The sequence below is a fragment of the Blautia sp. 1033sp1_1033st1_G9_1033SCRN_220408 genome, assembly GCF_040929965.1.
Classification (GTDB): Bacteria; Bacillota; Clostridia; order Lachnospirales; family Lachnospiraceae; genus Blautia_A; species Blautia_A ammoniilytica.
On the sequence record NZ_JBFKZO010000018.1, the window covers coordinates 1 to 57,671 of the forward strand.

Genomic DNA, 57,671 nt, shown 5'->3' on the forward strand with positions numbered 1-57,671 from the left:
GTATCAGATGCTGCTCTTTTAAGTCGAATTGCTAAGAAAGTCATCATTGTTCATCGTAGAGATACATTACGTGCAACGAAAATCTACCATGACCAGCTGATGAAAACTGAAAATATAGAGTTTCGATGGAATAATACAGTAAATGAACTGATTTATGGAGAACGATTGACTGGTGTGCGGTTGAAAGATACAGTTACAGGAGAAGAAAACATTATAGAATGTGACGGCCTGTTTGTGAGTATAGGAAGAAAACCGACAACAGATTTTTTAGATAATCAGATAGAACTGGATAATAAAGGATATATTGTGGCAGGTGAAAACACTGAAACGAGTATTCCGGGTGTTTATGCTGTAGGAGATGTCAGAACAAAGTTACTTCGTCAGATAGTAACAGCAGTGGCAGATGGTGCTATGTCAGTACATATGGCAGAAGAGTATATGGAGAAATAATAATCAGAATTTGAATAGTGAACTTTTTATACTGAAATATGTACGATTTCAATAATGACATGAACTTATGGGAACGTATTGCGGATACTTTGTGAACTTTATCCTGATACAATGATTATGCTGATGAAAGAAGGCATAGATAACTGAATACAAGAAAGAGACGAAAGCCTCAGTAGTTAAGAAAAAAACTACTGGGGCTTTTTTTCGTGTCTGAATTTCTCGGCCAATAACTGCGGGGATGTCCCGGCAGGATAAAGGTGGAGCAGGCATGATCCTAAACAGAGGTCCGCCTTCTGAATTTGAAACGAGCAACAAGATTTCAAATTCAGGAGGAACGGATATGTATATTGAACACCCATATTTTTATGAAGGAAAGTACTACGCAAATATTGATGGAGAAATGATCGAGATTACAAAAGAAGTTGCGTATGCGATGAATAATTTTTACAGAAGCAGCAAGGCAAAAAAAGTTGAGATTAAGAACGAACTGGGTGAGGTTGTGGATAAGATGCTGAGAGAAGTACCTTACAGCGGTCAGTCCATTGATGGAGAAGGATTCATGATTGAGGATTTTCCAGATCTGAACTGTGATGTGGAGCACTGTGTACTGACAAAAATGGAACAGCAGAATATTCACAAAGTGATCAATCAGCTGAACTCAGAGGAACGCATGATTATTTATGGCATTTTCTTTGAAAATAAGACACAGACACAGATGGCGGAGATTATGGAGATTTCCAGACAGATGCTGTCATACAAGCTGAAATCCACTCTTAATAAGATGCGTGAAATGTATATGAATAAATTTTTTAAAAAAATTTTTTAAAATCTTTTGCATCTGCCAAAGTCATTTGACTTTAGTAATTAGAGGAAGTTAAAGGACTTCCTAAAATGAACCATGATAACTGAATATCCAATAATAACTGACGTGACATTTCATGCAGAGAGCACGAGGAAGATGCCGCTATAGGATTATAAGGACGTAAGAAACTATTTAGAGTTAATAATGCTGCGAAAAAGCACTGACCAAAGCCAGTCGGCAGGCTGGTGATGCGATGACATGTGTGAGATGCGATACACTTGCAGACCCTGAGAAGTCTGTAACTGGTAAACCTATGAACTGCTGGAGCCTGGAAACGAGAGTTTTGGGGTTGTGGTCCGGAGTGTAGCATCCGGACAGGTTATTATTCCCTTCCTGCAGATGCAGGAGTAACGATTCGGGGTATCGAGGATAAATAGAATCGAGCGAGCACTGTTTAATAATCAAATTGGCTATAGAGGTTATGCGGCAGAGTTTTCCGTCTTGGAAGGGAACTCTGCCGTATTCCTGTGGAGCCAATATAGCGCTATGAATGCTTTACAAATTAAAAAGATTGGAGAGAGATGACAAGTGACGATTCGAAGAGGAGATATCTTATGGGTGATCTCGGTATGTTCCCGACAACTTCGGTTCAGGGTGGAGTAAGACCGGTGATCGTAGTAAGTAACAACAAAGCTAATACATACAGTTCAGTCATTACGGTAGTTCCGCTGACGTCAAGAATATATAAGAAGCGGTATTTACCAACACATGTATTTATCAGTAAATACGATATGACAGGGATCCGAAAAGGAAGCCTTGCATTGGCTGAACAGGTTATGAGCATTTCTACAAAATGTATTATTGAGAAATGCGGAAGAGTAAATAAGTGGAGCCTGGATCGGGTACTGAAAGCAGTACGGATCCAGATGGGAATGGAAGGAGAAGGGCATGACAGCAGAGGAATATAGAAATTATCTGGATCAGGATTTCAGTGATGTAGATATCAATGAAATGACGGATCTACGGATGATAAAAGCAGATGGAAATAAGCCGCTTCAGGAACGGAGAGATATTTTTCTGAATAAAGTAGGAAATCCTTATCTGGTCCGGATCGGTAATATGAAAGTAAAAGTCAGATTTGCCAATAACGGTATATCTATGGAGCAGGCATTCGAGAATATGCTTCTGAGTGTCTGAAAAAGTACTGGCAAGATGGAGGGGACTGTGTTAGAATGTCGGTAAGGACAAATTATGCAGCCCCTTTTATTACATGGATTTTCTGACGTAATAAAAGGAGGTAAGATATGTATCAGAATATCAATAAAATCTATCATGCCGCCATCTATGTCAGATTATCTAAAGAAGATGGCGATATTTCCAGTTCAGCAAAACTGGAAAGTAACAGCATTTCTAACCAGAAAGCTTTGATTCTGGATTTCCTGAAAGACAAAAAAGATATTGAAGTTGTTTCAGTCCGAGTTGATGATGGTTACTCAGGCTCTAATTTTGAGCACCCAGCATTCCAGGCAATGCTGGAGGATATCCGGCGTGGGATTGTAGACTGTGTAGTGGTTAAAGACTTATCACGATTTGGAAGGGAATATATTGATTCCGGGAAGTATATCGAGAGATTATTCCCGGCTCTTGGCGTGCGCTTCATTGCCATAAATGACAATTATGACAGTCTCAAGGGAAAGAATCAGGCAGACGAAATCATTATCCCATTTAAGAACTTAATCAATGATGCTTATTGTCGTGACATTTCTATTAAGATCAGGAGTAATCTTGAGATTAAGAGGAAAAAAGGCGAGTGCGTGACTCCGTTTGTAGCATTTGGATACAGGAAGACAAAGACAGATAAGCATAAATTAGAGATTGACCCATCTGCAGGCAGCGTAGTACAGGATATTTTTAAGATGAAGCTGCGGGGAATGAGTCAGGATGCGATCGCTAATCGTTTAAATGAACTGGGTATTCTTTCTCCATTTGAATATAAGATCAGCAGCGGCAGTCATTATGAAACTGGCTTCCGGCAGAAAGAACAGGCGCTTTGGAGTTCCGTTACAGTCCGTAGGATACTGGAAAACGAGGTTTATATCGGAAATCTTGTGCAGGGAAAAAGGACAACACCGAACCATAAAGTGAAGCAGACTTATGTGAAACCGGAAGATGACTGGATCCGGATTGAGAAAAATCATGAGCCACTGGTGAGTGACCGTGATTTGGAAATTGTTCAGAGACTTCTGGGCATGGATACACGTACTTCACCTGACCAAAAGCAGGTATATCTGTTATCCGGCATTGCTGCTATGTGCCAACTGTGGGCATTCTTTACTAAAAGAAACGGAGCATCTGCTAAAATGCTCAGATGCTCGAACCAATGGAGATCCTGTGTGTCGAAGTCTGGTGATCCGACGGGAACCGCTGGAGGAGAATATCCTTGGGCTTGTTCATCAGTATGCAGCGTCAATGTTGGAAAAAGAAAAGAAAGTATCTTCCAACAGGCAATGCGACTACAAAGAGATCAAGACCGCAGAATTGCAAAAACAGAGCCGACAGTTGACCTCGGAAAAGATGAAACTCTATGATGATTACAAAGATGGTCGTATAGATCGTGATTCGTATAAGCAGAGAGCTGGAAAGATAAGTGTACAGCTAGAGGAAATAAAACGAAAGATAGAAGATGCGGAGAATAGTAAAAAGTTTCTTGAACAAAATGAACTTTCTGATAAAATAAAGCTAAAAGATTTCTTGGGAATTCAGAAGTTCGATACAGAGAAGCTGCGTGAGATTATCAAGGTGATCCATGTTCATAGTCAGGATGAAATTGAAATCGAATGGAATTTTGACGATATTTTTTCGGAACAGAGGTAACTTGAGCAGGACAAGAATGACTTATCAGAAGATAATAAAGGTGCTGGGACTACCTGATGGGAGCGTCGGATAGTTTTCGGCAGAAAAAAATAAAATTTTTTTTGTCCTATACTTGACACATCCACATGTATGCAGGCATACATATTGTTCCAATATGGCGAAAGCTGGAATGAATCCGAAAGCACTCCAATATTTAATGGGACATTCTGATATAGGGGTTACGTTAAATGTATATACGCATCTGGGATTAATTGATGCAAAAGAAGAGATGAATAGGATTGCAAAACTGGCATAGTATGATAAAATAATAGAAAAAAGAATTAAAAATAATCTGATTATAAGGTTCTTAGAAGGCCTGTTTTCCAGGCTGATTATTACTAAGAAGTTACTAAATTTGGATAAGAAAATATACGAATTTATGCTGGGATATACAGGAAAATGACAGGATTGAAGATTATCGGAAAATGCTTGCGAACAGCGTAAATACAGCATTTCAAGGAGTTTTAAGCAATGATAAGTGTGTTATTTGTCTGCCACGGCAATATCTGCCGTTCGCCTATGGCAGAATTTATTTTGAAGGATATGGTTCAGCAGAAGGGTATCGCAGATCTGTTCTTGATTCGGTCTGCGGCTACCAGCACAGAGGAAATCTGGAACGGGATTGGCAATTCGGTATATCCGCCAGCACGGGAGATATTGCGGAAACATGGGATTTCCTGTGAGGGGAAGAGAGCAGTGCAGGTAACAAAAAAAGATTATGGAAAATATGATTATATTTTGGGAATGGATCAGAGAAATATACGGAATATGCTGAGAATTTTTGGGGGAGATCCAGAGGGGAAGATAAGACTGTTGCTTGAAATGACAGGGAGAAGCGGAGATATTGCGGATCCCTGGTATACAGGGGATTTCCAACTTACATATTTGGATATAGAGGAGGGTTGCAAAGGATTTTTGCAGTATCTGAAGGAAAATGGAAAGATAAATGGGTGAAATTTGCTGGATTTTCTCGTTTTTTTCTTCTTTACAAGTGGGGCGAGATTGGCTATACTGATTTCACAGCAACTCAATGGGGAGCAGATGCTCCCTTTCTTTTTATAACCGTTTGGGAAAACGGCTTTATCATTGGACATATCGTCCAATTATCTCTTAAAGTATTAGAAATCAAACCGCTATTAGTGTATGAAAGGAACCATATATATGAATAAAAACTATGAAGAGTTTATAGGTGAATTGCGCCTTTTTTTACTTAATGAAACTGGATATACAGAGGATAAGATTTATTTCCGAAAAAAGGGAGAGAAGATGGCGGAAAATGGAGACAGGCTATTTTTGGTGTGTGCAGAAGAAGATGGTATGAAAGAAATATGTGGGGTACATGTGCAAGAATTGTTTGAAGACTATGAACGGGGAAAAGAATTGAATGAACTGGGAACGATGATATTAACAGAGTTAAAAAAAGTAAATCATGCTGAATTTTTTGACAAAACTAAGAATCTTACTGATTATGAAATGATTAAAAAGGATTTATTTATTAGGCTTTTAAATCTGAATCGAAATAAGGATGAATTGGTACATGCTGTATACAGGTGTATTGGTGATATTGCTGTTGTTCTTTATATGAGAATTTCAGAATCTGCAGATGGGATCACCAGTATGAAGATACGGAAGGAGTATCTTGAGGAATGGGGGATTTCCAGGGAAAAGATTCTTGAGGAAGCATTGATAAATACGATGAAAATGACACCCCCAAGGATTTACTGTTGGGAAAAGCTTATTTTTGACCCTGAATATGATGGTGAGGATTTTATGGGTAAAGAGAATAGTGATGTAGAAATTTCCAGAAAATCATTGGGGATTTGCTTAAGTACAACAAAGCGTACTAACGGGGCGACAGCAATTTTTATGCCAGGTGTTGCAAAACGTATGGCAGAATTGCTGGGACAGGATCTGTATCTGGCATTTACCAGTGTACATGAAGTAATGGTACATGATGCAAGACAGGTTTACCCGGAAGAATTAGAGGATGTGGTCAGTGAAACAGTGAAGGAAACAACACCGGAGGAGGATTTTCTTTCAATAAGAATATATAGATATTGCAGGTCAACAGATAGCATTATCTGCGTTTCAGAGGATGAGGATTAGATAAAAGAGTGCCGCTATGGGTCCACATTGGGTGGAGGCGTGGACTCATAAGGACACTCATCTAATTTACTTATAACGCTGTATCAGGATTCATTAACAGGAATGTAAAGTATCAACCAAGAATAGCAGCGTCATTGGAAAATTCTTCGCCACTGGCCTGTTCAAATTTGTCCAACAGATTCTTCACAGTCAGTTTTTTCTTCTCTTCACCCTGGATGTCCAGGATTACTTTTCCGTCCATAAGCATGATCAGACGATTACCATGGGCAATCGCGTCTTTCATATTGTGGGTGATCATTAGAGTTGTAAGATGGTCACGGTTTACGATCATGTCTGTGATTTCAAGGACTTTTGAGGCTGTTTTGGGATCGAGAGCAGCTGTATGCTCATCCAGAAGAAGCAGCTTTGGCTTTTTCAGGGTGGCCATTAAAAGGGTCAGAGCCTGGCGCTGTCCACCGGAAAGCAGGCCAACTTTGGAGGTGAGTCTGTTTTCAAGACCTAGGCCAAGAACTTTAAGAAGTTCCTTGTATTCTTCACGTTCCTGCTGGGTGATACCTTTGCGAAGTCCGCGTTTGGTACCTCTTCGTCTGGCAAGTGCAAGATTTTCTTCGATTCCCATTGTGGCAGCAGTACCTGTCATCGGATCCTGAAATACACGGCCAAGATAAGCGGCGCGTTTATGCTCGGAAAGCTTTGTTACATCAGTGCCGTCAATAACGATCTGTCCCTCGTCAACTGGCCATACACCAGCAACTGCATTTAGAAGGGTAGATTTTCCTGCTCCATTTCCACCGATTACAGTAACAAAATCTCCTTCATTTAATTTCAGGGAAAGTCCGTTTAAAGCGATTTTTTCATTGATGGTACCAGGATTGAATGTTTTATAAATATTTTTAACTTCAAGCATTGTGATTTCCTCCATGTTTTGCTGCTTTTGTAAATTTTCCTTTCCAGTATGGGATCGCCAGGAAAATAGCAACGACAAAAGCGGACAGCAGTTTCAGCAGGTCTGTATCAATACCCATCCAGATTACTGTCTGCAGCACCAGGTAATATAAAATAGAACCAAATGCCACGCTTAAAAGCTTCAGTGCAAAGTTACGAAAAATACGGCTGAAAATGGCTTCGCCGATAATAACAGCTGCAAGACCGATAACGATGGCACCACGTCCCATATTTACATCTGCAAATCCCTGATACTGAGCAAGAAGGGCACTGGAAAGTGCAACCAGTCCGTTTGAAATCATCAGTCCAAGTACCTTGCAGAAATTAGTATTGATTCCCTGTGCCCGGGACATATTGGCATTGCAGCCGGTAGCGCGAAGAGAGCATCCAAGCTCAGTTCCGAAAAACCAGTACAATACAGCGATCACAACGATAATAAAAAGGGCAACGATCAGAATTGTATTCTGGGTGATAGGAACATTTTTGATCCGGCGAAGGGAAACAAGAATGTTATATTTGTCAACATTGATTGCCTGATTGGCTTTTCCCATGATCTTTAAGTTGACAGAATAAAGGGAAAGCTGTGTAAGGATTCCAGCAAGGATTGCAGGAATACCCATAAATGTATGGAAAACACCTGTAAGCAAACCGGCTGCCATACCTGCAAGAGTGGCAACAAGAAGGGAAATCCATACGTTGTGGCCGTTCAGCATCATCATAATACATACGGCTCCTCCGGTACACATGGTACCGTCTACAGTCAGGTCGGCAATGTCAAGTACCCGAAAGGTAAGATAAACGCCAATTGCCATGATTCCCCAGATCAGTCCCTGGGCAGCAGCTCCGGGGAGAGCCTGGATTAAGTTCATAATTTGCATGATTGTATTCCTCCTGTTAATACAGCGAAAAGCGAGAGAGGTATTTCCCTTTCCCGCTGTCCGCTGATAGTGCATGAAATTAATATTATTCTTGAATTTAAGTTATTTTCTGATCATTCTTCAATTGCTTTGTAATCATTCGGAATTTCAATGCCAAGGTCTTTACAGATGGTTGGATTGTATTCTTTTGTAAAGTTTGGTGCATATTCGATTGGCATAGTAGAAATGTCTTCACCGTCCTTCAGGATACGAACCGCCATTTCGCCAGTAGCTTTTCCAAGATCATAGTAGCTGATAGAAAGAGTAGCAACACCACATCCCTGGCAGATACCTTCTTCACCTGCGATTACAGGAACCTTTTCTGCACTGCAGATATTGTTGATGATCTCTGTATTAGAAGCTACGGTGTTATCTGTTGGAACATAGATCACATCACTGTCAGATGCGGCAGATGTAGCAACAGAAGCAAGGTCGTTGGAATCAGAGAATGCATAATCAGAGCATGTATAACCAAGATCTTCAAGGGCTGCTTTTACTGTATCAACCTGATACTGGGAGTTTGCTTCTGCAGAACAGTACAGCAGTCCTACAGTTTTTGCATCCGGGAAAAGTTCATTCAGCATAGCTGCCTGCTGATCCAGCGGAGCAAGATCAGACGTACCGGAAATATTTCCACCTACTGTACCGTCAAAATCATCAATTTCAAGAGCAACGCCGTAATCTGTAACAGCGGTTCCAAGAATCGGGATATCAGTAGTGCCTGCTGCGGCAGCCTGCAGGGAAGCAGTTGCATTGGCAAGGATCAGGTCTACATTGTCTGATACAAGACCATTGATAATCGTAGAACAAGTGTTGGAATCACCCTGTGCATTTTTTTCTTCAAAAGTTACAGCATCACCAAGAGCGTCTGTAAGGGCATCCTTAAATCCTTGTGTTGCTGCATCTAATGCTTCGTGCTGAACAAGCTGGCAAATACCTACGGTGTATGTTTTGTCACTTTCTTCTGCGTTGACAGCGGTAACACTGCCTATGGTTCCGATTGACATTAAACTGGCCAGTGACACGGCTAAAACCTGTTTTTTCATAACTTTGTATCCTCCTCGAATTGTATTTAAACTACATTCTCCTATTTGAAAATGTACTGGTTTTGATACTGCATTTGCATTTTCAGAAATTAAGTAACTATTCAGTAGGAATTATCCGTGAGGGTACTGAATTGTTACGAAATTGATATAAGGAGAGTGTTTATTTATAATGTAGCAGTATAACGCTTTAAAGTTGCAAAGTCAAGGCGGGAAATAAAAAAATGTATATGGGAGAATAAAAAATCACATATGCAAGAAATAAGGATTATACATGAATTTTCCATTTCAACGGACATGTGGCCTGATGGCAATTTCTGCATATTTTATAGAGAGAAGATAAAAGGACAGAAAAGAAATGGCTTATTCGATTATGTTGGACGCCGGTCATGGGGGTTGTAGATAACGCAAGTAATGAAAACAACGAAAATACAAGGAGAAAGGCAACTGTTGTACCTATTAAAATAAAATATGTGTGAGAGGACAAGCCTTTCAATAATGTAGACGTTCAGAAATGAGCGTCTATTTTTATACCCAAAATGAAAGGAGCATTAAATTTATGAAAAAGACATGGAAACGATTGTGTACGGGCTTCTTAGCTCTTGCAACTGTCGTTACTGCTTTACCGACTACACCCGTTCATGCAGAAAGCAAGCAATACTGGACGGAAAGTGCAGAACGTGTCGGTATCATTGAAAAAGTAATGAATGACGGTTCTATTGGTTCGACATTCAATGAGGGCTATATGAAAGTCGAGGGCGAAACTGCCTATTGTATTGACATCAATACAGATTTTAAGAACGGCTATAAGACCAGAGCTGACGCAAGCTCACGCATGAGTGTCGACCAGATTTCAGATGTGGCGTTATCCTTAGAGTATGTCAAACAGTATGGCGAAGCTCACAAGGAACTAAACTACAAGCAAATCTATCTGTTGGAACAATGTGTAGTCTGGCAGAGATTGAGCGTACATCTTGGCTGGCAATGTGATAACGTGCGAGCTTCTTATGATGAAATCCCAAAGGCTACGCAGGACGAAGTTTTCTCTGGTGCAAGAGCCTTTGTCAAAGAGAATAGAGGACGCTATGAATGTGGCGGTTATATCTACTCTGGCGAGGGGCAGGAATTGGGACAATTCTGGGCGAAGCTGAATGTTGGAAATGCAAAACTACAAAAGACTTCCAGTAATACCAGCATTACAAACGGTAACGGGAATTACTCTATTTCTGGTGCAACCTATGGTGTCTTTGCTGATAAGGACTGCACGAAACAGCTTGCCACCCTTATGACTGATGAAAACGGAAATACAGATATTGTAGAGGTAAAGGCTGGCACAGTCTATATCAAGGAATTATCCGCACCAGCAGGATATAAAGTGGATAAAACAATCTATCCATTAACAATCAAAGCTGGCGAAACAGTGACCTTGAAAGTATCAGATACACCAAAAGTAACAGACACTTTGATTGAGCTTTTCAAGATTGATATGGAAACACAGAAAGACAATCCGCAAGGGAACGCTTCTTTAGCAGGTGCGGAATTTACATGGAAGTATTATGCTGGCTTCTATAACAAAAACAATCTCCCTGCCGAAGCTACAAGAACATGGATTACAAAGACAATCGCTGAAACAGACAGCGACGGGACAACTCATTACATCACAAAATTAGCGGACGTATACAAGGTATCTGGCGACAACTTCTATATGCAGGACGGTAAAGCCGTTCTTCCTTTAGGAACACTAACTGTTGAAGAAACAAAAGCTCCAAACGGCTACTTGCTTGACGGTGCATATATGCAGGCTGGCGATAAGTCCGAACAGATTAAGGGCTTATATGTAACACAGATTACCGAGGACGGCGACCTTGCCGTATTGACTGGAAGTAACCAGTTTTCTGTATCAGACAAGGTTATCCGTGGCGGTGTGAAAATTCAGAAACGAGATTTAGAAACGGGCGATACAAAGCCACAAGGAAGTGGCACCTTAAAAGATACTGCCTTTGACATCATTTCCTTAAATGATAATTCTGTATTGGTTGAGGGCAAGCTCTATAAGAAAAATGAAGTGGTAAAGACAATTCGTACAGATATTGAGGGTATCGCTTCTACTTCTTCTGACCTTTTACCTTATGGAAATTTCCGTATCGTTGAGAGTGAAGCTCCCTACGGTTACTTAACTGACGGTGCAAAACCGATTGATTTTACAATCACAGAAAATGGAAAAATCGTGGACTTAACCGACGAAGCCCATTCTATCTACAATCAGATTAAGCGTGGCGATATTGAGGGCGTAAAAATCGGTGCAGGCACACATAAGCGTCTTGCTGATGTTCCGTTTAGGATCACAAGCAAGACGACGGGAGAAAGTCATATCGTGGTAACTGATGATAACGGGCAATTCTCCACTTCTGCTGACTGGGCTTCTCACAAATACAATACCAACGCAGGAAAGACCAGCGAGGACGGTGTGTGGTTTGGAACTTCTGAACCAGACGACAGCAAAGGTGCATTGCCTTATGATACTTACATCATTGAAGAATTGAGATGTGAAAGCAACAAAGGCTTTGAGCTTATCCCACCATTTGAAATCGTAGTATCAAGAAATAACCTTGTGATTGATTTAGGAACTTTGACTGATGAATACGAAAAAGAAATCTCTATCCATACCACAGCGACCAGCAAAGACGGCGAAAAAACTATCCTTGCAGGAAAAGAGGTTACAATCGTTGATACTGTCAAATTAGACGGACTTACAAAAGGCACAAAATACCAGCTCAAAGGCTGGCAGATGTTAAAGGAAGAAAACGCTGAACTTGTCATTGACGGAAAGCGTGTAGAAAATGACTATACCTTTACTGCTGATGATGAAGCTATGAAAGTGGAAATTGCTTATACATTCAATGCGTCCGAGCTTGGTGGTAAAAATTTGGTAACATTCGAGGAATTATACGATTTGAGCAATCCAGACGAACCCGTAAAAGTTGCGGAACATAAAGACATTGAGGACGACGGGCAGACAGTACTTATCACAGAGCATATCATCAAAATTCATACAACTGCTACCGATAAGGACGGCAACAAAGAGCTTGAAGCAGGAAAAGAGGTAACAATCATTGATACCGTAACTTTAGAGGGCTTAGAAGTCGGCACACAGTACAAACTTGTAGGCTGGCAGATGTTGAAAGAAGAAAATGCAGAGCTTCTTATCAATGGGAAACGTGTGGAAAGTGATTACACCTTTACCGCAGACAGCGAAACTATGAAAGCGGAAGTTGCCTTTACCTTTGACGCTACTTCTCTTGACGGCAAACAGCTTGTAACTTTTGAAGAATTGTACGATTTAAGCAATCCAGACGAGCCGAAGAAAGTTACCGAGCATAAGGACATTGAGGACGAGGGACAGACGATTACCTTTAAGGAAAAACCCGAAGTCCCAGAAGAACCAGAGAAACCCGAAACGCCACAGACACCAGATACACCGCATAAAACAGACAGTCCAAAAACTGGCGATAGCACAAACCTTTACGGACTGCTTGCACTTCTTTTGACTTCTGGTGCTGGATTGGCAGGTATCTTCTTCTGCAAACGCCGTCAAACGAAGAAATCATAAGGCGGTAACGGTATGAGAAAAGGAAAATCACGTTCTCCGCCGAAGCTGTCAAACGGCAGACTTCCGCTTATTCTGGCTTGTCTGTTAACAACCTGCAAGAACACGGATAGTCAAGGGTGCGTAAGCATTTATTTTACCCTTTACTATCTGTGGGATTGCTGGTACTTCCCTAACCGCCAGAATAAGAAATCACTATCAACAAATTTATCCAAAATAGAAAGAAACGAGGTAAAACAATATGGAAATGAAATATGTTGTGCCAGATATGGCACAGTCTTTTGGAACACTTGAATTTGCAGGCGAAAGCGACCCTATTTTTGAAAGGGATAAAAATAACCGCAGGGTCTTAGCCAGACGAAGCTATAACCTTTATTCTGACGTACAGAAAGGCGAAAATGTTGTGGTAGAAATTCCCGTGCAGGCTGGCGAAAAGCATTTCAAGTATGAGCAGAAAGTAAAACTTGTCAATCCGAAGTTATACGGCAGAGGTTACGCAATCGGGGATATGGGACATACCGATTATGTGTTAGTTGCTGATGATATTGTAACAGTTCAAGAAAAGTAAAGGAGTGAAGAATTTATGAGATTATCAAACGGGTTTGTCATTGACAAAGAGAAAACATTTGGAGAATTAAAATTTACAGCGGTGCGTGATGTGTACTTGCAGAATGAGGACGGGACACCGAGTACCCAGCTTAAAAAGCGTATCTATGATTTGAAGTGCAGTCTGCATGGTGGAATTATTCCCGTGTCCGTACCGCCAGAAGTACCGTTAAGGGAATTTCCGTACAATGCAGTTGTGGAACTTGTCAATCCCGTAGCCGATACCGTATCGAGAAAGACCTATACGGGTGCAGATGTGGACTGGTATGTAAAGTCAGAGGATATTGTGTTGAAGAACAAAGGCAATCAGAACGTAGGCAATCCACAGAATAATAACACACAGGGACAGCCGAAAAAATAAAATTAGAGATTAGATATTTATTGTGAGGTAATTCGTTGAATGATATAATTAGGATAAATTGTGAGGTGCTTATCTATGAAAGTATTAGTTAGTTCATGTATCATGGGAAAAAACTGCAAATATAACGGTGGGAATAATCTCAATCCGAAAGTTGTAGAGTTTCTAAAAGACAAAGAAGTTATCGAAATTTGTCCAGAATTATTAGCGAATATGCCTACACCACGTCCTAGTGCGGAAATAGTAAATGGTATTGTCATGGATATAAATGGAAATATTGTTGATGAGGAATATCGTCATGCGGTACAGTTGGCTTTAAATGAAATAAGAAGTATGGAAATAGATTTAGTTATTCTGCAATCAAGAAGCCCAACTTGTGCAGTCAAGAATATTTATGATGGTAGTTTTACGGGGAAATTGATAAAAGGTCAAGGTCTATTTGCACAAGCGTTAATTGAGGCTGGATATAAAGTGTTGGACTCAGAAGATTTTTAATGAATGGTAATGAAAAAGCAGTTAGTCTTAGGATTGACTGCTTTTTTCGTACCTAGAAAGGAGTGATTGATTTATGCAAAAGATTTGGAACAAAGGACACCGTATCAGAGCCAGCGACAAGCACCTTGTCTATCACTTTTCCATAGGGACGCTTCTGTTTGTATTCGTGGCGGTTCTTTTGCTACTGAATATCAAACAGCTCATGCGTACCGATTGGGAGCATTTCAGCTTGTTAGAGAACGGCTTGACGCTTTCTCCTTATAACTTCATAACCATACTGATAGCGACTGGTGTTTGTGCATTGGTCGCTTTTCTATATTACCGCTTCTGTTACGACAGTTTCAAGAAGCTCCTGCACCGTCAAAAGCTGGCAAGAATGATACTGGAAAACAAGTGGTATGAAGCTGATACCGTACAAGACAGCGGTTTTTTTACTGACCTGCAAAGCAGATCAAGGGAAAAAATCGTCTGGTTTCCAAAGATTTATTATCAAATGGAAAAGGGACTGCTTCATATCCGCTGTGAAATTACACTGGGGAAATATCAAGACCAGCTTTTACGGTTAGAGGATAAATTGGAAAGTGGCTTATATTGCGAGCTGACCGACAAGACCCTGCATGACGGCTATATCGAATATACCCTGCTTTATGATATGATAGCGAACCGCATTACCATTGATGAAGTACGGGCAGAAAAAGGCTGTCTTAGACTGATGAAAAATCTTGTCTGGGAATATGACGCACTCCCCCACGCTCTGATTGCTGGTGGGACTGGTGGCGGTAAAACTTATTTTCTGCTGACGCTCATTGAAGCCTTACTACATACCAACGCTGTCCTTTACATCTTAGACCCGAAGAACGCTGACCTTGCAGACTTAGGGACGGTTATGGGAAATGTGTATCACACCAAAGAAGAAATGATTGATTGTGTCAATGCCTTTTATGAGGGAATGGTACAGCGAAGTGAGGAAATGAAGCGACACCCGAACTATAAGACGGGCGAAAACTACGCCTATCTGGGACTGCCACCCTGCTTTCTTATCTTTGATGAATATGTAGCATTTTTTGAAATGCTTGGGACAAAAGAAAGCGTGAGCTTACTTAGCCAGTTAAAGAAAATCGTTATGTTAGGGCGACAAGCAGGTTATTTCCTTATTGTTGCCTGCCAGCGTCCAGACGCAAAGTATTTCTCGGACGGTATCAGAGATAACTTCAACTTCCGTGTGGGATTGGGGCGTATCAGCGAATTAGGTTACGGTATGCTGTTTGGTTCAGATGTGAAAAAGCAGTTTTTCCAGAAGCGTATCAAGGGGCGTGGCTATTGTGATGTGGGAACAAGCGTTATCAGCGAATTTTACACGCCTTTAGTCCCGAAAGGACATGATTTTTTGCAGACTATCGGCTCTCTTGCACAAGCAAGGCAGGACGGGACGGAGACGTGCGAAGCGAAAGGCGACGGCACGGACTAGCCGTTGCTGGTGTGGCGTAAGCCACGCCAGCAGGTAAAACCCCTCGGTATCTAACAGAGGGGTACGTTTGCAAATAGACAATAGACAAAAAACATAGGAAACATAAGGCTTCTGGCATGGTTTCCTAGCAAAATTCAGTTGTGAAGTCGTCTAAAAAAACTTCACACTTGACAGATTGGGGGTATGGTTCTGAATGAAGAACAATGGATAAAAGAATTACGGGAGAAACGGATTGCTTACGGTATCTCACAAGGCAGGCTGGCGGTGGCTTCTGGTATCACAAGGGAATATCTCAACAAGATAGAAAGCGGAAAAATGAAGCCGTCAAAGGAACTTCTGGAAACTCTGCATAAGGAACTGGCAAGGTTCAATCCAGAAGCACCGCTTACCATGCTGTTTGATTATGTAAAAATTCGTTTTCCCACGCTGGATATACAGCACATCATCAAAGATATATTAAAACTGAATATCAATTATATGCTCCATGAAGATTACGGACATTACAGTTATACGGAGCATTATTCTTTAGGGGACATCTTTATTTATACGTCGGCTGACGAAGAAAAAGGTGTCCTTTTAGAGTTAAAGGGGCGTGGTTGCAGGCAGTTTGAAAGTTACCTGTTAGCACAGCAAAGAAGCTGGTATGACTTTCTCATGGACGCACTCGTAGACGGTGGCGTGATGAAGCGTATCGACCTTGCTATCAACGACCATACGGGCATTTTGGATATTCCAGAGCTTGCGGAAAAATGCAGGAAACGGGAATATATCGGAAAGTCCAGAAGTTACAAGTTTTACCAGTCGGGCGAGCTTATCAAGCACAGAGAGGACGACAGAGAATATATGGGGCGTACTCTTTATCTTGGTTCGCTGAAATCAGATGTGTATTTCTGTATTTACGAAAAGGACTATGAGCAGTATGTCAAGTTGGGGACACCGCTTGAAGAAGCCGACATTATTAACCGTTTTGAGATACGGCTTCGGAATGAACGAGCCTATTATGCAGTACGGGATTTGCTGACGTATTATGACGCAGAACAGACCGCCTTTTCTATCATCAATCAGTATGTGCGGTTTGTTGATGAAGAACCAGACAAGCGAAAAAATGACTGGAAGCTCAATGACCGCTGGGCTTGGTTTATCGGCGATAACAGACAGAGCTTGAAGCTGACGACAAAGCCAGAGCCGTACACCTTAGACCGTACATTGCGTTGGGTACAAAGGCAGGTAGCACCAACCTTGAAAATGCTGAAAAAGATTGATAAGGGAAACGGTACAGACTACATGGAAACAATCGAACAGCAGGCAAAACTCACAGAAAAGCATGAAATGATAATCAAACAGCAGACGACCCCTGCAAAAGATTTGGTGGAAAGTTAGGAGTGATAAAAAATGTGGGTATTATTAAAAGACTTCCTGCTGGTATCTATGGGAATGGGTATCGGTGTGGTCTTGATGTGTATTTTGAATGTCGGCAAAGAAGCTGACTATGAAATGAAACAATTAGAAGAAAGCGAGGACAATTAAATGAATTTCGGACAAAATTTGTATCAATGGTTTTTATCAAACGCACAGAGCTTAGTGCTTATGGCGATTGTGGTTATCGGTATCTACTTAGGGTTCAAGCGTGAGTTTTCCAAACTTATCGGTTTCTTGGTAGTTGCCTTGATTGCTGTCGGCTTGGTATTCAATGCTGGCGGTGTGAAAGATGTACTGTTAGAGCTGTTCAATAAGATTATCGGTGCATAAAATTTTATTGTGGTGCTGATATGAGAATGGTATAATGTGGATATATAAAATTCTGATTTATGGGGGCGTTATTTTGAAGAAAGCAATGATATATGTTCATGGTAAAGGTGGAAGTTATCTTGAAACTGAACAGTTCAAAAATATTTGTTTAGATTTTGATGTTTTTGGAGTAGATTATAATGACTATTTCCCGTGGATTGTAAAAAATAAAATTATGGAAGTCTACGATAAAATATCTGAAAAATATGACTACATATATGTACTTGCTAATAGTATCGGAGCTTATTTTACAATGCACACATTACAGAATTTCAAGATTGAAAAAGCATTATTCATATCGCCTATACTTGATATGGAACAACTTATAGTGGATATGATGAGCTGGGCGAATGTGTCTGAAAAGGAACTTTCTGAAAGAAAAGAAATACCAACTGATTTTGGAGAAACATTATCGTGGGAATATCTATGTTTTGTTCGGGCAAACCCGATAAATTGGAAAACGCCTACTGAAATTTTGTATGCTGAACATGATAATCTTACATCACGTCAAACGGTAGATAAATTTATTGATAGACATTGTGCAAATCTTACCGTTATGAATGACGGAGAACATTGGTTTCATACTGACGAACAGATTTTATTTAGAGATAATTGGCTAAGAAAAGTTATACAATAGAATTTAGATTTTATATCCACACACAAAGCAGTTAGTTTTAGGATTGACTGCTTTTTTCTTATCAAAATTTCAGATTGGAGTGATGAAATGGTGCCTGTTAGAGCTGTTCAATAAGATTATCGGTGCATAGAATTTTATTGTGGTGCTGATATGAGAATGCTATAATTGGAGCATGAAAAATGAACTTATATGTGGTTAATATTTCTTTACTTTATGACAAATATTAGTGAATTATACTGATGTAATGAATGGTTGACAAATTGCCAACAAAGGTTGGTTGCAAGAAATCATCATATTTGCAATACTCATTTTGCGGTCGCAAATATAATTTATTTTAGGAGGCTACTTATGAACTTTAATGAAAAACTGATAAATTTAAGAAAGTCCAAAGGTCTTTCACAAGAAGAATTGGGAAATGAACTAAAGGTTTCCAGACAAACAATTTCAAAATGGGAGTCTTGTCAATCATACCCAGATTTTCAACGATTAGTATTATTGAGTGATTTCTTTGGATTGACATTAGATGAACTGGTAAGAGATATTGACGTGCAAGAAGTAAGAGAAAAAAATTTAAATAATGAAAAATTATCTTCCATATACGATGATATAAATGAGGGAAAAAAATTTATTAGACTATGTTATATAATTGGAACTGGAGTGCTAATATTTTTTTCACTTATCGTTCTTTATGGTGTGTTTTTCTCAAAATAAAATATAAGTTCTTATATGTTTTAAAAAGCAGTTAGTCTTAGGATTGACTGCTTTTTTCTTACCAAAATTTCAGATTGGAGTGATGAAATGAGTGATATTTTTAAGGATATGCAGGCAAAAGTCGGCTGTGATTATCTTTCCGACCTGCCCTCTTACAAGCGTAAGGTGTGGCATGAAATGAAACGGCTGAACCTTGCTGACTATGAAGAAAGACAGTTAGAAGATTTTTCAAAGTATGTGTTTGGTATGTCGTACCAGACCATAAAAGATGTGATGAAACAACAGAAAGGACGTGAGGAACAATGCAGGAAACAAGGGTGCTGGTGGAAACGAAAGGAACAACTGGCGAAGAAACAACATCATACTGGTTCGACCTGCCGATAGATGTTGCAGAGTTTGAAGAAAAGTTAGGTATCGGTGCAGAAAGTGGGGATTACCGCATTATCGAAAAGGTGTTGCCTTATGCTGATGAAGTTCACGAACATACAAGCGTGTATCAGCTTAACGAATTAGATTTTATGTACCGCCAGCTTTCAAGTGATATGCAGGAAGAATATGTATCACTACTTACGGTGTTTGAGAATTTAGAAGCACTTTATATTTGCAGGAACGTGATTACCGTTTATCCAGACTGCAAAAGCATGATAGATGTTGCAAGGCAAAAGCTGATGAACGACCCGACGTTCAAACATCTGTCCGAGGACTGTCAAGAATATTACTTTGATTTTGAAGCCTACGCTTCTCACTTGCAGGAACACGGGAAATTTTCAGTAACAGAACACGGTATCTTTGAACTGCCAGAGTAGGAAATGAGGTGGTGCTTATGATTGATGATATGGCGGTTTATATTGCTAATCTTGGTAAATACAATGAGGGTTATTTAGTCGGTGCTTGGTTCACGTTCCCCATTGACGAAGAAGATGTGAAAGAAAAAATCGGCTTGAATGAACAGTATGAGGAATACGCAATCCATGATACCGACAACTTCCCGATTGCGATTGGCGAGTATGTTTCCATTGAAGAACTCAATGAGATGTATGAAATGATAGAGGAACTTCCCGACTATATCGTAGAGTGTCTGGACGAATTTATCAGCCACTACGGGACGCTGGAAGAAGTCGTGGAACACAAGGACGATATTTATTATTATCCCGACTGTGAAACCATGACAGACGTTGCCTACTACTACATAGACGAATTGCAGGCACTTGGCGACATTCCACCCAGCTTACAGAACTACATTGACTATGAAGCCTACGGGCGAGATTTGGATATGGGCGGTTGCTTTATTGAAACAAGCCGAGGTATGTGCGAGATACCATACTAACGCTGGAAGATCAGCAACAAGCATTGTTGCTACTGACAGCGTATTTCTCTTTTAAGGGACAGTCTGAAAATGGCTGTCCTTTTCTATTTTGAAAGGAGCTGAAAGAACTTGAAAAAGATTAAATCTTATACAGGTATCTGGAACGTGGAAAAAGTCTTGTATGCAATCAATGACTTTAACTTACCCTTTCCCGTTACTTTTACACAGATTACATGGTTTGTGATTACGGAATTTATCATCATTCTGTTTGGGGATATTCCCCCACTTTCCATGATTGAGGGAGCATTTCTCAAATACTTCGGTATTCCTGTTGCTCTCACTTGGTTTATGTCGCAGAAAACCTTTGACGGAAAGAAGCCGTACAGCTTTTTGAAATCACAGATAACCTATGCCCTGCGACCTAAAATCACTTATGCAGGAAAAGCCGTAAAACTGCATAAGCAGACCTTGAATGAAACAATCACGGCAGTAAGGAGTGTGAACTATGTTCCCGATAAAATATATTGACAATAACCTTGTCTGGAACAAGGACAATGAGGTATTCGCCTACTATGAGCTGATACCGTATAACTATTCTTTCTTATCCGCAGAGCAGAAATTTATCGTGCATGACAGCTTTCGACAGCTAATCGCACAGTCCCGTGAGGGTAAAATTCATGCGTTGCAGATTGCCACAGAAAGCTCAATCCGCAGTATGCAGGAGCAGTCAAAGAAGCTGGTAACTGGAAAATTAAAGGAAGTTGCCTATCAGAAGATAGACGAACAGACCGAAGCGTTAGTATCTATGATTGGGGACAATCAAGTGGACTACCGCTTTTTTCTTGGCTTTAAGCTCATGGTTACGGAAGAACAGCTCAATCTGAAGAACATCAAAAAATCGGCGTGGCTGACGTTCACGGAATTTCTCCATGAAGTGAACCACACGCTGATGAATGACTTTGTTTCCATGCCGAATGATGAAATCAACCGTTACATGAAAATGGAAAAGTTACTGGAAAATAAAATCTCCCGTCGTTTTAAGGTGCGTCGCTTGGAAATCAACGATTTTGGGTATCTCATGGAACATCTTTACGGCAGGGACGGTATCGCCTATGAAGATTATGAATACCAGCTACCGAAGAAGAAATTACAGAAAGAAACGCTGATAAAATACTACGACCTTATCCGTCCGACAAGGTGTGTGATTGAGGAAAGCCAGCGGTATTTAAGATTGGAACATGAGGACAAGGAAAGTTATGTGTCCTATTTTACTGTCAATGCGATTGTCGGGGAGCTTGATTTTCCGTCAAGTGAAATCTTCTATTTCCAGCAACAGCAATTCACATTCCCCGTTGATACTTCTATGAATGTAGAAATTGTGGAGAACCGAAAAGCTCTTACCACAGTAAGAAATAAGAAAAAGGAATTGAAAGACCTTGACAATCACGCTTATCAAGCAGGAAGTGAAACCAGCTCAAATGTGGTGGACGCATTAGACAGCGTGGACGAGCTGGAAACGGACTTAGACCAGAGCAAAGAAAGTATGTATAAGTTAAGCTACGTTATTCGGGTGTCTGCACCCGATCTTGACGAGCTGAAACGCCGTTGTGATGAAGTCAAGGACTTTTACGACGACCTCAATGTAAAGCTGGTGCGTCCTGCTGGGGATATGCTGGGGCTTCATTCTGAATTCTTACCAGCCAGCAAGCGATATATCAATGATTATGTGCAGTATGTAAAATCAGATTTTTTAGCTGGGCTGGGCTTTGGAGCTACCCAGCAGTTAGGGGAAACTACGGGTATCTATATGGGCTATTCCGTTGATACGGGAAGAAATGTGTACCTGCAACCGTCTTTAGCTTCGCAGGGGGTAAAAGGAACAGTTACCAACGCCCTTGCTTCTGCTTTTGTCGGTTCGCTTGGCGGTGGTAAATCGTTCTGCAACAATCTTCTGGTGTATTATTCGGTTCTCTTTGGGGGACAAGCGGTTATCTTAGACCCAAAATCAGAGCGTGGTAACTGGAAAGAAACGCTCCCAGAGATAGCTCATGAAATCAATATCGTAAATCTTACCAGCGACAAGGACAATGCAGGACTTCTTGACCCATTCGTGATTATGAAGAATGTAAAAGACGCTGAAAGTCTGGCAATCGACATCTTAACATTCCTTACGGGTATTTCCTCTAGGGACGGCGAAAAATTCCCCGTGCTACGAAAAGCGGTTCGTTCCGTTACCCAGAGCGACAGTCGGGGCTTGCTCCATGTAATAGACGAGCTACGCCGTGAAGATACGCCCATATCAAGAAATATCGCAGACCATATCGACAGCTTCACGGACTACGACTTTGCACACCTGCTGTTTTCGGACGGTACGGTAGAAAATGCTATCAGTCTGGATAATCAGCTCAATATCATTCAAGTAGCCGACCTTGTACTGCCAGATAAAGATACCACTTTTGAGGAATACACGACCTTTGAATTATTGTCGGTGTCTATGCTGATTGTGATTAGTACCTTTGCCCTTGATTTTATCCATTCGGACAGAAGCATTTTTAAGATTGTCGATTTGGACGAAGCGTGGGCGTTTTTAAATGTGGCACAAGGCGAAACCTTATCAAATAAGCTGGTGCGTGCTGGACGAGCTATGCAGGCAGGCGTTTATTTCGTTACACAATCCTCTGACGATGTATCAAAGGAAAGTCTGAAAAACAATATCGGCTTGAAGTTTGCCTTTCGTAGTACCGACATCAACGAGATAAAACAGACCTTAGAATTTTTCGGTATCGACAAGGACGACGAGAACAACCAGAAACGGCTTCGTGATTTGGAGAACGGACAATGCTTATTGCAGGACTTATACGGGCGTGTCGGTGTGGTGCAGATACACCCAGTCTTTGAAGAACTACTACACGCCTTTGATACCAGACCGCCCGTACAGAGAAATGAGGTGGAGTGATGAAAGAAAGGATAAAAGGTGCGTTCACAAAAAAGAAGATTTTCCACTTTCTCAAAATGGCTCTGTTCGTGGTGGCACTCTCCCTTATCCTGCTTTCACTTCTGGGGACGGTGGCTCATGCGACGGGGCTTGTGGACGATACCATAAACGCAGAAAATCTTTACTCAAAATATCCCCTTTCCAACTACCAGCTTGATTTTTATGTGGATAATAGCTGGTCGTGGCTTCCGTGGAACTGGCTGGACGGTATCGGAAAATCGGTGCAATACGGGCTTTACTGCATTACCAACTTTGTCTGGACGATAAGCCTTTATTTAAGCAATGCTACGGGCTATGTGGTGCAGGAAGCCTACAAGCTGGATTTTATCAATGATATGGCAGACAGTATCGGAAAGAGCATACAGACCTTGGCAGGCGTAACCGAGAACGGCTTTTCTTCTACGGGCTTCTATGTTGGTTTTCTGCTTCTCATTATCTTAGTCGTGGGAATGTATGTTGCTTATACGGGACTTATCAAACGGGAAACCAGCAAGGCACTTCACGCCGTTATCAACTTTGTTGTGGTGTTCATTCTGTCGGCTTCGTTTATTGCCTACGCTCCCGACTACATAAAAAAAGTCAATGACTTTTCATCAGACATTAGTACCGCTTCGCTGGACTTGGGAACAAAAATCATGCTCCCCAACTCTGACAGCGTGGGCAAGGACAGCGTGGACTTGATACGGGACAGCTTATTTTCCATTCAAGTGGAACAGCCGTGGTTACTCTTACAATTCGGGAACAGCAACGCAGAGGAAATCGGAACAGACCGTGTAGAAGCTCTTGTATCGGCAAGCCCAGAGGACGAGGACGGGAAAACCAGAGAGGAAGTCGTGAAAACAGAAATCGAGGACAACGACAACAACAATTTGACGATACCGCAGGTGGTAAACCGTTTGGGTATGGTGTTTTTCCTCTTGTTCTTCAACTTAGGTATCACGATATTTGTATTCTTGCTTACGGGCATGATGTTGTTTAGCCAGATACTTTTTATTATCTTTGCAATGTTTTTACCTATCAGCTTTTTACTATCCATGATACCGAGCTATGAAAGCATGGCAAAGCAGGCAATCGTAAGGGTGTTTAATACCATAATGACAAGGGCAGGAATAACGCTCATTGTAACGGTGGCGTTCAGCATTTCCAGTATGTTTTATAACATCTCCACGGACTATCCGTTCTTTATGGTAGCGTTCTTGCAGATAGTATGTTTCGCTGGTATCTACATGAAGCTGGGCGATTTAATGAGTATGTTCTCTTTGAACGCTAACGACAGTCAAAGCATGGGACGAAGAATTTTCCGCAGACCGTATCTATACTTGGCACATAGGGCTAGGCGTATGGAAAGACGGATTGCTGGTGCGGTTGCGGCTGGCGGTGTTGCTGGTGCGGTGGCAGGTAGCTCGATTTCAAATAGAAAACCGACAAGGAACACAGCCACAAAAGATAATCGGGGCAATACCACTTCCAGCATGGGACAGCGTGCAGGCTCAAAGGTAGGTGCTGTCTTAGATACGAAAAAAAAAGTGAAAGACAAGGCAAACGCTGTCAAAGAGAATATCAAGGATATGCCGACACAAACCGCTTATGCGGTGTATTCCGCAAAGGAAAAGGCAAAGTCCAGCGTGTCCGACTTTAAGCGTGGAATGGTTCAGGAACAGCAGTCCAGACAGACGGGACGCTTGGAAAAGCAGGAACAGCATAAGAAAAATATCGCTGACAAACGTATGGAGCTTCAAAAGGCACAAGAAGCAAGGCAGGCACAGCGAAAGGCTGACGGATCAGCGACAATGGGAGCTACCCGTCCCCATGAGCGACCAGCCACAGCTTCAAAGCCGAGTGCGGAAAAAATGCAGGAAGTCAAACGTCCTGCCACAGCGACCACTTCAAAAGCAAGTGAGCCAGTCAAGACAACTGTTATCAAAGAGCGTCCGTTATCTTCTGGTGCTTCTGATAAGAAAGCGACCCAGTCGGCACAGCCAGTACATAGGCAGAATGTAGAAAAAGTGGTATCGCAGGAAACACGCCAGAATTACACCAAAGACCGCAGGACAAAGGTTCAGCAGACCACAGAGAAAACTCGTAACCTTGTAACGAAGAAAGGACAGAAGAAAAAATGAAACTGAAACATATCGCTATCATTGGCAGTCTGTTTCCTATCCTCTTTTCTCTGGTGCTTTTCTTTGGTGTCTTGATTAGTGCGGACAGCGACGACGAGAACAGCAACTTTTCTTCTGGCATTACGGGTATGAACTTATCCGCAGAAGTCTTGAAACATCAGCCTATGGTGGAAAAGTACGCCAGAGAATACGGCATTTCCGAGTATGTCAATGTGCTATTGGCTATCATTCAAGTAGAAAGTGGCGGTACGGCAGAAGATGTTATGCAGAGTTCAGAAAGTCTTGGTTTACCGCCTAATTCCTTAGATACGGAAAGCTCAATCAAGCAGGGGTGTAAGTATTTTGCGTCCCTGCTTTCTTCCTGCAAAAATCAAGGTATCGACGATTTGAATGTAGCGATACAATCCTATAACTATGGCGGTGGTTATGTGGGATATGTGGCAGGAAAAGGAAAGAAACACAACTTTAATCTTGCAGAGAGCTTCGCCCGTGAGAAGTCGGGTGGAAAGAAAGTAACCTACACCAACCCGATAGCCGTTGCGAAGAACGGGGGCTGGCGGTATGGTTACGGAAATATGTTCTACGTCGAATTAGTCAATCAATATCTGACCGTGGCACATTTTGATAATGCGACGGCACAAGCGATTATGAATGAAGCGTTGAAATATCAAGGCTGGAAGTATGTATATGGTGGCAGTAACCCGAACACTTCCTTTGATTGTAGCGGACTTGTGCAATGGTGCTATGGAAAAGCTGGTATCTCCTTACCGAGAACGGCACAAGCACAGTATGACGCAACCCAACATCTTCCACTCTCGCAGGCAAAGGCTGGGGACTTGGTGTTTTTCCATTCCACTTATAACGCTGGTTCGTATGTAACCCACGTCGGTATCTATGTGGGAAATAACCAGATGTACCATGCAGGCGACCCGATAGGATATGCAGACCTAAGCAGTAGTTACTGGCAACAGCACTTAATCGGTGCAGGACGAGTAAAACAATAGAAAGGACTTGAAAAATATGTTTAAGAAGAATAAGAAACAGACAGAAACTATCAAAGAACCAAAAGAAAAAAAGGTGCGTACTGTCAAGGTAGGCACATATAAGAAAGCCGTGATTGCATTGTGGGTGGTGCTTATCGCAAGCGTGAGTTTTGGGGTGTATAAGAATTTTACGGCTATCGACCAGCACACGACCCATGAAAAAGAAATCATTGAACTTCGCTTGCAGGACACCAACGGGATAGAAAATTTCGTGAAGAACTTTGCGAAGTCTTATTACACATGGAATAACAGCAAAGAAGCTATCGAAGCAAGGACGCAGGCAATTAACGGTTATCTGACAAAGGAATTGCAGGACTTGAATATAGATACCATTAGAACAGACATACCGACTAGTTCCACAGTTACAGATGTGATTGTATGGAGTATTGAACAGTCGGGAATGGACACTTTTTCTGCTATCTACGAAGTAGATCAGCAGATAAAAGAGGGAGAACAGACAAGCAATGTGAAAGCAACCTATACCGTAAAAGTCCATGTGGACGCTGACGGGGATATGGTAATCGTTCAGAACCCTACCCTTGCACCAGCAATCGAAAAATCAGACTATGAGCCTAAGACACCAGAAGCAGACGCAAGTGTAGACGCTGATACTGTCAATGACGCTACCGCTTTTCTGGAAACATTCTTTAAGTTGTACCCGACAGCTACGGAAAAAGAGCTTGCTTACTATGTATCTGGAAATGTGCTTGAACCTATCGGCAGGGACTATCTTTATTCTGAATTGGTAAACCCTATCTTTATAAAGGACGGGGACAATGTAAAAGTTAAAGTAGCTGTGAAATTCCTTGATAATCAGACAAAGGCTACGCAGGTATCACAGTATGAGCTTGTACTACATAAGGATAGCAACTGGAAGATTGTAGGATAAAAAGTTCATAAATGTTGCTATACTCCCACATACTACTTATTATTTCAATTTTGTCAGGTGTAATGAAATCTATAAATTCCATAATGCAATATATACTTGACATTATGGAATTTATAATATATAATCCATGTATAAGAAGAAAGAAAGGAGCATTAAGTGAAATTGTGAAGAATAAAAGAATAAAAATTGCTAGACTTGAGTGTGATATGAGTCAAGAAGATTTAGCAAAAACAGTAGGTGTAACACGTCAAACAATCGGATTGATTGAAGCTGGAAATTATAACCCGACACTTAAACTTTGTTTAGCAATCTGTAAAGCACTTAATAAGACTTTAGACGATTTATTTTGGGAGGAATAAAAGCATGAAAACAAATAAAATTAAAGATGAACGTATCGTTCAATTAAATAACAAAATTCAGAGTGAAGCATTTATTTTAATTATTGCTATTTTAGCACTATCTATTTTTATAAAAGCATATATGCTAGATATGGGAGTACGAGAATATTTAACAGAAATGATTGTTATGATTGTTTCAATCGTGTATCTTCCAATCAGAGGTGCAATGGTCGGATACAGTTCAATGGATAACTTATATTTTGGGAAAAAATTTAAGGTAATTTCTGCTCTACTATTAGCAGTTCTGATTACCGTTTTTAACGGAATTAGAAATTATACTATGTATGGGGAAAAATATACTGGAATATTGGACGTACATTTTCTTGCTGTAATAGGTGTTACTTTTATTTCTTCTCTCATTTTTGTTACTTTAATTTTGGGAGCTGTATATTCTATTGAAAAAATAGGACAAAAACGACTTGAAAAACAGTTTAATAATGATGAGGAATAAGTATGTTAGGGCTTAGAAAACGTGATATTAAAAAGGCATTAAAAGCTGGTGCAAAAGCTGGCGGTGTATCATTAGCTGATGTTCGGGCAGATATAGAAGCTACGATTGAAGAAGCTATGAACAGCACCGACCCAGAAGTACAGGCGAATTTCAAAAAGTATTTTGGAAATAAACGCCCTACGCCAGAAGAATATATTTATACGATTACCAAAAAAACAAAGGTGTAATACAAAACAAGTGCTGTAAGGGGGCTTGTATCATGGAAAGTTTTAAGCACAATCTTATACGGTCATACACTACCTAACAGCATTTTATCAACAACTGAATATTTTATAGCTATCATAGCTCGTATAAAACTATATGTTTTGTGCGGGCTTTTTTCATACCCGAAAAAATTAAATTTTTTTCAAAATAGGTCATTAAATCACACCTTTCATTCCCTATATGGTGCGGAAAGAGGGATAAACACTTTTCAAATCATAGAGGAAAGGGGGTGAGATTGATGAAACCGTCTGACTTCCAGAAAACAGTTCAATGTCGCTTTGAAAGTTGTTTGAAGAAAGTTGTCCGTCATGTTGTAAAGGACTACCAGCAAGGATTGAAACGACGAAAAGATAAAGAAATTCCATTCTGTGAACTTCCAGAAATTTTCGTTGAAAATTTTGCTGTGTGGGACGACTACGAAACAGATTATACAATCTTTTCAGTATGTGGCATTGATATTCGTGTCCTTGATGATGGGCTGGCAGAAGCCTTGAAGAAACTTCCAGAAAGAAAGAGAAATACTCTGTTGATGTATTACTTCTTGGAAATGACAGAAAGTGAAATTGCCAACTTGCAAAAGATTACGCAAAGCGGTGTATTTAAAAACCGACATCATGCTTTAGAAACTATGAAAAAAATACTAAAGGAGAAGCAGTAAAATGAAGCAAACATTTAAGAAGCCGTCCTACTATTTGCTTTCGCAAGCAATGGACGGGGACGAAAAAGCGATTGAAAAAATACTGGCATTTTATGACCCGTACATATCAAAGTGCTGTTTGCGTCCACTCTATGATGAATACGGCAATGTCTATATTGTTGTAGATATGGAGTTAAAGGGACTTATCCGAGAAGCACTTATCAAAATTATTTTAGGGTTTGATATTGCCTTAAAAATCGAAGAAGAATAAGCAGTTTTTAGCAGAGCATGGTTTAATGTCCCCCTCTTTCCTGCTCTGCCCTGCTTTTACATGAAAGCAACACGCTTTCGCCACAGCTCTTTGACAACTGAATAAAGCAGACAGATACGTTTGTGAGATAGCGAGCCACGGGGACTGTACGCCACGACCTTTTCAAAAGAAAGCGAGCGACCCACGCAGTGATCCGAGAGCGACTGTTGGAAAAGTCGTTTTGCCACGACCTATCCTCACAGAATAATGATACGTCCGCATGGTGCGGTTCTGCCCACAAGAATGGGAATAGTTGAGATACTAATGGAGCTTTCCAAAGCCGTCTGTCTGCTTCTGTAACATTGTGAAAAATACGCATATTGGATAAGCCTATGTGCGTATGTTGAGAATAGATAGTTGACTAAGGGGGCTGATAACTTGGCTAAAAAACAACCAGCACAATATATTGTAGAACGGGAATTTTTAGGTAAATTTTCCGTAGAGGAATTGCTTGTCCGTATCGTGAAATCTCATGTAAAAAAAGGACTATCAAGAGGGTAAAACCCTTGAAAATAATGGAAAGAAGCCGTACTTTATGGTATAATATTATCATAGGTACGGCAGTTGAATAGGTGGAAAAATGATTTATCAAAAGGGTTCGAACTTATTTAACGTGGCTATTTATATCAGATTATCACGAGAGGACGGAGATAAGGAAGAAAGCGATAGTGTAGGAAATCAGAGAAAACTTTTAACAGAATATGTGAACAAGCATGATGACTTTATCCTATATGATGTTTATATTGATGACGGTTTTACGGGAACGAATTTTAATAGACCAGACTTTCATAGAATGATTGCCGACATTGAGGATAGCAAGGTAAATTGCGTTGTTGTAAAAGACCTTTCCCGTTTCGGACGAGATTATATTGATACGGGGCGATATTTGGAAAGAATATTCCCAGAGCTTAATGTTCGTTTTATTTCTGTAACAGATAATATTGATAGTATGAAGCAGGCATACGATATGTTACTTCCTATTAAAAATATATTCAACGAACAGTATGCCAGAGATATTTCTAATAAAGTTCAAGCGACTGTAAAATCAAAGCAGAAAGCAGGAGAATTTATCGGAGCTTTTACAAGTTATGGTTATAAGAAATCTCCTGCAAATAAAAATAAACTTGTGATTGATGAATATGCGTCCGAAGTTGTAAAAAGAGTATTTACTATGTATGCACAAGGAATAGGGAAACAAAGCATTGCCAAAATACTAAATGCAGAGGGTATCCTTTGTCCGTCGGAATATAAAAAGCTCAATGGAGAAAATTACAAAAATTGTAATCGGTTAGAAAAAACTTCTTATTGGACTTATTCTACAATTAAAGTGATGTTGCAAAATGAGATTTATATTGGAAACATGGTACAAGGAAAGAAACATCAACGTATGAGAAGCAAACAGCGTCTAGTTGAGAAAGAAAACTGGATAAGGGTTGAAAATACACATGAACCGATTATAGACCGTCAACTGTGGGATAAGGTACAAAAACTGCTGACGAAAAAGCATAGGGATATTGATTTAGAAACAAATAAAAATATCTTTGCAGGTTTTATTAAGTGTGGCGATTGTGGTCGGGCAATGATGAAAAATTTCTGGCGACGTGCTGACGGAAGTAAGTCCTATTCATTCTATTGTGGAACTTACAAAAGAAGCGGAAAAGATTATTGCACTCCGCACACGCTCCCGTTTCAAGTATTGAATGATATTGTGCTGGGAGATTTAAAGCAGATTATCCGCAATGTAGAGAACTTGCAGGAACTTGTAAAATCACAATCTTTCACAGCAACAAAAATCAGAAAATCAACAGACATAGAACTGATAAAGTTAAAAGCAGAGCTTGAAAGAGTGAAGAAGTTGAAAAAGTCAATTTATGAAGATTACAAAGACGAACTGATTTCTAAAGAAGAATTTCTTTCTTATCGAGAGGACTATCAACAAAAAGAAACGCTTTACTCCAAACAAATTGAAACGCTGGAAGAAAAGAAAAAGGAAAGTGTAACAGAAGATGTTTTTGAAACACCGTGGTTAAGGCGGTTGTTGGAACTGAAAGACATTGAAGAATTAGACAGAGATATTATTGTGGAAATGATAGACCAGATAACAGTTTATGAAAACCGCAAACTTAAAATCTCATACAACTTCGGAAATGAACTGGAACATTTATTTTCAAGCGTTTACTGTGAGGACTTGGAGAAAAAGGCTATCTAATCTCAATACATTTCTAACTCCCCATATATACTGGGGAATACATATCACAATTTGCGTAAACTACAACCAGCACATGGAGGTTCAGACCCTGGCGCAGTTTATAAAGGCAGACAGGAAAAGGATGATAATCTTTCACTTACAAAGGCAGTAGGAGAAATTCTGGAAAAGAACGGGGTAAAGGTTTTATATACAAGAACAGAGGATGAATATCTTACGCCGTTTGAACGGGCAAAACAGGCAAATGAAGCGGATGTGGATTATTTTATCTCTTTTCACAGGAATAGCAGTCCCCAAGCTAATCAATATCAGGGAGTGGAGGTGCTGGTATATAATAAAAGCGGTATAAAGTATAAGATGGCACAGAATATTGTAGGGGCTTTAGGAGAATTGGGCTTTCGGGAGATTGGTGTTCAAAAGCGGCCGGGACTGGTCGTACTCAGAAAAACAAAGATGCCCGCACTTTTGATAGAAACAGGTTTTATTAATTCAGAAAAAGACAATACCCTTTATGATGAAAAGAAGCAGGATATCCCACAGGCAATTGCAGATGCCATACTTGGAACGCTGGATGAAACAGACGCAGAAAATCCGTTATATTACCGGGTACAGACAGGAGCATTTCGAAACCGTGAAAATGCAGATAGATTACTGTACCAATTATTAGACCGTGGTTATCCTGCATATATACTGTGGGATGGAGATCTTTTTAAGGTACAGGTGGGAGCATATCAACAGCTTGGAAATGCCATCCGTATGGAACAGCGGCTGAGGGAGGATGGCTATAGTACATTGATCGTGACGAAATGAACTGAAAAATGGTATAATCTTTATAAATGATGTGCAGGGTACAGTCCCCGGCAATGATACCTACAAATACAAATGAACAGAAAGGTACAGTTATGTTGGATGAATTTATAAAAACGATAGGAGATTTTGTTTTTGCAGAAGATATTCCAGAAAAAGCAGATATTATTTTTATTCCAGGTAACGGATATCCGGAAATGGCAGAACATGCAGCCAGACTTTACATGGAAGGGTATGCACCGCATATACTGCCAAGCGGAAAGTACAGTGTTGTGATGGGGCATTTTTCAGGAGTGTTGTCCTCAAAACAGGACTATAACAGGAAGTATGATACTGAATGGGAATTTCTGAAGGATGTGCTGATGCATAATCATGTTCCGGATCATGCAATCCTTAAGGAAGATAAAGCTACTTATACTTATGAAAATGCCATTTATTCCAGAAAGGTAACAGATGGACTTGGCCTTACAATAAGAAAAGCAATTCTTTGCTGTAAAAGTTATCATGCAAGAAGAGCTTTGATGTATTATCAAATGCTGTATCCGGATACAAAGTTTTATGTATGTGCAGATTGTCCGGATGGGATCACTCGGGAAAACTGGAAAGATACTGAAGAAGGGATCCGGGCAGTCACTGGAGAAGTGACTCGGATCATATTGCAGTTCCAGCTTATGGTCTAAATAAAAAGTCCCCATGCTTATGGTTTTACAACCAGGGCAGGGGACTTTCGTATTGAATTGGATTTTAATGCAAAAGGGATTCGGCTTCTGAAGGATCAGTATCTTTAGAGGAAGCTGGGGGAAGCCAGATATGGACCAGCTCAATACGGTTCTTATCTAATTTGTCAACCACCAGACGGATGCCGCTGTCCAATGTGACGGACTGTCCTTCTGTTGGAAGGCTGTCCAACTGTTCAATAATATAACCACCAATGGAATCATAATCTTCAGATACCATTTGAGTGCCAAGGGTTTCATTGATATCATCCAGCTTGGCTGAGCCTGAAGCTACGTATTCACGACCTGGCTGAAGTTCTTTCAGATCTTCTTCTTCATCTTCATCATATTCATCACGAATTTCACCAACAATTTCCTCCAACAGGTCCTCCAGTGTGACAAGCCCGGCAGTAGAACCGTATTCATCAAGTACAATGGCAAGATTCACAGATGCCTTACGCATTTCCAGCATCAGATCGGCAGTTCCTTTATATTCATAAGTAAAGTAAGGCTCACGAAGAAGCTCACGAACAGAAAAATCATCTTTCTTTGGATAAAGGATCAGGTCCTTTACATTAATAATACCGATCACATTGTCTGTATTGTCTTCATAAACTGGAAAGCGTGTGTGCATATCCTTCTTGAAGATATCCATTAATTCATCATAGGATGCATTTACATCCACAAAGGTCATATCAATTCTGGGAATCATAACATCTTTGGCTGTGGAATCCCCAAAATCAAACACATTATAGATCATCTGTTTTTCTTCATTTTCAATCACACCAGCCTCTTGGCCTACATTTACCAGAGTACGCAGCTCATGCTCAGTCATCTGCTGTGGTTTTGCATCTGGATCTACTCTGAGAAGAAACATGATCCCTGCAGCTAGCTTGCCTACTACATAAACAATCGGTGTCAGAACGATCATCAGAAAAAAAATAGGACGGGCATAGGCCAGGGCAAGCTTCTCGTTATGTAGAGTAGCCAGTGTTTTTGGCGTGATCTCACCAAAAAGCAGAATCACCAGAGTCAGGATACCGGTAGCAATGCCCACATAGATATTTCCGAAAACGCGGATCGTTAAAGTAGTCACCAATGAAGAGGTGGAAATATTAACAATATTATTTCCTATTAAAACAGTGGTAAGCAGTTTGCCTGTGTCGGCAATCACCTTTTCTAATGTGACCGCCCGTCGATTCCCTTGTTCGGCAAGGGAGTGGATACGAATCTTATTTACTGTTGTCATTGCTGTTTCTGCTGATGAAAAAAAGGCAGACAGTACAATCAGAATTATGATTGCGGTTATCTGTATAGGGACTCCAGAATCCAAAATATATTCACGCTCCTTTAAATTTTGATCACAGTCGAGAAGACTCCCGCTTCTATAATGGTGAGTGATAAGAAATATATCTCAGTGGGAGTACGATTTTGACTTGAAAAGAAATATACAGTATTTTTATGAAAAAAGCAAGGAAAAGTGGATGAGGAAAAAAATATAAATAGGGGGTGTCGAAAAAAGAAGAATTGTGATATAATCATGCTGATAAAATTTAAAACAAATTATTACACAAACATTACAAAAGAATGAAAATTTGATATATAAATAATAACAGAGGTGCTGAAATGAAAAAAATGAAAAGAAAAAGTATTGCTATTTTAGCTGCGGCAGCGATTTCGATGTCACTGGCAGGTGGGCAGATTTATTCTGTATATGCTGGATATCAGTCATCTTCAATTAAGAAGAGCAGTTTGATCCCTGACAATGTGACTATAGATGAACCTACAGAGCTTTCTAATGTTTCTTTACCATCCAGCGAATATGGAACTTTATACTGGGTAGATGATTCTTTTGTTCCTACCAAGCGGACTCAGAGCTGTAAGGTAGAATTTGAACCATATGATTCTGTTGATCTGTCTTATATGTCCGGTTGGGATGAGGAAGACGGAGTTTTAAAAGGAAAGGTTACTGTTGTAGTCAGCAGTATTTCCGGGGAGGATTATACCGGAGATGAAGAGAACGATTACGAAGATTATGAAGGCTATCAGGAGAATACAGAGTGCGGACAGGATAATGGCGAACAAGAAGATCCTGGATATACAGAAGGAGAAGCAGCTTCTAATGATCCACAGGTAAGCCAGACACCGGCAGCAACGGATACACCTGGAGAGCCGGGTACAGTTCCTTCTGTAACGCCGGAAGGAGAGGCGGGACAGGAAACACTGCCAACTCAGATCCCTTCTGCAGAGCAGCAACCCACAGCTCCTGCAGTATTGCCTGAACAGGATCCTTCCGTAGTACCGGAAGTGACAATAGCACCTGATGCTTCACAGCCCACAGAACCAGGAGTACAGGAGGGAACTGTTGCCCCGGCAGCACCAGATACTATTCCTTCTGTGACACCGGGGAATGTTGATTCGGCAGCACCGGATACGGTTCCTTCTATTGCACCGGATACCATTGATCCGGCAGCACCGGACAGCCAGCCTTCACAGGATCAGGATGCAGATAATATTTTTGACCAGATCAATGAGCCTATACAGGATGATCGTCCCAGCGAGGCAGAGGATACGCTGACGCCGGAGGAGCAGGCAGAGCGTGCTGTACAGAACCATAGCTGCGCAGGCATCTCTGTTTCAGGTATTGAGCTTCCCTGGTATGTACAGTTCAGGGCTACCAGTGGTGATTCCTATCAGTTTACTAACGAAGATGAGGCTGCCATTTTCAGATCCTATGAGTTTGAGTTGTGGAATCTTAAAACAGATTCTAAGTATGAGATTCCGGATGGACAGTACATCAGTGTAACAGTTCCTGTTAAAGCAGGATACGAATATACCATTGAGCATCTTCTTGACAATGGAGCCATGGAGACCATTGTGCCAAGTGTTGACGGAAGTACTATGATCTTCAGTACTCATTCTTTCAGTCCATTTGGAATTGCAGGAAGCAAGCCATTGATTGGAGAGAATATTGCAGAAGACGGTTATTCCGGAGGTACGATATCTGTTACCTCCACGCCTAAGCCTGCATCAACAGCTGTTCCTACCAAGTCTGCTGCAAGTACCACAGGCAGTGGGGTGAATACCGGCAGTACCACAGGCAGTAATACATCAAATACAACTATAAATAATAGCACCTCCACAGGTAACAGTTCTGCAACAGGGAATAACAGCCTGGCTGCATCAGGACAGTCCGTCAGTAAGAATAGTTCCGGTTCTGTAAATGGAACTGGGGCGGTACGTACCGGCGATAATACACCGGTAGGTACATTTGTGATCCTGGTTGTTGTAGCGGCGGTCGTGGTGATTCTTATTGTTGTTTTGAAGAAAAAGAAGAACAATTAAATAATAATCTGCACAGCCCTTCCATATAATGTTCATGGGAGGGCTGTTTTTATGAAAATGAAGGCTGTTTTAAAATCATTGCTGATTGCTTACAGTATTACAGGTGTTTTTTTATTGTTTCTTGCACTGGCACTTTTTTCATTTGACCTGTCAGAAAAAGCAGTTCGGGCAGGAATCCTTGCAGCGTATATATTAGCCTGCCTGACCGGTGGATATGGGGCTGGAAAAATGCTGAGAAAAGAAAAATATCTGTGGGGACTGTTGGTAGGAAGCTGTTATTTCTTTTTGCTTTTGATGGTCTCTGTCCTGGCAGGTGGGAAACCAGATATGACAATGAAACATATGATCACTACGTTTTTTCTGTGCCTGGGCGGCGGAACTCTTGGCGGGATGTTGTCCTGACCCTGTAGTGGACAATTGAAAACCTTACAAAAAAAGACTTTTAAAATGTATGAATCTATGCTATACTTACCAGAGAATTTACATAAGGAGGATCCTATGATGGAGCATATTAAAACATTAAATACAAAGAATCTTCAGAATACTGTAAAAAAGGGCGGCTGTGGAGAGTGCCAGACTTCCTGTCAGTCTGCATGTAAGACTTCCTGTACAGTAGGAAATCAGAGCTGCGAGCATAAATAAGATCTGGCGTATTATGAGAAGCTGTACAGGCAGCAGATCACATTGGATGCCATAGCAGTTTGCTGTGAAAGTGAAAGTAAGCAGCGGGATGATTTCCGCTGCTTATTCCTGCTTGTGCTGACAATGTGTGGATAAAAATAGAAAGGACGTCAGAAAAATGAGTCTGATTCACCGTTATCAAAGCAACGTTTACAATATTGTATTAGATATCAACAGCGGATGCATTCATGTTGTAGATCAGGTTACTTATGAAGTATTACCTTATCTGGAGCAGGGGATGGATGCAGATCAGATCAGTGAGAAGCTGAATGACCGCTTCCCTGAGGAACAGATCCGCACATCGGTTGCTGAGTGTGAGAAGCTTCAGAAAGAAGGCATGCTTTTCACAAAGGATATTTATGAAAATGTAATTGATGAATTTACCAATAACAGACAGACTGTAGTAAAGGCACTTTGCCTTCATATTGCACATGACTGTAATCTGGCCTGTCGTTACTGCTTTGCTGAAGAAGGAGAATACCACGGACGCAGGGCACTTATGTCATTTGAGGTAGGGAAAAAGGCCCTGGATTTCCTTATTGCCAATTCAGGATCCAGACATAATCTGGAAGTGGATTTCTTTGGCGGTGAACCGCTAATGAACTGGCAGGTTGTGAAGGAGCTGGTGAAGTACGGCAGAGAGCAGGAAGCTCTTTATAACAAGAAATTTCGCTTTACGCTTACCACCAACGGTGTACTGCTGAATGATGAGGTTATGGAGTTTTGCAACAAGGAAATGGGCAATGTGGTACTGAGTGTGGATGGAAGAAAAGAAGTCCACGACCATATGCGGCCTTTCCGCAAGGGAGCTGGCAGCTATGATCTGGTGATTCCCAAGTTTATAAAGTTTGCAGAATCAAGAAATCAGGACAAGTATTATGTCCGAGGTACATTTACCCATTATAATCTGGATTTTTCTAAGGATGTACTTCATCTGGCAGATTTGGGCTTTAAGCAGATTTCTGTGGAGCCTGTAGTGGCAGCTCAGGATGAGGATTATGCTATCCGCCCGGAGGATGTGCCACAGATCATGGAAGAGTATGATCTTCTTGCAAAGGAAATGATAAAAAGGGAAAAAGAAGGAAAAGGATTTAACTTCTTCCACTTTATGATCGACCTTACAGGAGGCCCCTGCGTGTATAAACGGCTTTCAGGCTGTGGTTCAGGTACTGAGTACCTTGCAGTCACACCTTGGGGAGATTTCTATCCGTGCCATCAGTTTGTAGGTGAAGAAGAATATCTGATGGGTAATGTGGATGAGGGCATTGTAAAGCCACAGATCCAGAAGGATTTTTCTAAATGCAATGTATATACAAAGCCAGCATGTAAAGACTGTTTTGCCAGATTTTACTGCAGTGGCGGATGTGCAGCAAATGCCTATCATTTCCAGAAAGACATTAATGGTAATTATGAAATCGGATGCCAGCTCCAGAGGAAGCGTGTGGAGTGCGCTATCATGATAAAGGCTGCCCTTGCAGAAGAATGATCTTTTGCAGACCTATACGACAGCTACAAAATTAAATTAAGAAGGGACAGGAACAATGAAGAAATCAAGAGGCGTTGTAGTGCTGATTCTTGTAGCTATCCTGACAGGACTGTTCTGTTTTACAGCAGCTGTTGGATTTGGACCTACAGGAACCGGTTCAGCCAAGAATATCAAGACTGGTCTTGATCTGGCAGGCGGTGTCAGCATTACATACAAAGCAAAAGAAAGCAACCCAAGCAGCGAAGATATGAACGATACTGTTTATAAGCTGCAGAAACGTGTGGAACAGTACAGTACAGAGGCACAGGTATACCAGGAAGGCAGCGACCGTATCAATGTTGAGATCCCTGGTGTTACAGATGCCAATGCAATTCTGGAAGAACTGGGCAAGCCAGGTTCTCTTTGTTTTATCCAGCAGACTGGTGATGACGGGGAAAATAACTTCCAGTATGATGCTAACAGTGATACCGGATACAGCCTGACAAGAGATCTGGATGAGATCCGGAAGCAGAATGGTGTTGTTCTTGAGGGAACAGATATAGCTGATGCTACTGGTGGTGCTATTCAGCGTCAGAATACAGGAACAAAGGAATATGTTGTAAACCTGACCCTTACAGATGAAGGAAAGAAAAAGTTTGCAGATGCTACAGAAGCAAACGTAGGCAAACAGATCGCTATTGTTTATGATAATGGGATCTTAAGTGCACCAACTGTAAACGAGGCCATTACTGGTGGTAAGGCAGAGATCAATGGACAGAAGAGCGTAGAAGAGGCACAGGAGCTTGCTTCTTACATCCGTATCGGTTCCCTTAGCCTGGAGCTGGAAGAGATGAAATCCAGCGTGGTTGCAGCACAGCTTGGAGAGAAAGCGATTTCTACCAGTGTGATCGCAGGTGCCATTGGTCTTGTGATCGTTATCCTGTTTATGATCCTTGCATATAGGATCCCAGGTTTGGTGGCTGGTATTGCCCTTGTATTCTATACCGCAGCAATGCTTATTACATTAAATGCCTTTGATATCACTCTTACGCTTCCGGGTATTGCAGGTATTATTCTTGGTATAGGTATGGCAGTGGATGCCAATGTTATCATTTATGCCCGTATCCGTGAAGAGATCGGTGCCGGAACATCCGTCAGAAGTGCTATTAAGGCTGGTTTCTCTAAAGCATTTTCTGCCATCTTTGACGGTAACATTACTACACTTCTTGCAGCACTGGTGCTGATGAAGCTTGGTACAGGTACAGTTAAGGGCTTTGCTTATACACTGGCGCTTGGTATTGTAATTTCCATGTTTACGGCTTTGGTTGTTTCAAGGATCGTGATCAATGCATTATACGCAGTTGGTATTCATAATCCCAAATTCTATGGACAGACCATGGAAAAGAAGCCGATCAATTTTGTTGGAAAGAAAAAGCTTTTCTTTACAATTTCACTGGTTATTATTTTAGCAGGTTTTGTTGCAATGTTTATTTTCAGCAAAACTTCCCACAAGGCTTTAAATTACAGCCTTGAGTTCTCAGGCGGTACTTCTACTACTGTAACCTTTAACGAGGATATGGATATCAGCCAGATCGATTCTGAAGTGACTCCGGTAGTAGAGGAGGTTACAGGTGACAAGAATGTTCAGCCTACCAAGGTTGTTGGTACTAATCAGGTAACGATCAAAACACGTTCCCTGAATCTTGAAGAGCGTGAAGCATTAAATCAAGCACTTGTAGATAAATTCGGTGTTGATGATTCTCTGATCTCTGCAGAGAGCATCTCAGCAACTGTCAGCAATGAGATGAGAAGAGATGCCATCGTTTCCGTCATTGTTGCTGCGATTCTGATGCTTCTGTATATCTGGTTCAGATTTAAGGATATCTGCTTTGCAGGCAGTGCGGTACTTGCATTGATTCATGATGTGCTGGTTGTACTTACTTTCTATGCAATTTCCAGAACATCTGTAGGCAATACATTTATTGCCTGCATGCTGACTATTGTTGGTTATTCCATTAATGCAACCATCGTTATTTTTGACCGTATCCGTGAGAATCTTCACGGAAGCAAGAATCCGGATCATATTGAAGAGATTGTTAACAGAAGTATTACCCAGACCCTTACAAGAAGTATCTATACTTCCCTTACCACATTTATCATGGTAGCAGTGCTTTATATGATGGGTGTTTCTTCTGTGAAAGAATTTGCAGCACCGTTAATGGTTGGTATCCTTTGTGGAGCATATTCTTCTGTATGTATTACAGGATCTCTGTGGCTGACAATGAAAGGACACTGGAGAAAGGCAAAGGTTCAGCCTGCAGCTGTAACAGCTTCCAAGGTATCAGCACCTAAGAAAACTACAGCGAAAAAGCCTTCCAAACAGGAACCACCAAAAGCTGATCCTGCACAGCCTAAAAAGAAAAACCGTAAGAGAGTCCAGGAACGTCTGGCAGCTCAGGAAGCGGCTAATAATGCGCAGGAAAGCAATAAGAATGAATAAATAGAGAAAGTTCGGGACAGGCCTTTGGGTCTGCCCCGTTTTCTTATGTGCAGGAGATGTTACATGGAAAAATGGTTTGTTTCTGCGAAAAAAGCAGATTTTAAGGAAATCGGAAGACAATTCGATATTGATCCTGTGATCGCCCGGCTGATCCGCAACCGCGATGTAACTGGTGCAAAAGCCATACAGGAATATTTGCGGGGAACCATTCAGGATATTCCGGGACCAGAACTTTTAAAAGGAATGAAAGAGGCAACTTCCATATTGAAGCAAAAGATCAGGGAAAAAAAGAAAATCCGTATTATCGGCGATTATGATATTGACGGAGTGACTGCTACGTATATCTTGATCAAAGGCCTGGAACGATTGGGGGCAAGGGCAGATACTTATATTCCTGACCGTATCACGGATGGTTATGGGATCCATATGCCGTTGATCTACAAGGCACTGGAGGACGGGGTTGATACCATCGTTACCTGCGATAATGGGATTGCAGCGTCAAAGGAGATTGGCTTTGCAAAAGAAAAAGGCTTGACGGTGATTGTTACGGATCATCATGAGGTCCCTTTTATTGAAGACAATGGAGAAAAAACCTATATTCTTCCACCAGCAGATGCTGTGATCAATACGAAACAGCCAGGGTGCCCCTATCCGAATAAGAATTTGTGCGGCGCTGTGGTTGCCATGAAGCTGATCTGGGCTTTATATGATGACAGTCATATTCCGGAAACTGAAAAAGAAGAGTTTCTGGAACTGGCAGCTATTGCTACGGTTGGAGACGTAATGGATCTTCAGGGTGAGAACAGGATTTTGGTGAAGGAAGGACTGAAACGGCTTCCATATACAAAAAACAAAGGCCTTCAGGCATTGATCCGTGTAACAGGACTGGAAGGAAGCAGGATTTCTTCTTATCACATTGGGTTTGTGCTTGGCCCCTGCATTAATGCCAGCGGCAGGCTTGATACGGCAGTCAGGTCTTTACGACTGCTTCAATGCGAGGATGCAGGCGAGGCAGCCAGGCTGGCTGGAGATTTGAAGGCATTAAATGACAGCCGGAAGGCATTAACAGAAAAAGGGAAGGATGCGGCGATACAGCTGATCGAAAATACAGATCTGAAAAATGATCCTGTACTTGTAGTATATCTGCCGGAATGCCATGAAAGCCTGGCAGGAATCATTGCAGGGAGGATTCGGGAAAAATATAACCGGCCGGTTTTTGTACTTACAAAGGGTGAAAAAGGAGTAAAGGGCAGCGGACGGTCAATCCAGCAGTATTCAATGTTTGAGGAATTAGTGAAATGTGGGGATCTGCTGGATCAATATGGAGGACATCCTATGGCAGCAGGTCTGTCTCTTCCAGAGGAAAATGTTTCTTTGCTGCGAAAAAGGTTGAATGAACAGTGTAATCTGAAAGAGGAGGATCTGATTCCTAAGGTTATCATTGATGTGCCAATGCCGATTTCGTATATTTCCACGAAGCTGGTAGAACAGCTGTCTTTGTTGGAACCTTTTGGAAAAGGAAATACAAAGCCATTGTTTGCCCAGAAAAATGTGAAGGCAATAAATTCACGTGTAATCGGGAAGAATCATAATGTGACAAAGCTTCAGTTGATGGATGAACAGGGCTATGTGATAGAAGCGGTTTATTTCGGCAATATCCCTGAGTTTATGGATTTCCTGTCTGCAAGAGATAAGATATCTGTTACTTATTATCCTGAGATCAATCGGTATCAGGGCAGGGAAACACTTCAGGTGATCATTCAGAATTATTGTTGACCGGAGATGGCTGCTGTGAATGGAGCAATCAGTAACCGGAGATGGCAGAATATGCTGTATCTATGGGGTTTTTGATTGATTATAAATAAAAAAGGTGATATACTTAAATCTATTGACAAAAAACATGGTTGAGAAAATGTTTGAGGAGGAAACAATAATATGAAAAAAATAGAAGAATATGTCAGAAGTATTCCGGATTTCCCGGAGCCGGGAATTATTTTCAGAGATATTACCAGTATTTTGCAGGATGCAGATGGACTTCACCTTGCCATAGATTCGCTTCAGGATCTGATCAAAGATGTAGATGTGGATGTGATCGTAGGCGCTGAGTCCAGAGGTTTTATTTTCGGAATGCCTATGGCATATAACCTCCACAAACCATTTGTACCGGTAAGAAAGAAAGGAAAACTTCCCTGTGAGACGATTTCCCAAAGCTATGACCTGGAATACGGACAGGCAGAGATCGAGATCCATAAGGATGCCATTAAGCCGGGACAGAAAGTAGTGATCGTAGATGACCTGATTGCTACAGGCGGTACCATGGAAGCTGCCGTGAAGTTGATCGAAGAGCTTGGCGGAGAAGTTGTAAAGATCCTTTTCCTGATGGAACTTGCCGGATTGAAAGGCCGTGAAAAGCTGAAAGGATATGATGTAGCGTCTGTGATCCGCTATGAAGGAAAGTAAAACAGTCAGACTTTGTACAGGGTAGGTGATAAGAGATGGCAGAAGTAAATACAGTCACAGATGCCTTGGATCAGGCATCCCAGATCGAAGCAGAGAAGTTGGCTTCTGTAAAAAAGGCAGATGCAGCTGTAAAGACAATGAGCGACTTTACCAGCCCGGAAGTGCTATATCAGGAATTGATCAGCAGTGTCCGGAAATATCATCCGTCCACAGATATCTCCATGATTGAGAAAGCTTATAAGGTTGCCAGTGAAGCACATAAGGATCAGAAAAGAAAATCCGGAGAGCCCTATATCATTCATCCTCTGTGTGTAGCGATCATACTGGCTGATCTGGAACTGGACAAAGAGACCATTGTAGCAGGACTGCTTCATGATGCAGTGGAAGATACATGGATGACATATGAAGAAGTGGAAAAGGAATTTGGCGGAGAGGTGGCTCTCCTTGTTGATGGAGTGACGAAGATCGGCCAGTTATCCTATTCCTCTGATAAGGTTGAAATGCAGGCAGAAAGCCTGCGTAAGATGTTTCTTGCCATGGCTAAGGATATCAGGGTTATTATGATCAAACTGGCAGACCGGCTTCATAATATGCGTACACTTCAGTATATGACTCCTGCCAAACAGCAGGAAAAGGCCCGTGAGACAATGGATATTTACGCACCTATCGCACAGCGTCTTGGTATTTCCAAGATCAAGGTGGAGTTGGACGACCTGTCTCTGAAGTACCTTAAACCAGAGGTGTATTATGATCTGGTTGAAAAGGTTGCATTGCGAAAAAGTGTGCGTGAGGAATTTGTTGGGAAGATCGTTAATCAGGTCAAACAGCATATGGTGGATGCCAATATTAAGGCTCAGGTAGATGGCAGGGTAAAGCACTTCTTCAGTATCTACAAGAAGATGGTGAATCAGCACAAGACTATAGACCAGATATATGATCTTTTTGCTGTACGTATCCTGGTAGACACAGTGAAAGACTGCTATGCTGCTCTTGGCGTGATTCATGAAATGTATAAGCCTATTCCCGGAAGATTTAAGGATTATATTGCAATGCCAAAGCCAAATATGTATCAGTCTCTTCATACCACGCTGATTGGGCCTAACGGTCAGCCATTTGAAATCCAGATACGTACTTTTGAAATGCACAAAACAGCTGAATATGGTATTGCAGCACACTGGAAATATAAAGAATCAGCAGATGGCAAGAAGCCGGTTGGTAAAAGTGAAGAAGAAAAATTAAACTGGTTAAGACAGATTCTGGAATGGCAGAGGGATATGTCAGACAATAAAGAGTTTATGAGTCTTCTGAAAAATGACCTGGATCTTTTTGCAGATAGTGTATATTGTTTTACTCCCCAGGGCGATGTGAAAACACTGCCAAATGGCTCCACTCCTATTGACTTTGCTTATAGTGTACACAGCGCAGTAGGGAATAAGATGGTAGGAGCCAGGGTCAATGGGAAGCTTGTACCTATAGAATACCGTATTCAAAATGGTGACCGGATTGAAATCATCACATCCCAGAATTCCCAGGGACCAAGCCGTGATTGGCTGAATGTTGTAAAGAGCACACAGGCAAAGAACAAGATCAACCAGTGGTTTAAGAAAGAACTGAAAGAAGATAATATCCTGAAAGGAAAAGACATGCTGACTCAGTATGCCAAGTCCAAGGGATTTAAGATCGGCAATTACACCAAGCCACAGTATCTGGAGGCTGTTCTGAGAAAATACGGATTCCGTGACTGGGATTCCGTGCTGGCGGCCATCGGACATGGAGGTCTGAAAGAAGGGCAGGTTTTTAATAAGCTGGCAGAAGCTTATGATAAAGAAAACAAAAAGAATCTTACAGACGAGCAGGTCTTGGAGGCTGCACAGGAAGCACCGGAGCGAATCCATGTAGCTAAGGGTAAAAGCGGTATTGTGGTTAAGGGCATTCATGATGTGGCAGTGCGCTTTTCAAAATGTTGTAATCCGATCCCAGGAGATGAAATTGTAGGTTTTGTTACAAGAGGCCGTGGTATCACCATTCACAGGACAGACTGTGTGAATGTGATGAATATGTCAGAGATGGACAGAAGCCGCCTGATCGAGGCTGAATGGCAGCAGGATAACAGGGTATCCGAGCAGTATATGGCAGAGATCAATGTATATGCCAATAACAGGACAGGTCTTTTGGTAGACATTTCCAAGATCTTTACTGAGCGTAAGATCGATGTGAGAAGTATTAACAGCCGTACTAACAAGCAGGAAAAGGCTACGATTTCCATGAATTTTAATGTGAGCAGTAAAGAAGAACTGAATTCACTGATTGAGAAGATACGCCAGATCGACAGCGTGATCGATGTGGAACGTACTACAGGCTGATTTTTTATACCCGAAGGTGGAAAGGACAACATGGGAAGATTAAAGGTAGAACAGCTGGTTTTAGGACCGGTAAGTACAAATTGTTATTTCGCATTAAACCAGGAGACAAAAGAACTGCTGATCATTGATCCGGCAGATCAGCCAGAGCGGATCTTTCAAAAGGTAGCCCAGATGGAAGGGACTCCTGTAGCTGTCCTTCTTACTCATGGCCATTTTGACCATATTTCTGCAGCAGAAGCAGTGAGAGACAGATATGATATCCCTGTTTATGCCTGTCCTCTGGAGACAGAGATGCTTTGGGAGCCATCTGTGAATATGACCCAGTATTATGGCAGACCGGTTTCCATGAAGGCCGACAAAATGCCCTCAGATCTGGAAGTTTTTGAAGCAGCCGGGTTTAAAGTTCAGATGATCTTTACACCAGGACATACAAAAGGCAGCTGTTGCTATTATTTTAAAGATGAAGATGTACTTTTTTCCGGAGATACCCTGTTCCACGGTTCTGTAGGCAGGACGGATTTTCCGGGAGGGAGTTCGGCACAGATTGTGGAAAGCCTGCACAGGCTGGTAGATGCGCTTCCGGAAGATACGGTGGTATATCCAGGACATGATACATCAACTACCATTGGTTATGAAAAGAGGTACAACCCTTTTGTATAAGATAGAGATTTGTTTTCTTGATAAAGATTTTGAACATGATATATATGAGCTGATCAAAGCTTTTTATCCGGAAGCAGAGATCCGTATGACTTATGAAGCAGAGGAAACGCACTTCTGTGATCTGCTATTTGTGTCTTCAAAAGCAGAAGGAAGTTATCTGATCCGGTATGAGGGAGAAGGAAAAAGCGGGCAGATCAGTATTAAAGAAAGTGAAAGCCGCAGGGAGAATAAAGACCACCTGAAATATGCCCTTTATCAGGATGTGCTGGTTAAGCTGACAGGACGCACGTTACCCTGGGGGAATCTTACCGGTATCCGTCCGGTAAAGCTGGCTATGGGGATGTTGGATACAGGCCTTACCAATGTACAGACAGCACAGGAGATGCGGGATCGGTATCTGGTCAGCCCTAAGAAAACAGCACTGGCTGTTGCCATTGCCAACCGGGAAAAAGATATCCTGAAGGATATTGATTATGATAAAGGGTATAGCCTTTATGTAGGGATTCCGTTTTGCCCAAGTATCTGTCTTTATTGTTCTTTCAGCTCGTATCCATTGAAGCTTTGGGCATCAAGAACTGACGAATATCTGGATGCGCTGTGCAAAGAAGCTGAAGCTGTGGCCAGCCTTATGAAAAGCCTTGGCAGGAAGCTGGATACGATTTATATTGGCGGAGGAACACCTACTACACTGGAGCCTTATCAGTTGGAGAGGCTGTTGGATTGTCTGAGCCGTCAATTTGGATATGATGGACTTCTTGAATTTACTGTGGAAGCAGGCCGGCCGGATAGCATTACAAAAGAAAAACTTGCATCGATCCATAGATTTCCTGTTACCAGGATTTCTGTAAATCCACAGACTATGAATCAAACCACTTTGAATCTGATCGGCAGGAAGCATTCTGTAGAAGATACAAAGAAGGCATTTGAGCTGGCAAGAGAGCAGGGATTTGACAATATTAACATGGATCTGATCGTAGGCCTTCCTGGCGAGGATTATGCCATGGTAGAGTATACACTGGAACAGGTAAAGGCACTGGATCCGGACAGTCTTACTGTACATTCTCTTGCAGTAAAACGCGCAGCAAGGTTGAATATCTTCAGGGATCAGTATCAGGAAATGACCTTTGAGAATAATCAGGAAATCATGGAGCTTACCATGAAAACAGCCTACGAAATGGAAATGAGCCCGTATTATCTGTACAGACAGAAGAATATGAAGGGAAATTTTGAAAATGTAGGCTATGCCAAGGTTGACAAAGCAGGAATTTACAATATACTGATTATGGAAGAAAAACAGCCTATTATTGCTCTTGGTGCTGGTGGTTCTTCCAAGCTGGTTTTTGATCACGAAAGACGGATCGAACGTGTGGAAAATGTAAAAGATGTTACCAATTATATTTCACGTATTGACGAAATGATCCAGAGAAAACAGACCGGGATTACCAGATGGCTGCGTGATTGGAGGGAGGATTCGTGAGCAGAACCAAGGAGAAGAATCCTGCCTCACAGGACAGACTGCTGGAATTTGACCTGTCTACAGAATTAAAACATGGCATTGCAGTAAGCAATCTGGCGTATGCAGTCGCAAAGGAAGTTGGACTGCCCGAGGATCAGTGTTACCAGCTGGCAGTGGCCGGTGTGCTTCATGACATTGGTAAGCTGAAACTGCGCAGCTACATTAATGGACAGGAAAATAATCCTCTTGTGATCGAGGAATTGAAATATGTGCGAATGCATTCTGCACTTGGATATGAAGAACTGAAAGATCAGGGGTATTCTGATTTTATTCTGGAAAGTATTTTGTATCATCATGAGAATTTTGATGGTACCGGATATCCATCCAATAAATGTGGGGAAGAGATTCCCATTGGAGCCAGGATCCTGAGAGTTTGTGATGTTTTCTGTGCTTTAAGCTCAGACAGACCTTATCGCAGGGCTTTTGACAGAAAGACAGTAGTTGGACTGATGATCGATGAAGTAAAGAATTTTGACATGGAAATTTTTCTCGCTTTTCAGCGGGTAGTTCATAAGGAGGAACACGATGGCATTAAAGAAGAAACCGGTAACAGGGATGAAGGATATTCTTCCCAGGGAAATGGAAATACGGAATTATGTGACCAGCATCATCCGTGAAACATATGCATCTTTTGGTTTTACATCTATAGAGACTCCCTGCGTGGAGCATATTGAGAATCTTTGCAGCAAGCAGGGCGGAGAGAATGAAAAGCTTATCTTTAAGATCCTGAAAAGAGGCGAAAAGCTGAAGCTGGAAAGTGCAAAGGAAGAAGGAGATCTGGTGGATTCCGGACTTCGTTATGACCTGACACTTCCCCTTTCCCGTTATTATTCCAACAATTCCAATGATCTGCCGGCTCCTTTTAAGGCTTTGCAGATGGGATATGTATGGAGGGCTGACAGGCCACAGAGAGGTCGTTTCCGTCAGTTTATGCAGTGCGATATTGATATTTTGGGTGAGGCTACTTATATGGCTGAGATTGAGTTGGTGCTTGCTACCACCACCCTTCTTGGCAAACTGGATTTCCACAATTTTACTATCCGTATCAATGACAGGAAGATCCTGAAGGCTATGGCACAGTATAGTGGTTTTCCGGCAGATAGTTTTGATACGGTATTTATCATCCTGGATAAGATGGATAAGATCGGACTGGATGGAGTGGCTGAGGAACTGGAAAAGGAAGGCTTCACAAAAGAAAGCATTGACACCTACCTTGGAATGTTTAAGGAGATCACAAACGATGTGGAAGGCGTTCGCTTTATAAAAGAAAAGCTGAAGGATGTGCTTGATCCTAAGGTGGCAGAGGATCTGGAAACCATTATTTCTACTGTTGACTCTGTAAAGACTGCAGATTTCAAAATGAGTTTTGATCCTACTCTTGTAAGGGGAATGTCTTATTATACAGGCCCGATTTTTGAGATCGCTATGGATGAATTCGGTGGAAGCGTTGGCGGTGGCGGCCGTTATGATGAGATGATCGGTAAGTTTACAGGCAGCAATACCAGTGCCTGTGGTTTTTCTATTGGATTTGAGAGAATTGTTATGCTGCTTCTGGAAAGAGGCTATCAGATTCCTGGACAGGGTGCAAAGAAAGCATACCTGATTGAGAAAAACATGCCTGCAGATCGTCTTGCACAGATTTTTGCACAGGCTGACCAGGAAAGAAAAGAAGGAACGCAGGTAAATATTTCCATTATGAAAAAGAATAAAAAATTCCAGAAGGACCAGATGACAACTGAAGGATATACAGAGTTTGTTGAGTTCTTCAAGGAAAAGAGATAATAAGCAGGAGGAGCAATAGACATGGCTGAGAGCATGCAGGGACTGCACAGAACATGCAGATGTGCAGAAGTTACGAAAGAAATGATTGGCAGTGAAGTGACCCTGATGGGATGGGTGCAGAAGGCAAGAGACAAAGGTGGTATTATATTTGTTGACCTTCGTGACCGTTCCGGGATCATGCAGCTTATTTTTGAAAACGGGATCATTGATGAAGAGGGATTTGCAAAAGCCGGAAAGCTGCGCAGCGAATATGTGATCGCAGTTGTTGGAACAGTGGCAAAAAGAGGTGGTGCAGTAAATGCAAACCTGGCAACCGGTACCATGGAGGTTCAGGTAAGATCCTTAAGAGTCCTTTCTGAATCAGAAGTACCTCCTTTCCCGGTAGAAGAAAACAGCAAGACAAAAGATGAAGTGCGTCTGAAATACAGATATCTGGATCTTAGAAGACCAGATCTTCAGAAGAATCTTATGTTAAAAAGCAAAGTAATGATGCTTACCAGACAGTTCTTTGCAAATGAAGGATTTTTGGAGATTGAAACACCAATGCTTGGAAAGAGCACACCGGAGGGTGCCAGAGATTATCTTGTTCCGTCCCGTATCCATCCGGGAAGCTTCTATGGCCTTCCACAGTCTCCGCAGCTTTACAAGCAGCTGCTAATGTGTTCAGGATATGATCGTTATATTCAGATTGCAAGATGTTTCCGTGATGAGGATCTTCGTGCGGACCGCCAGCCGGAATTTACACAGATCGATATGGAGCTTTCTTTTGTGGATGTTGATGATGTGATCGATGTGAATGAAAGATTTCTTTCCTATCTGTTTAAACAAGTACTTGATCTGGATGTGAAGCTTCCGATCCAACGGATCACATGGCAGGAGGCAATGGATCGTTTCGGATCTGACAAGCCGGATATGCGTTTTGGAATGGAACTTCATGATGTAAGTGATATTGTGAAGGACTGCGGATTTTCCGTATTTACTTCTGCTCTTGAAAACGGCGGCAGCGTTCGCGGTATTAACGCAGAAGGTCAGGGCGAAATGCCAAGAAAGAAGATCGACAAGCTGGTAGAATTTGCGAAGGGCTATGGGGCAAAGGGTCTTGCTTATATTGCCATTGCAAAGGATGGTACAAGAAAGTCAAGCTTTGCCAAATTTATGACAGAGCAGGAAATGGATGCCCTGGTTCAGGCAATGGATGGAAAGCCAGGAGATCTGCTTCTGTTTGCGGCAGATAAGAAAAAGCTTGTATATGATGTTCTGGGAGCACTTCGTCTGGAAATGGCAAGACAAATGGAACTTCTTGATAAGAATGAGTATAGGTTTGTATGGGTAACAGAGTTCCCGCTGCTTGAGTGGAGTGAGGAAGAGAATCGCTATACAGCTATGCATCATCCATTTACAATGCCGATGGAGGAGGATATCCCTCTTCTGGATACAGATCCTGGAAAGGTTCGCGCAAAGGCTTATGATATTGTACTGAACGGCAATGAGATTGGTGGAGGAAGTGTCCGTATCCATCAGGATGATATTCAGGAAAGAATGTTCAAAGAACTGGGCTTTACGCAGGAAGCTGCGTATGAGCAGTTTGGATTCCTTCTGGATGCATTTAAGTATGGTGTTCCGCCACACGCAGGACTGGCTTATGGCCTTGACCGTCTGGTAATGCTGATGGCAAAGGTAGACAGTATTCGTGATGTGATTGCATTCCCGAAGGTAAAGGATGCATCCTGTCTGATGACAAAAGCACCACAGAGAGTCAGCGAGGCACAACTGAAAGAACTGGGATTGGAAGTTGCTCCGGAAGAAGAATAATAAAAAGAATCAATAAGAAAATAAAAAGCTGCCTGAGCGCTGTACAAACTGTGAAATGCAGAACGTACAGTGTGGGGCAGCTTTTTTTATTGCAGGTTATTCGGTGACGGTATCATCTACCGGACTGGTAGTCAATGTGCCGAAAATAGCATTTCCAAGCTCACCATTGCTGTCATCCAGCTTCCAGGAAACACCATCATTGATTAGGCACAGACTGGCATCTGCAGTCTTTGTAGCAGTGTTGGCGGTGATACAATCAAGCAGCATGTCATAAGATTTATCAAGCCTTTTTTCAAGACCGTCAATTACAGCATCTGGAGACGCAAGGTATTCATTAAGTTTTTTCTGGTAAGAAGTAAGAATGGTTTCACTGTCGAAGGTGGTAATCTTCGTAGTAACCACAGCCTGGTAACCGTTGATCTTGCTGTCCTTAAATTCATAATTAAAAGTATTATGTACCTGGGTGACAAGGGCGGAGGCAATGGCATTCCGGGTAGTATCTGAGGTGTTCAGAATACTTTCCACACCAAGAAAGCTGCTCATTTCTTCGGTATTCATTTCTGTCAGAGAATCAAGGTAGACTGTCAGAGTGTCTTCAGGGGAAAGAATATCCGGATCAGACAGATAAGTCATAAGACCGCCGACAAGGTCATTTTCCAGGGCATAGGTTCGCTTGATCTCCCAAGCATTATGATCATTCATTGCCAGTTCAATGGTGCAGTTACGTTCAATGGAATCATAATCATCAGATGCAAGCAGCTCCTTCATGATCAGATAAAGATCTGTCAGTGAAAGGGAAGAGGACTTGGAATCCTGGTCATTTTCCATGTGGGCTGCACTCTGGATCTCACGCTGTAGCTTGGCAGCAGTAAAATCCTTTGCAAGAGCATTGGCATCCAATGTTACCAGCCGAAGGGAAGCAGAAGCTGTCTGTTTGTCCTTGTCAACATCAACATCCAGGATCTTATAATCAAAATCCTGAAAAAAGAGAGGAAATACATCTTTTATTTCATTTGATTGCTTCTGGTCATCTTTTATATCCGGGAACAGTTCCTTATAGGAAAAATACTTACTGGCAGTATCAGAATCCAGATTTTTTAGAAGATCCAGATCATTTTTGATAGCCTTTTTCACTGCTCGTTTTTCGCTGTGGAAACATCCGAATGCCATAATGGCAAGGATGACAACCAGCAATGGAATCAGCCGCTTTGCTGTTTTCATAAACCCTAGTTCCTTTCCGAAATAATATAGGTCTATTTTACCAGATTTATTTAAAAAAGTCAAAAAAGCTTAAAATCTATACGATTTTTATAAAAAAAGAATGAAAAATTTGTGAAATTTGTATTAGTACCCTGATTTACTTTATTTTTGTAAATGAATCTGCTATGATAGAAAAGATAAAAGATGGGGCAGCCCGGCGGGGATGCCATTATGTCCAGAGAATGGACAAGGAGGTCATTATGAAGAAACGCGGTATTGTCATTGGGGGGATTATTGTCATTGCCGGTGCAGTTGGTGCAGGAGGCTGGTATTATTATAAGAATAACAGCACTACAGCATCTGCAGATGGCGATGTGGTATATGTTACAAAGATCAGTGACCTGAATGTAGATAATTCAGGCACACAGAACCGTTTTGCAGGAGTAGTGGAAGCCCAGGAAACAGTGAAAGTCAACATTGAAAGCGGACGAAAGGTTAAGGAAGTCCAGGTCAAGACTGGTGACGAAGTTAAGAAAGGCCAGCTGCTGTTTGAGTATGACCTGAGCAGTATCCAGGACAGCCTGAAGCAGGCACAGCTGGATCTGGACCGTCTGAAAAATGAAGCCATTAGCCTGGACCAGCAGATCGCTACCCTGGAAAAAGAAAAAAAGAAAGCATCCAAGGATCAGCAGCTTTCCTATACCATTGAGATTGAGACAAATAAGATGAACCTTAAGAAAAATGAGTATAGTCAGGAAAGCAAGCAGGCGGAGATTGACAAGCTTCAGAGTGCGACGACCAATACAGAGGTACGCAGTGAGATCGATGGAGTGATCCAGAAGATTGATACCACCAAGCTTAGTTCAGATGACGGAGATACATTGGACGATGATTCTACAGGTATGGATTATAGCTCTGATAGCAGTGACAACAGCGCATTTATCACCATTCTCAGTACAGGAGCCTATCGTATCAAAGGTAAAGTCAATGAGATGAATCGCTATTCTATTGTTCAGGGAGAGCCTGTGATCGTTCGCTCCCGTGTAGATGACCAGCAGATCTGGCATGGGACTATGGGGGCTATTGATGAGCAGAGCAGCAATTCTTCTTCAAACAATGGCTATTATGGTATGGTAGATTCAAGCGGTGATTCAGATACCACTTCCAGTACCTACCCCTTTTATGTGGATTTGGAGACATCTGACGGACTGATGCTTGGTCAGCATGTTTACATAGAGAAGGATGAGGGTCAGGAAGATAAAAAAGAAGGCGTATGGCTCAGTGATTTTTATATTGTGGATGCAGATTCCCAGGATCCATATGTATGGGCTGCCGATGAAGATGGGAAGCTAAAGAAGCGCAAGGTTGTTCTTGGCCAGTATGATGAAGGGCTGATGGAGTATGAGATTGCAGATGGCCTTACTGAGGACGACAGCATTGCATTTCCTACAGAGGCTCTGACAGAGGGATTGAATACAGCAGATGCAGCATCGATGCCTGCAGGTGCAAGCATGTATTATGGTGAGGACAGCACGGATAGTTCAGACGGAACCGACAATTTGGACGGATCCGATGATGCGGATGATTCCCAGAGTTATGACGGTGAAGATGATGCAGATCCAATTATGGACGAAAGCTCCGGTGATGGATATATGGATGATTATTCAGATGAAGATATGCAGCCGGATGAAGAGCTGGGCGATGGGGATGTGATCGGCGGAGCCGATAGTATGGATGAGGATTTTGATGCCTATACCCAGGATTATTCGGATGATATGAATAGTGATGTACAGTATGGGGCTGATGATACGGAGGCAGCAGGATGATCCTTGAATTAAAGAACATATACAAAGAATATATACAGGGAAAGATGAGTGTGCCGGTTCTGAAGAATGTGGATTTTTCCATGGAGGAAGGTGAATACGTTGCTATTATGGGACCTTCCGGTTCCGGAAAAACTACACTGATGAATATTATCGGATGCTTGGACCAGCCTACTCAGGGACAGTTTTTCCTGGATGGGGAGGATGTAAGTAAATGCACCGAGAATCAGATGTCTGATATCCGGCTGCGTAAGATCGGATTTGTATTTCAGAGCTTCCATCTGCTTCCCAGACAGTCAGCACTTACCAATGTAGAACTTCCGCTGAATTATGCAAAGGTTCCTAAGAAAGAACGCCGTGAGAGGGCTTTTCAGGCTCTGGAGCGTGTGGGGCTTGCCGACAGGGTAGATTTTCTGCCAAATCAGCTTTCCGGCGGGCAGATGCAGAGAGTTGCAATTGCAAGAGCTATTGTGAATAATCCTAAGCTCCTTCTGGCAGATGAGCCTACAGGAGCCCTTGACAGTAAGTCTGGGGCTCAGGTTATGGAGCTGTTCCAGAAGCTGAATGATGAAGGGGTATCTGTGCTTATGATTACCCATGATGCAGAGATTGCTGCCCATGCCAAGCGAATGGTTATGATCCGGGACGGCGAAGTGTGGGAAAAGAGGTGATAGCATGAGCAGGATAAAGAAAGTGATCATAGTTCTGGTGATCGTAGCTTTGGTTGTTACAGGAGCAGCCAAAGGTCTGACCTATATGCGGAAGAACAACGAGACAGTGGTACAGGTGGCATCTGTAGGGGATCTGGCCAGTGATTATTATTCTCCGACCACCAATCTGGAAGCTAATGTGACCAGCAGTGTATCTCAGAATATTACAGTAGATAAAGATATGATCATTCAACAGGTTTATGTTAATAAAGGAGATTCTGTAAGCAAAGGTGATAAGCTGGTCTCTTTTGACATGACCCTTGTGGAGATGGAGCTTAATATTGCCAGACTGAAAAAAGAAAAACAGGAACAGGATCTGGCAAAATCAGAACGTAGATTGAAAGCCCTGAAAAACGGTGGAGCTCTTACAGAAGAAGATGCAGGCGGTTCCGCAGATAATATAGACGATTCCACAGATGACAGCGGCGATTCTGATATGGATAGCCTGTCTGGGGATGATATGGCTATGGCAGGACAGGACAATAGCCTTACAGATGTGGGCGGTAATTATCTTGCGCTGGCTATCAACCCTATTTTACTGGAGGCTTTTACAGATGCAGTTGGAAGCGGGAATGATTCTGAAGAAAGCGATGTGCAGGAGGATGGTTCTTCGGTTGCAGCAGATGATGTATATGATGCAAATGAATCCGGCCAGTTCAGTGATCAGGCAGGTCAGGACTCCTCAGATAATCAGTTTACTTCAGGAGAGGATAATATCTATCCGATCACACCGGAACCTACACCTACCCCTGTCTTGGATGAAGAAGTTGATTTTGTGGATGGCACTACCAATCCTGAAGAACCGGATCTTACAGATGGGGATGAGAAGTTTTATCAGACCTTGGACTATGACACAGAGCCATTTGTGGGCAGCGGTACTAAGGATGACCCATATGTTTTTCTTTGCAGTAATGCCAAAGGAAAGGTAGAGCTGACCGGCGGTTTTCTGAACCGTATGGCAGGATATAATGAAGATGGGACAGAAGTGCTTCATAAGAAAGGATATTGGTATTTGCTGGAGTTCCATCAGAATGATACCATTGCAGATTATACAGACAGAACCCAGTCCTGTATTGGATATTATCTGGTGAATGGACATAAGCTGAAGAAAACAGTGGATCCTTCTGCGTCTCTGGAGCTGACAGTAGAGGAGGCCAGCCATTATGAGCCGGAAGAACCAGAAGAACCGGATATTCCAGGTGATGGGGGAAGCTCTTCTGTGAATATTTCCAGAAGTGATGCCATCAAATTATATAAGAACCGGATTGCAACTCTGAAGCTGGATATCCAGGAAAGTGAGATTAAGATCTCACAGCTGGAGAAAAAGATGAACCGTCAGATCATTTACAGTAAACTGGACGGTACAGTTACCACTGTAGGAGATCCTGTAACAGGCACTCCTGAAGATGACAGCAGTGTATTTATGAGTGTAAAGAATAAAGACGGATATTATGTTGTTGGCAAGGTTGGTGAGCTTCTTCTTGACTCTGTAAAAGAGGGAACCATTCTTCAGTGCACCAATTACACTTACTATGATGATGGAGAAGAAAGCACCAGCCAGTTTGAAGCAGAAGTTATGGATGTGTCTGAGTATCCTGTTTCTTCTGACAGCAGCTATTATTATGGTGACGGCAATCCGAATGTATCTGAATATCAGTTCACAGCTGTGATCCCGGATAAATCTGTAAAAGTGCGGGATGGAGATTATCTGAACATTCAGCTGACCGAAGAAACCAAAGCCAAAGGGATCGTCCTCTCCAAAGCTTTTGTTCGGTCTGATAATGGTAATTCTTACGTGTATAAGGACGATAAGGGTGTGTTGAAGAAACAATATCTGTCTATCGGAGGTAATGTTGATAATGGGTACAGTGTCTTGATCACAGGCGGGATCACCAGGGATGACAAGATCGCATTTCCATATGGCAAGGATGTGGCTGAAGGAGCTAAGACCAAGACAGTTTCTGCATCCAAGATGTATGGTGAAGACGATTACAGTGACAACGGAGGTGATTTTGAATGATAGAAAATATCAGGCTGGCCTTTCAGGGGATATGGTCTCATAAGATGCGTTCTTTCCTTACTATGCTGGGTATTATTATTGGTATTGCGTCTATTATTGCAATTGTTTCTACCATCAAGGGTACCAGTGAACAGATCAAAGAAGATCTGATCGGATCCGGGAATAACACAGTTTCTGTGAATCTGTATTATGGAGACAGTACATACAGTGCTGAATACGGGGACAGCAATGCAACGCCTCCCCTTCTTTCCGAGAATCAGAAAGAAGAAGTCAGAAAAGTAAATCATGTTGAGAATGCAACTTTCTTTTATAACAGATCCTACAGCAGCAATGTATATTACCAAAA

The 57,671-nt window shown here is 41.7% G+C and carries 57 protein-coding genes and 1 pseudogene (1 of these 58 running past the window's edge); 53 read left to right on the top strand and 5 right to left on the bottom strand.

Annotation, left to right across the window (positions count from 1 at the left end):
- From AB5916_RS12495 to AB5916_RS12535, 9 genes and pseudogenes are all read left to right on the top strand, one after another.
- Positions 1-450 (top strand): NAD(P)/FAD-dependent oxidoreductase (locus tag AB5916_RS12495; protein ID WP_368191253.1); only part of this gene is annotated, 450 nt, incomplete at its 5' end.
- Positions 451-790: 340 nt separating this feature from the next.
- A complete protein-coding gene (locus AB5916_RS12500; RefSeq protein WP_368191254.1) occupies positions 791-1,276 on the top strand; it encodes a sigma factor-like helix-turn-helix DNA-binding protein in 486 nt (161 codons plus the stop codon).
- Between the two features lie 564 nt (positions 1,277-1,840).
- Positions 1,841-2,220 (top strand): annotated as a pseudogene (locus AB5916_RS12505) (type II toxin-antitoxin system PemK/MazF family toxin).
- Positions 2,201-2,449 carry a DUF6870 family protein gene (locus AB5916_RS12510; RefSeq protein ID WP_158422927.1) on the top strand — a complete coding sequence of 83 codons (249 nt, stop codon included), beginning with the start codon at positions 2,201-2,203 and terminating at the stop codon, positions 2,447-2,449. The pseudogene AB5916_RS12505 and the gene AB5916_RS12510 overlap by 20 nt, the downstream one beginning before the upstream one ends.
- 107 nt (positions 2,450-2,556) lie before the next feature.
- Positions 2,557-3,840 carry a recombinase family protein gene (locus AB5916_RS12515; RefSeq protein ID WP_368191257.1) on the top strand — a complete coding sequence of 428 codons (1,284 nt, stop codon included), beginning with the start codon at positions 2,557-2,559 and terminating at the stop codon, positions 3,838-3,840.
- Positions 3,827-4,126, top strand: a complete 300-nt coding sequence (locus AB5916_RS12520) for a hypothetical protein (protein WP_262583424.1) — start codon at positions 3,827-3,829, stop codon at positions 4,124-4,126. The genes AB5916_RS12515 and AB5916_RS12520 overlap by 14 nt, the downstream gene beginning before the upstream one ends.
- Positions 4,127-4,238: 112 nt before the next feature.
- A complete protein-coding gene (locus tag AB5916_RS12525; RefSeq protein ID WP_226845253.1) occupies positions 4,239-4,421 on the top strand; it encodes a tyrosine-type recombinase/integrase in 183 nt (60 codons plus the stop codon).
- Between the two features lie 215 nt (positions 4,422-4,636).
- Positions 4,637-5,119 (top strand): low molecular weight protein-tyrosine-phosphatase, encoded by a 483-nt coding sequence (locus tag AB5916_RS12530; RefSeq protein ID WP_368191259.1) that lies wholly within the window; start codon positions 4,637-4,639, stop codon positions 5,117-5,119.
- Between the two features lie 207 nt (positions 5,120-5,326).
- Positions 5,327-6,271 carry a DUF5688 family protein gene (locus AB5916_RS12535; RefSeq protein ID WP_368191261.1) on the top strand — a complete coding sequence of 315 codons (945 nt, stop codon included), beginning with the start codon at positions 5,327-5,329 and terminating at the stop codon, positions 6,269-6,271.
- Between the two features lie 112 nt (positions 6,272-6,383).
- Here the strand turns inward: AB5916_RS12535 and AB5916_RS12540 are convergent, their stop codons facing one another.
- From AB5916_RS12540 to AB5916_RS12550, 3 genes are all read right to left on the bottom strand, one after another.
- Complete coding sequence (locus AB5916_RS12540) at positions 6,384-7,178, bottom strand: ABC transporter ATP-binding protein (protein WP_158422788.1); 795 nt, start codon at positions 7,176-7,178, stop codon at positions 6,384-6,386.
- Positions 7,171-8,094 carry an ABC transporter permease gene (locus AB5916_RS12545; protein ID WP_173728500.1) on the bottom strand — a complete coding sequence of 308 codons (924 nt, stop codon included), beginning with the start codon at positions 8,092-8,094 and terminating at the stop codon, positions 7,171-7,173. The genes AB5916_RS12540 and AB5916_RS12545 overlap by 8 nt, the downstream gene beginning before the upstream one ends.
- Positions 8,095-8,207: 113 nt before the next feature.
- Positions 8,208-9,179, bottom strand: coding sequence for an ABC transporter substrate-binding protein (locus tag AB5916_RS12550; protein WP_368191263.1), 972 nt, complete (start codon positions 9,177-9,179; stop codon positions 8,208-8,210).
- Positions 9,180-9,735: 556 nt separating this feature from the next.
- Between AB5916_RS12550 and AB5916_RS12555 the strand changes: the two genes are divergently transcribed.
- The 27 genes from AB5916_RS12555 to AB5916_RS12685 all read left to right on the top strand — a co-directional run bounded on the left by AB5916_RS12555 (position 9,736) and on the right by AB5916_RS12685 (position 32,952).
- Entirely contained in the window at positions 9,736-12,786 is a 3,051-nt protein-coding gene (locus AB5916_RS12555; protein WP_342999971.1) for an SrtB-anchored collagen-binding adhesin, read from the top strand.
- A 238-nt stretch (positions 12,787-13,024) separates the two neighbouring features.
- Positions 13,025-13,351 (top strand): YdcP family protein, encoded by a 327-nt coding sequence (locus tag AB5916_RS12560; protein WP_121057297.1) that lies wholly within the window; start codon positions 13,025-13,027, stop codon positions 13,349-13,351.
- Positions 13,352-13,366: 15 nt separating this feature from the next.
- The gene (locus AB5916_RS12565) at positions 13,367-13,750 is read left to right on the top strand and encodes a YdcP family protein (RefSeq protein ID WP_342999972.1); all 384 of its coding nucleotides are present in this window, start codon (positions 13,367-13,369) and stop codon (positions 13,748-13,750) included.
- Between the two features lie 75 nt (positions 13,751-13,825).
- Positions 13,826-14,242 carry a DUF523 domain-containing protein gene (locus AB5916_RS12570; RefSeq protein WP_002322983.1) on the top strand — a complete coding sequence of 139 codons (417 nt, stop codon included), beginning with the start codon at positions 13,826-13,828 and terminating at the stop codon, positions 14,240-14,242.
- A gap of 73 nt (positions 14,243-14,315) precedes the next feature.
- Positions 14,316-15,710 carry an FtsK/SpoIIIE domain-containing protein gene (locus tag AB5916_RS12575; protein WP_270628349.1) on the top strand — a complete coding sequence of 465 codons (1,395 nt, stop codon included), beginning with the start codon at positions 14,316-14,318 and terminating at the stop codon, positions 15,708-15,710.
- Positions 15,711-15,884: 174 nt separating this feature from the next.
- Entirely contained in the window at positions 15,885-17,090 is a 1,206-nt protein-coding gene (mobT, locus tag AB5916_RS12580; RefSeq protein ID WP_342999982.1) for a MobT family relaxase, read from the top strand.
- 12 nt (positions 17,091-17,102) lie between these two features.
- On the top strand, positions 17,103-17,237 hold the full coding sequence (locus tag AB5916_RS12585; protein WP_005340705.1) for a DUF3789 domain-containing protein: 135 nt from the start codon (positions 17,103-17,105) through the stop codon (positions 17,235-17,237).
- Positions 17,238-17,459 (top strand): hypothetical protein, encoded by a 222-nt coding sequence (locus AB5916_RS12590; RefSeq protein WP_002323342.1) that lies wholly within the window; start codon positions 17,238-17,240, stop codon positions 17,457-17,459.
- A 34-nt stretch (positions 17,460-17,493) separates the two neighbouring features.
- Positions 17,494-18,135 carry a carboxylesterase gene (locus AB5916_RS12595; RefSeq protein ID WP_021419670.1) on the top strand — a complete coding sequence of 214 codons (642 nt, stop codon included), beginning with the start codon at positions 17,494-17,496 and terminating at the stop codon, positions 18,133-18,135.
- 348 nt (positions 18,136-18,483) lie between these two features.
- The gene (locus AB5916_RS12600) at positions 18,484-18,846 is read left to right on the top strand and encodes a helix-turn-helix domain-containing protein (protein WP_021422740.1); all 363 of its coding nucleotides are present in this window, start codon (positions 18,484-18,486) and stop codon (positions 18,844-18,846) included.
- 87 nt (positions 18,847-18,933) lie between these two features.
- The gene (locus AB5916_RS12605; RefSeq protein WP_074073962.1) at positions 18,934-19,230 is read left to right on the top strand and encodes a conjugal transfer protein; all 297 of its coding nucleotides are present in this window, start codon (positions 18,934-18,936) and stop codon (positions 19,228-19,230) included.
- A complete protein-coding gene (locus AB5916_RS12610; protein WP_015559967.1) occupies positions 19,149-19,652 on the top strand; it encodes an antirestriction protein ArdA in 504 nt (167 codons plus the stop codon). The genes AB5916_RS12605 and AB5916_RS12610 overlap by 82 nt, the downstream gene beginning before the upstream one ends.
- Before the next feature lie 17 nt (positions 19,653-19,669).
- Positions 19,670-20,173: an antirestriction protein ArdA gene (locus AB5916_RS12615; RefSeq protein WP_002323345.1), complete on the top strand. Its 504-nt coding sequence runs from the start codon at positions 19,670-19,672 to the stop codon at positions 20,171-20,173.
- A gap of 108 nt (positions 20,174-20,281) precedes the next feature.
- Positions 20,282-20,680 (top strand): conjugal transfer protein, encoded by a 399-nt coding sequence (locus AB5916_RS12620; RefSeq protein WP_004843362.1) that lies wholly within the window; start codon positions 20,282-20,284, stop codon positions 20,678-20,680.
- Positions 20,658-23,108 carry an ATP-binding protein gene (locus tag AB5916_RS12625; RefSeq protein ID WP_342999973.1) on the top strand — a complete coding sequence of 817 codons (2,451 nt, stop codon included), beginning with the start codon at positions 20,658-20,660 and terminating at the stop codon, positions 23,106-23,108. The genes AB5916_RS12620 and AB5916_RS12625 overlap by 23 nt, the downstream gene beginning before the upstream one ends.
- Positions 23,108-25,267 carry a CD3337/EF1877 family mobilome membrane protein gene (locus tag AB5916_RS12630; RefSeq protein WP_342999974.1) on the top strand — a complete coding sequence of 720 codons (2,160 nt, stop codon included), beginning with the start codon at positions 23,108-23,110 and terminating at the stop codon, positions 25,265-25,267. Before AB5916_RS12625 ends, AB5916_RS12630 begins: the two co-directional genes overlap by 1 nt.
- On the top strand, positions 25,264-26,271 hold the full coding sequence (locus AB5916_RS12635) for a C40 family peptidase (protein WP_342999975.1): 1,008 nt from the start codon (positions 25,264-25,266) through the stop codon (positions 26,269-26,271). Before AB5916_RS12630 ends, AB5916_RS12635 begins: the two co-directional genes overlap by 4 nt.
- 16 nt (positions 26,272-26,287) lie before the next feature.
- The gene (locus tag AB5916_RS12640) at positions 26,288-27,199 is read left to right on the top strand and encodes a conjugal transfer protein (protein ID WP_342999976.1); all 912 of its coding nucleotides are present in this window, start codon (positions 26,288-26,290) and stop codon (positions 27,197-27,199) included.
- Between the two features lie 164 nt (positions 27,200-27,363).
- A complete protein-coding gene (locus AB5916_RS12645) occupies positions 27,364-27,558 on the top strand; it encodes a helix-turn-helix transcriptional regulator (RefSeq protein WP_044930013.1) in 195 nt (64 codons plus the stop codon).
- A 4-nt stretch (positions 27,559-27,562) separates the two neighbouring features.
- Entirely contained in the window at positions 27,563-28,048 is a 486-nt protein-coding gene (locus AB5916_RS12650) for a DUF6773 family protein (RefSeq protein ID WP_342999977.1), read from the top strand.
- A gap of 2 nt (positions 28,049-28,050) precedes the next feature.
- Positions 28,051-28,275, top strand: coding sequence for a hypothetical protein (locus AB5916_RS12655; RefSeq protein ID WP_004614491.1), 225 nt, complete (start codon positions 28,051-28,053; stop codon positions 28,273-28,275).
- A gap of 275 nt (positions 28,276-28,550) precedes the next feature.
- On the top strand, positions 28,551-28,970 hold the full coding sequence (locus AB5916_RS12660) for an RNA polymerase sigma factor (RefSeq protein ID WP_005428626.1): 420 nt from the start codon (positions 28,551-28,553) through the stop codon (positions 28,968-28,970).
- Between the two features lies 1 nt (position 28,971).
- The gene (locus tag AB5916_RS12665; RefSeq protein WP_342999978.1) at positions 28,972-29,220 is read left to right on the top strand and encodes a helix-turn-helix domain-containing protein; all 249 of its coding nucleotides are present in this window, start codon (positions 28,972-28,974) and stop codon (positions 29,218-29,220) included.
- A 417-nt stretch (positions 29,221-29,637) separates the two neighbouring features.
- Complete coding sequence (locus AB5916_RS12670) at positions 29,638-29,760, top strand: hypothetical protein (protein WP_265105035.1); 123 nt, start codon at positions 29,638-29,640, stop codon at positions 29,758-29,760.
- Between the two features lie 79 nt (positions 29,761-29,839).
- Positions 29,840-31,468 carry a recombinase family protein gene (locus AB5916_RS12675; RefSeq protein WP_055171212.1) on the top strand — a complete coding sequence of 543 codons (1,629 nt, stop codon included), beginning with the start codon at positions 29,840-29,842 and terminating at the stop codon, positions 31,466-31,468.
- Between the two features lie 51 nt (positions 31,469-31,519).
- Positions 31,520-32,275, top strand: a complete 756-nt coding sequence (locus AB5916_RS12680) for an N-acetylmuramoyl-L-alanine amidase (protein ID WP_368191277.1) — start codon at positions 31,520-31,522, stop codon at positions 32,273-32,275.
- Positions 32,276-32,301: 26 nt separating this feature from the next.
- Positions 32,302-32,952 carry a YdcF family protein gene (locus AB5916_RS12685; protein ID WP_368191279.1) on the top strand — a complete coding sequence of 217 codons (651 nt, stop codon included), beginning with the start codon at positions 32,302-32,304 and terminating at the stop codon, positions 32,950-32,952.
- A 64-nt stretch (positions 32,953-33,016) separates the two neighbouring features.
- Here AB5916_RS12685 and AB5916_RS12690 read toward each other — a convergent pair whose 3' ends face one another.
- Positions 33,017-34,321, bottom strand: coding sequence for an HlyC/CorC family transporter (locus tag AB5916_RS12690; RefSeq protein WP_368191280.1), 1,305 nt, complete (start codon positions 34,319-34,321; stop codon positions 33,017-33,019).
- 293 nt (positions 34,322-34,614) lie between these two features.
- On the opposite strand from AB5916_RS12690, the gene AB5916_RS12695 reads away from it, so the two are divergent.
- The 13 genes from AB5916_RS12695 to aspS all read left to right on the top strand — a co-directional run bounded on the left by AB5916_RS12695 (position 34,615) and on the right by aspS (position 51,572).
- A complete protein-coding gene (locus tag AB5916_RS12695; RefSeq protein WP_368191281.1) occupies positions 34,615-36,333 on the top strand; it encodes a hypothetical protein in 1,719 nt (572 codons plus the stop codon).
- 51 nt (positions 36,334-36,384) lie between these two features.
- Entirely contained in the window at positions 36,385-36,735 is a 351-nt protein-coding gene (locus tag AB5916_RS12700; RefSeq protein WP_173728490.1) for a TIGR04086 family membrane protein, read from the top strand.
- Between the two features lie 99 nt (positions 36,736-36,834).
- Positions 36,835-36,975, top strand: a complete 141-nt coding sequence (gene scfA / locus AB5916_RS12705; RefSeq protein ID WP_015524633.1) for a six-cysteine ranthipeptide SCIFF — start codon at positions 36,835-36,837, stop codon at positions 36,973-36,975.
- Between the two features lie 157 nt (positions 36,976-37,132).
- Positions 37,133-38,500 carry a thioether cross-link-forming SCIFF peptide maturase gene (scfB, locus tag AB5916_RS12710; RefSeq protein WP_368191282.1) on the top strand — a complete coding sequence of 456 codons (1,368 nt, stop codon included), beginning with the start codon at positions 37,133-37,135 and terminating at the stop codon, positions 38,498-38,500.
- A gap of 55 nt (positions 38,501-38,555) precedes the next feature.
- Entirely contained in the window at positions 38,556-40,979 is a 2,424-nt protein-coding gene (gene secD, locus AB5916_RS12715) for a protein translocase subunit SecD (protein ID WP_368191283.1), read from the top strand.
- Positions 40,980-41,042: 63 nt separating this feature from the next.
- Positions 41,043-42,755 (top strand): single-stranded-DNA-specific exonuclease RecJ, encoded by a 1,713-nt coding sequence (recJ, locus tag AB5916_RS12720; protein WP_368191284.1) that lies wholly within the window; start codon positions 41,043-41,045, stop codon positions 42,753-42,755.
- Positions 42,756-42,914: 159 nt separating this feature from the next.
- The gene (locus tag AB5916_RS12725; RefSeq protein WP_158422255.1) at positions 42,915-43,439 is read left to right on the top strand and encodes an adenine phosphoribosyltransferase; all 525 of its coding nucleotides are present in this window, start codon (positions 42,915-42,917) and stop codon (positions 43,437-43,439) included.
- A gap of 35 nt (positions 43,440-43,474) precedes the next feature.
- Complete coding sequence (locus tag AB5916_RS12730; protein WP_262583019.1) at positions 43,475-45,802, top strand: bifunctional (p)ppGpp synthetase/guanosine-3',5'-bis(diphosphate) 3'-pyrophosphohydrolase; 2,328 nt, start codon at positions 43,475-43,477, stop codon at positions 45,800-45,802.
- A 30-nt stretch (positions 45,803-45,832) separates the two neighbouring features.
- Positions 45,833-46,462 carry an MBL fold metallo-hydrolase gene (locus tag AB5916_RS12735; protein ID WP_158422254.1) on the top strand — a complete coding sequence of 210 codons (630 nt, stop codon included), beginning with the start codon at positions 45,833-45,835 and terminating at the stop codon, positions 46,460-46,462.
- Positions 46,434-47,939 carry a coproporphyrinogen dehydrogenase HemZ gene (gene hemZ, locus AB5916_RS12740; protein ID WP_158422253.1) on the top strand — a complete coding sequence of 502 codons (1,506 nt, stop codon included), beginning with the start codon at positions 46,434-46,436 and terminating at the stop codon, positions 47,937-47,939. The genes AB5916_RS12735 and hemZ overlap by 29 nt, the downstream gene beginning before the upstream one ends.
- Positions 47,936-48,595 (top strand): HD domain-containing phosphohydrolase, encoded by a 660-nt coding sequence (locus AB5916_RS12745; RefSeq protein ID WP_173728481.1) that lies wholly within the window; start codon positions 47,936-47,938, stop codon positions 48,593-48,595. The genes hemZ and AB5916_RS12745 overlap by 4 nt, the downstream gene beginning before the upstream one ends.
- Entirely contained in the window at positions 48,504-49,760 is a 1,257-nt protein-coding gene (hisS, locus tag AB5916_RS12750) for a histidine--tRNA ligase (protein ID WP_158422251.1), read from the top strand. Before AB5916_RS12745 ends, hisS begins: the two co-directional genes overlap by 92 nt.
- Before the next feature lie 21 nt (positions 49,761-49,781).
- A complete protein-coding gene (aspS, locus tag AB5916_RS12755) occupies positions 49,782-51,572 on the top strand; it encodes an aspartate--tRNA ligase (protein ID WP_158422250.1) in 1,791 nt (596 codons plus the stop codon).
- A 96-nt stretch (positions 51,573-51,668) separates the two neighbouring features.
- Here the strand turns inward: aspS and AB5916_RS12760 are convergent, their stop codons facing one another.
- Complete coding sequence (locus tag AB5916_RS12760; RefSeq protein ID WP_158422249.1) at positions 51,669-52,793, bottom strand: hypothetical protein; 1,125 nt, start codon at positions 52,791-52,793, stop codon at positions 51,669-51,671.
- Positions 52,794-53,032: 239 nt separating this feature from the next.
- On the opposite strand from AB5916_RS12760, the gene AB5916_RS12765 reads away from it, so the two are divergent.
- The 4 genes in view from AB5916_RS12765 to AB5916_RS12780 are tightly spaced (at most 4 nt apart) and all read left to right on the top strand, a layout consistent with a single transcriptional unit that may run on beyond the window.
- Positions 53,033-54,598, top strand: a complete 1,566-nt coding sequence (locus AB5916_RS12765; protein WP_158422248.1) for an efflux RND transporter periplasmic adaptor subunit — start codon at positions 53,033-53,035, stop codon at positions 54,596-54,598.
- Positions 54,595-55,266, top strand: coding sequence for an ABC transporter ATP-binding protein (locus AB5916_RS12770; RefSeq protein ID WP_158422247.1), 672 nt, complete (start codon positions 54,595-54,597; stop codon positions 55,264-55,266). The genes AB5916_RS12765 and AB5916_RS12770 overlap by 4 nt, the downstream gene beginning before the upstream one ends.
- Positions 55,267-55,270: 4 nt before the next feature.
- Complete coding sequence (locus AB5916_RS12775) at positions 55,271-57,325, top strand: hypothetical protein (RefSeq protein ID WP_158422246.1); 2,055 nt, start codon at positions 55,271-55,273, stop codon at positions 57,323-57,325.
- Positions 57,322-57,671 carry the 5' portion of an ABC transporter permease gene (locus tag AB5916_RS12780; RefSeq protein ID WP_158422245.1) on the top strand. 910 nt of this gene lie beyond the right edge of the window, so 350 of the gene's 1,260 nt are visible here — the first part of the coding sequence; the start codon lies at positions 57,322-57,324; its stop codon lies beyond the right edge, outside the window. Before AB5916_RS12775 ends, AB5916_RS12780 begins: the two co-directional genes overlap by 4 nt.

Bases quoted from the DNA above. Each gene is read 5' to 3' on its own strand.
- AB5916_RS12500 (WP_368191254.1), top strand. From the start codon at position 791: ATGTATATTGAACACCCATATTTTTATGAAGGAAAGTACTACGCAAAT.
- AB5916_RS12510 (WP_158422927.1), top strand. From the start codon at position 2,201: ATGACAGCAGAGGAATATAGAAATTATCTGGATCAGGATTTCAGTGAT.
- AB5916_RS12515 (WP_368191257.1), top strand. From the start codon at position 2,557: ATGTATCAGAATATCAATAAAATCTATCATGCCGCCATCTATGTCAGA.
- AB5916_RS12520 (WP_262583424.1), top strand. From the start codon at position 3,827: ATGAAACTCTATGATGATTACAAAGATGGTCGTATAGATCGTGATTCG.
- AB5916_RS12530 (WP_368191259.1), top strand. From the start codon at position 4,637: ATGATAAGTGTGTTATTTGTCTGCCACGGCAATATCTGCCGTTCGCCT.
- AB5916_RS12535 (WP_368191261.1), top strand. From the start codon at position 5,327: ATGAATAAAAACTATGAAGAGTTTATAGGTGAATTGCGCCTTTTTTTA.
- AB5916_RS12540 (WP_158422788.1), bottom strand. From the start codon at position 7,178: ATGCTTGAAGTTAAAAATATTTATAAAACATTCAATCCTGGTACCATC.
- AB5916_RS12545 (WP_173728500.1), bottom strand. From the start codon at position 8,094: ATGCAAATTATGAACTTAATCCAGGCTCTCCCCGGAGCTGCTGCCCAG.
- AB5916_RS12550 (WP_368191263.1), bottom strand. From the start codon at position 9,179: ATGAAAAAACAGGTTTTAGCCGTGTCACTGGCCAGTTTAATGTCAATC.
- AB5916_RS12555 (WP_342999971.1), top strand. From the start codon at position 9,736: ATGAAAAAGACATGGAAACGATTGTGTACGGGCTTCTTAGCTCTTGCA.
- AB5916_RS12560 (WP_121057297.1), top strand. From the start codon at position 13,025: ATGGAAATGAAATATGTTGTGCCAGATATGGCACAGTCTTTTGGAACA.
- AB5916_RS12565 (WP_342999972.1), top strand. From the start codon at position 13,367: ATGAGATTATCAAACGGGTTTGTCATTGACAAAGAGAAAACATTTGGA.
- AB5916_RS12570 (WP_002322983.1), top strand. From the start codon at position 13,826: ATGAAAGTATTAGTTAGTTCATGTATCATGGGAAAAAACTGCAAATAT.
- AB5916_RS12575 (WP_270628349.1), top strand. From the start codon at position 14,316: ATGCAAAAGATTTGGAACAAAGGACACCGTATCAGAGCCAGCGACAAG.
- AB5916_RS12585 (WP_005340705.1), top strand. From the start codon at position 17,103: ATGTGGGTATTATTAAAAGACTTCCTGCTGGTATCTATGGGAATGGGT.
- AB5916_RS12590 (WP_002323342.1), top strand. From the start codon at position 17,238: ATGAATTTCGGACAAAATTTGTATCAATGGTTTTTATCAAACGCACAG.
- AB5916_RS12595 (WP_021419670.1), top strand. From the start codon at position 17,494: ATGTGGATATATAAAATTCTGATTTATGGGGGCGTTATTTTGAAGAAA.
- AB5916_RS12600 (WP_021422740.1), top strand. From the start codon at position 18,484: ATGAACTTTAATGAAAAACTGATAAATTTAAGAAAGTCCAAAGGTCTT.
- AB5916_RS12605 (WP_074073962.1), top strand. From the start codon at position 18,934: ATGAGTGATATTTTTAAGGATATGCAGGCAAAAGTCGGCTGTGATTAT.
- AB5916_RS12610 (WP_015559967.1), top strand. From the start codon at position 19,149: ATGCAGGAAACAAGGGTGCTGGTGGAAACGAAAGGAACAACTGGCGAA.
- AB5916_RS12615 (WP_002323345.1), top strand. From the start codon at position 19,670: ATGATTGATGATATGGCGGTTTATATTGCTAATCTTGGTAAATACAAT.
- AB5916_RS12625 (WP_342999973.1), top strand. From the start codon at position 20,658: ATGTTCCCGATAAAATATATTGACAATAACCTTGTCTGGAACAAGGAC.
- AB5916_RS12630 (WP_342999974.1), top strand. From the start codon at position 23,108: ATGAAAGAAAGGATAAAAGGTGCGTTCACAAAAAAGAAGATTTTCCAC.
- AB5916_RS12635 (WP_342999975.1), top strand. From the start codon at position 25,264: ATGAAACTGAAACATATCGCTATCATTGGCAGTCTGTTTCCTATCCTC.
- AB5916_RS12640 (WP_342999976.1), top strand. From the start codon at position 26,288: ATGTTTAAGAAGAATAAGAAACAGACAGAAACTATCAAAGAACCAAAA.
- AB5916_RS12650 (WP_342999977.1), top strand. From the start codon at position 27,563: ATGAAAACAAATAAAATTAAAGATGAACGTATCGTTCAATTAAATAAC.
- AB5916_RS12655 (WP_004614491.1), top strand. From the start codon at position 28,051: ATGTTAGGGCTTAGAAAACGTGATATTAAAAAGGCATTAAAAGCTGGT.
- AB5916_RS12660 (WP_005428626.1), top strand. From the start codon at position 28,551: ATGAAACCGTCTGACTTCCAGAAAACAGTTCAATGTCGCTTTGAAAGT.
- AB5916_RS12665 (WP_342999978.1), top strand. From the start codon at position 28,972: ATGAAGCAAACATTTAAGAAGCCGTCCTACTATTTGCTTTCGCAAGCA.
- AB5916_RS12675 (WP_055171212.1), top strand. From the start codon at position 29,840: ATGATTTATCAAAAGGGTTCGAACTTATTTAACGTGGCTATTTATATC.
- AB5916_RS12685 (WP_368191279.1), top strand. From the start codon at position 32,302: ATGATGTGCAGGGTACAGTCCCCGGCAATGATACCTACAAATACAAAT.
- AB5916_RS12695 (WP_368191281.1), top strand. From the start codon at position 34,615: ATGAAAAAAATGAAAAGAAAAAGTATTGCTATTTTAGCTGCGGCAGCG.
- AB5916_RS12700 (WP_173728490.1), top strand. From the start codon at position 36,385: ATGAAAATGAAGGCTGTTTTAAAATCATTGCTGATTGCTTACAGTATT.
- scfA (WP_015524633.1), top strand. From the start codon at position 36,835: ATGGAGCATATTAAAACATTAAATACAAAGAATCTTCAGAATACTGTA.
- scfB (WP_368191282.1), top strand. From the start codon at position 37,133: ATGAGTCTGATTCACCGTTATCAAAGCAACGTTTACAATATTGTATTA.
- secD (WP_368191283.1), top strand. From the start codon at position 38,556: ATGAAGAAATCAAGAGGCGTTGTAGTGCTGATTCTTGTAGCTATCCTG.
- recJ (WP_368191284.1), top strand. From the start codon at position 41,043: ATGGAAAAATGGTTTGTTTCTGCGAAAAAAGCAGATTTTAAGGAAATC.
- AB5916_RS12725 (WP_158422255.1), top strand. From the start codon at position 42,915: ATGAAAAAAATAGAAGAATATGTCAGAAGTATTCCGGATTTCCCGGAG.
- AB5916_RS12730 (WP_262583019.1), top strand. From the start codon at position 43,475: ATGGCAGAAGTAAATACAGTCACAGATGCCTTGGATCAGGCATCCCAG.
- AB5916_RS12735 (WP_158422254.1), top strand. From the start codon at position 45,833: ATGGGAAGATTAAAGGTAGAACAGCTGGTTTTAGGACCGGTAAGTACA.
- hemZ (WP_158422253.1), top strand. From the start codon at position 46,434: ATGAAAAGAGGTACAACCCTTTTGTATAAGATAGAGATTTGTTTTCTT.
- hisS (WP_158422251.1), top strand. From the start codon at position 48,504: ATGGCATTAAAGAAGAAACCGGTAACAGGGATGAAGGATATTCTTCCC.
- aspS (WP_158422250.1), top strand. From the start codon at position 49,782: ATGGCTGAGAGCATGCAGGGACTGCACAGAACATGCAGATGTGCAGAA.
- AB5916_RS12760 (WP_158422249.1), bottom strand. From the start codon at position 52,793: ATGAAAACAGCAAAGCGGCTGATTCCATTGCTGGTTGTCATCCTTGCC.
- AB5916_RS12765 (WP_158422248.1), top strand. From the start codon at position 53,033: ATGAAGAAACGCGGTATTGTCATTGGGGGGATTATTGTCATTGCCGGT.
- AB5916_RS12770 (WP_158422247.1), top strand. From the start codon at position 54,595: ATGATCCTTGAATTAAAGAACATATACAAAGAATATATACAGGGAAAG.
- AB5916_RS12775 (WP_158422246.1), top strand. From the start codon at position 55,271: ATGAGCAGGATAAAGAAAGTGATCATAGTTCTGGTGATCGTAGCTTTG.